Source organism: Pseudomonas sp. ERMR1:02 (assembly GCF_002277815.1).
Taxonomy (GTDB): Bacteria; Pseudomonadota; Gammaproteobacteria; order Pseudomonadales; family Pseudomonadaceae; genus Aquipseudomonas.
On record NZ_NKJI01000011.1, the window covers coordinates 172024 to 218926 of the forward strand.

Annotated in this window: 32 protein-coding genes, 1 tRNA gene and 13 pseudogenes (1 of these 46 cut by a window edge); 23 read left to right on the forward strand and 23 right to left on the reverse strand. The window is 60.8% G+C overall.

Going from position 1 to position 46903, the window contains the following annotated elements:
* The 3 genes from CES87_RS20060 to CES87_RS20070 form a co-directional block, all read left to right on the forward strand.
* Positions 1-646 carry the 3' portion of a hypothetical protein gene (locus CES87_RS20060; protein WP_128607474.1) on the forward strand. The gene continues 188 nt to the left of window position 1, outside the view, so the window shows 646 of its 834 coding nt (coding positions 189-834); its start codon lies beyond the left edge, outside the window; it ends in the stop codon at positions 644-646.
* Positions 534-1820, forward strand: coding sequence for an NAD(P)/FAD-dependent oxidoreductase (locus CES87_RS20065; RefSeq protein ID WP_371858236.1), 1287 nt, complete (start codon positions 534-536; stop codon positions 1818-1820). The genes CES87_RS20060 and CES87_RS20065 overlap by 113 nt, the downstream gene beginning before the upstream one ends.
* Before the next feature lie 75 nt (positions 1821-1895).
* A complete protein-coding gene (locus CES87_RS20070) occupies positions 1896-2693 on the forward strand; it encodes a transporter substrate-binding domain-containing protein (RefSeq protein ID WP_128607476.1) in 798 nt (265 codons plus the stop codon).
* Between the two features lie 291 nt (positions 2694-2984).
* On the opposite strand, the gene CES87_RS20080 is transcribed toward CES87_RS20070, so the two are convergent.
* From CES87_RS20080 to CES87_RS20100, 5 genes are all read right to left on the reverse strand, one after another.
* The gene (locus CES87_RS20080; RefSeq protein ID WP_128607478.1) at positions 2985-3437 is read right to left on the reverse strand and encodes a hypothetical protein; all 453 of its coding nucleotides are present in this window, start codon (positions 3435-3437) and stop codon (positions 2985-2987) included.
* Between the two features lie 163 nt (positions 3438-3600).
* A complete protein-coding gene (locus tag CES87_RS20085) occupies positions 3601-4785 on the reverse strand; it encodes a cystathionine gamma-synthase (protein ID WP_128607479.1) in 1185 nt (394 codons plus the stop codon).
* Positions 4782-6158 carry a pyridoxal-phosphate dependent enzyme gene (locus CES87_RS20090; protein ID WP_128607480.1) on the reverse strand — a complete coding sequence of 459 codons (1377 nt, stop codon included), beginning with the start codon at positions 6156-6158 and terminating at the stop codon, positions 4782-4784. Before CES87_RS20090 ends, CES87_RS20085 begins: the two co-directional genes overlap by 4 nt.
* A 471-nt stretch (positions 6159-6629) precedes the next feature.
* A complete protein-coding gene (locus tag CES87_RS20095; RefSeq protein ID WP_128607481.1) occupies positions 6630-7292 on the reverse strand; it encodes a glutathione S-transferase family protein in 663 nt (220 codons plus the stop codon).
* A 390-nt stretch (positions 7293-7682) separates the two neighbouring features.
* On the reverse strand, positions 7683-9395 hold the full coding sequence (locus CES87_RS20100; protein ID WP_128607482.1) for an amidase: 1713 nt from the start codon (positions 9393-9395) through the stop codon (positions 7683-7685).
* Between the two features lie 358 nt (positions 9396-9753).
* On the opposite strand from CES87_RS20100, the gene CES87_RS20105 reads away from it, so the two are divergent.
* From CES87_RS20105 to CES87_RS20155, 13 genes and pseudogenes are all read left to right on the forward strand, one after another.
* Positions 9754-10596, forward strand: coding sequence for a transporter substrate-binding domain-containing protein (locus tag CES87_RS20105; protein WP_128607483.1), 843 nt, complete (start codon positions 9754-9756; stop codon positions 10594-10596).
* A gap of 52 nt (positions 10597-10648) precedes the next feature.
* Positions 10649-11470, forward strand: a complete 822-nt coding sequence (locus tag CES87_RS20110; protein ID WP_128607484.1) for an amino acid ABC transporter ATP-binding protein — start codon at positions 10649-10651, stop codon at positions 11468-11470.
* Between the two features lie 39 nt (positions 11471-11509).
* Positions 11510-12031: an amino acid ABC transporter permease gene (locus CES87_RS20115; protein ID WP_256591010.1), complete on the forward strand. Its 522-nt coding sequence runs from the start codon at positions 11510-11512 to the stop codon at positions 12029-12031.
* The gene (locus tag CES87_RS33400; RefSeq protein WP_256591011.1) at positions 12031-12180 is read left to right on the forward strand and encodes a hypothetical protein; all 150 of its coding nucleotides are present in this window, start codon (positions 12031-12033) and stop codon (positions 12178-12180) included. Before CES87_RS20115 ends, CES87_RS33400 begins: the two co-directional genes overlap by 1 nt.
* A gap of 10 nt (positions 12181-12190) precedes the next feature.
* Entirely contained in the window at positions 12191-12856 is a 666-nt protein-coding gene (locus CES87_RS20120; RefSeq protein WP_128607485.1) for an amino acid ABC transporter permease, read from the forward strand.
* A 37-nt stretch (positions 12857-12893) separates the two neighbouring features.
* The gene (locus CES87_RS20125) at positions 12894-13775 is read left to right on the forward strand and encodes a dihydrodipicolinate synthase family protein (RefSeq protein WP_128607486.1); all 882 of its coding nucleotides are present in this window, start codon (positions 12894-12896) and stop codon (positions 13773-13775) included.
* Between the two features lie 73 nt (positions 13776-13848).
* On the forward strand, positions 13849-14892 hold the full coding sequence (locus CES87_RS20130) for a 4-hydroxyproline epimerase (protein ID WP_128607487.1): 1044 nt from the start codon (positions 13849-13851) through the stop codon (positions 14890-14892).
* Positions 14855-16185 (forward strand): annotated as a pseudogene (locus CES87_RS20135) (NAD(P)/FAD-dependent oxidoreductase). The gene CES87_RS20130 and the pseudogene CES87_RS20135 overlap by 38 nt, the downstream one beginning before the upstream one ends.
* A pseudogene (locus CES87_RS20140) lies at positions 16182-17660 on the forward strand (aldehyde dehydrogenase family protein). Before CES87_RS20135 ends, CES87_RS20140 begins: the two co-directional pseudogenes overlap by 4 nt.
* Positions 17661-17695: 35 nt before the next feature.
* Positions 17696-18759, forward strand: a pseudogene (locus CES87_RS20145) (proline racemase family protein).
* 112 nt (positions 18760-18871) lie between these two features.
* A pseudogene (locus tag CES87_RS33405) lies at positions 18872-18937 on the forward strand (hypothetical protein); the annotation flags it as partial.
* A gap of 254 nt (positions 18938-19191) precedes the next feature.
* Positions 19192-19452: an FCD domain-containing protein gene (locus CES87_RS33410; protein WP_256591013.1), complete on the forward strand. Its 261-nt coding sequence runs from the start codon at positions 19192-19194 to the stop codon at positions 19450-19452.
* Between the two features lie 225 nt (positions 19453-19677).
* Positions 19678-19752, forward strand: a tRNA-Gln gene (locus CES87_RS20155).
* A 263-nt stretch (positions 19753-20015) separates the two neighbouring features.
* Here CES87_RS20155 and CES87_RS20160 read toward each other — a convergent pair.
* The 3 genes and pseudogenes from CES87_RS20160 to CES87_RS20170 form a co-directional block, all read right to left on the reverse strand.
* Positions 20016-20470: pseudogene (locus CES87_RS20160) on the reverse strand (MarR family winged helix-turn-helix transcriptional regulator).
* Positions 20471-20617: 147 nt separating this feature from the next.
* Positions 20618-21067 (reverse strand): annotated as a pseudogene (locus tag CES87_RS20165) (Ohr family peroxiredoxin).
* A gap of 78 nt (positions 21068-21145) precedes the next feature.
* Positions 21146-21598: an Ohr family peroxiredoxin gene (locus tag CES87_RS20170; RefSeq protein ID WP_128607488.1), complete on the reverse strand. Its 453-nt coding sequence runs from the start codon at positions 21596-21598 to the stop codon at positions 21146-21148.
* A 393-nt stretch (positions 21599-21991) separates the two neighbouring features.
* On the opposite strand from CES87_RS20170, the pseudogene CES87_RS20175 reads away from it, so the two are divergent.
* A pseudogene (locus CES87_RS20175) lies at positions 21992-23210 on the forward strand (helix-turn-helix domain-containing protein).
* 36 nt (positions 23211-23246) lie between these two features.
* On the forward strand, positions 23247-23885 hold the full coding sequence (locus CES87_RS20180) for a PQQ-binding-like beta-propeller repeat protein (RefSeq protein ID WP_128607489.1): 639 nt from the start codon (positions 23247-23249) through the stop codon (positions 23883-23885).
* Positions 23886-24126: 241 nt separating this feature from the next.
* Here CES87_RS20180 and CES87_RS33415 read toward each other — a convergent pair whose 3' ends face one another.
* Both CES87_RS33415 and CES87_RS33420 read right to left on the reverse strand, forming a co-directional pair.
* A complete protein-coding gene (locus CES87_RS33415; RefSeq protein ID WP_256591014.1) occupies positions 24127-24312 on the reverse strand; it encodes a hypothetical protein in 186 nt (61 codons plus the stop codon).
* Positions 24313-24410: 98 nt separating this feature from the next.
* Positions 24411-24704 (reverse strand): hypothetical protein, encoded by a 294-nt coding sequence (locus CES87_RS33420; protein ID WP_256591015.1) that lies wholly within the window; start codon positions 24702-24704, stop codon positions 24411-24413.
* A gap of 287 nt (positions 24705-24991) precedes the next feature.
* On the opposite strand from CES87_RS33420, the gene CES87_RS20190 reads away from it, so the two are divergent.
* A complete protein-coding gene (locus CES87_RS20190) occupies positions 24992-26002 on the forward strand; it encodes a GlxA family transcriptional regulator (protein WP_178081457.1) in 1011 nt (336 codons plus the stop codon).
* Between the two features lie 624 nt (positions 26003-26626).
* Here the strand turns inward: CES87_RS20190 and CES87_RS20195 are convergent.
* The 11 genes and pseudogenes from CES87_RS20195 to CES87_RS20245 all read right to left on the reverse strand — a co-directional run bounded on the left by CES87_RS20195 (position 26627) and on the right by CES87_RS20245 (position 38058).
* A pseudogene (locus tag CES87_RS20195) lies at positions 26627-27486 on the reverse strand (CAP domain-containing protein).
* A 143-nt stretch (positions 27487-27629) separates the two neighbouring features.
* Complete coding sequence (locus tag CES87_RS20200) at positions 27630-28268, reverse strand: metalloregulator ArsR/SmtB family transcription factor (RefSeq protein ID WP_128607490.1); 639 nt, start codon at positions 28266-28268, stop codon at positions 27630-27632.
* Between the two features lie 17 nt (positions 28269-28285).
* The gene (locus tag CES87_RS20205; protein ID WP_128607491.1) at positions 28286-28915 is read right to left on the reverse strand and encodes a hypothetical protein; all 630 of its coding nucleotides are present in this window, start codon (positions 28913-28915) and stop codon (positions 28286-28288) included.
* 148 nt (positions 28916-29063) lie between these two features.
* Positions 29064-30333 (reverse strand): annotated as a pseudogene (locus tag CES87_RS20210) (OprD family porin).
* A gap of 70 nt (positions 30334-30403) precedes the next feature.
* A pseudogene (gene mhpT / locus CES87_RS20215) lies at positions 30404-31611 on the reverse strand (3-(3-hydroxy-phenyl)propionate transporter MhpT).
* A 162-nt stretch (positions 31612-31773) separates the two neighbouring features.
* Positions 31774-32787, reverse strand: a complete 1014-nt coding sequence (gene dmpG / locus CES87_RS20220) for a 4-hydroxy-2-oxovalerate aldolase (RefSeq protein WP_128607492.1) — start codon at positions 32785-32787, stop codon at positions 31774-31776.
* 10 nt (positions 32788-32797) lie between these two features.
* Entirely contained in the window at positions 32798-33733 is a 936-nt protein-coding gene (locus tag CES87_RS20225) for an acetaldehyde dehydrogenase (acetylating) (RefSeq protein ID WP_128607493.1), read from the reverse strand.
* Positions 33734-33745: 12 nt separating this feature from the next.
* Positions 33746-34534: a 2-keto-4-pentenoate hydratase gene (gene mhpD, locus CES87_RS20230; RefSeq protein ID WP_128607494.1), complete on the reverse strand. Its 789-nt coding sequence runs from the start codon at positions 34532-34534 to the stop codon at positions 33746-33748.
* 14 nt (positions 34535-34548) lie between these two features.
* Positions 34549-35427, reverse strand: coding sequence for an alpha/beta fold hydrolase (locus CES87_RS20235; protein WP_128607495.1), 879 nt, complete (start codon positions 35425-35427; stop codon positions 34549-34551).
* A gap of 17 nt (positions 35428-35444) precedes the next feature.
* Positions 35445-36398 (reverse strand): 3-carboxyethylcatechol 2,3-dioxygenase, encoded by a 954-nt coding sequence (mhpB, locus tag CES87_RS20240; protein ID WP_128607496.1) that lies wholly within the window; start codon positions 36396-36398, stop codon positions 35445-35447.
* A gap of 1 nt (position 36399) precedes the next feature.
* Positions 36400-38058: a bifunctional 3-(3-hydroxy-phenyl)propionate/3-hydroxycinnamic acid hydroxylase gene (locus CES87_RS20245; RefSeq protein WP_128607497.1), complete on the reverse strand. Its 1659-nt coding sequence runs from the start codon at positions 38056-38058 to the stop codon at positions 36400-36402.
* Between the two features lie 133 nt (positions 38059-38191).
* Between CES87_RS20245 and CES87_RS20250 the strand changes: the two genes are divergently transcribed.
* Positions 38192-39004, forward strand: coding sequence for a DNA-binding transcriptional regulator (locus tag CES87_RS20250; RefSeq protein ID WP_128607498.1), 813 nt, complete (start codon positions 38192-38194; stop codon positions 39002-39004).
* Positions 39005-39066: 62 nt separating this feature from the next.
* Positions 39067-39732, forward strand: a complete 666-nt coding sequence (locus tag CES87_RS20255; RefSeq protein ID WP_128607499.1) for a M24 family metallopeptidase — start codon at positions 39067-39069, stop codon at positions 39730-39732.
* A 150-nt stretch (positions 39733-39882) separates the two neighbouring features.
* Here the strand turns inward: CES87_RS20255 and CES87_RS20260 are convergent.
* Positions 39883-43991 (reverse strand): annotated as a pseudogene (locus CES87_RS20260) (molybdopterin-dependent oxidoreductase).
* 355 nt (positions 43992-44346) lie between these two features.
* A complete protein-coding gene (locus CES87_RS20265; RefSeq protein ID WP_128607500.1) occupies positions 44347-45135 on the reverse strand; it encodes an alpha/beta hydrolase in 789 nt (262 codons plus the stop codon).
* A gap of 258 nt (positions 45136-45393) precedes the next feature.
* Here CES87_RS20265 and CES87_RS20270 point away from each other — a divergent pair.
* Positions 45394-46207: pseudogene (locus CES87_RS20270) on the forward strand (aldo/keto reductase).
* Between the two features lie 153 nt (positions 46208-46360).
* Positions 46361-46879 (forward strand): annotated as a pseudogene (locus CES87_RS20275) (peroxiredoxin); the annotation flags it as partial.
* Positions 46880-46903: the final 24 nt, after the last annotated feature.

The window sequence follows — 46903 nt, forward strand, 5'->3', positions numbered from 1 at the left end:
GGCGTCGAAAAGCCTCGATGACAACATTGCCCGGCGCGAAGGCCGGATCGCTGCGCAAACTGCGCTCGCCGCGCTGGGTGTCGACATCGCTCAGAACGACACAGCGCCTGTCCCCGACGAGCCCGTCTGCGATATTGCCGCCAGTCGCGCTGCCTGGGTGCGCGCGTCCACCGTTCATGCACAGAACCAACCGTTCGTTTGCCTGTGCGAAGAGGTGACGGCCAGCGAAATTCTGGGACTCCAGCCGCCGCGCTACCTCGGCTGGACACCCGCCGATGCGGGGTCGCAAAGCGCGATGCAAAACGGCTCGCCCAACCCGGACGTGACGAAGCGGCTGACGCGGGCCTGCATGGGCCCATGCCAGGGACGCCGTTGCCGCGAACAGGTGGCGGCCTTGCTCGGCATCGGTGCCGGCTTGAGTGTGGAGGACATTGCGCTGGCCTCGTTTCGTCCGCCGGTCCGCCCGTTGTCACTGCAACAGGCGGGACAGATCGAGGAAACACCGCAGATGCGCAGCCGCTGGGATGCCTGGTTTGACATGCCGTCGCAGTGGACACCGTTCTGGCTGTGCACCGGGCAGCAGACCGTCGCCAAGCACCCGCAAGACACCGCCCGTCACATCAACCCGCCGCATAACGAGGGCTGACACCATGCAGGGACTCAAGAAGTCGTCCACTAAAGCGTCCGTCGTCATCGTCGGTGGCGGCGTGACCGGATTGAGCGCCGCCTGGTGGCTGGCACGCGATGGCGTCGATGTGCTGGTGCTCGAAGCAGGCTTGATTGGCTGGGGCGCCTCTGGCCGAAATGGAGGCGGGTGCTCGCATCACCACAGTCCGCTGTTTGTCGAAGAACAGCGGCTCTGGCCGATGATGGACGAATTGCTCGGTTATCCGACCGAGTATCGCCCGGACCGCATCAGTATCGACCTCACCGAACACCAGGTTTCACTCGATAAAAAAGTCGTGGACGAAGCTGCTTACTATGGGTTACGCGTCGATCTTCTGGACCCTCGGCAGGTTCAGGAACTCGTGCCCTTCGCTGGCGATAACGTGCTGGCGGGCTTCTACTACCATTTCGGCGGCCACGCCAATCCGCACCGCACCCTGCAAGCCTATGCGTGGGCGCTGCAAAACCTCGGAGGTCGGGTTCTCGAATACACCCCTGTCGTCGAAATCGTCCGCCAAGGCGACCGGGTGACTGGGGTGCGCACTGCGCAAGGCCTGATCGCCTGCGACCACCTAGTGATTGCCGCTGGCCCGCATACCGGTGAACTGGCCGCCCAACTCGGCGTAGACATTGCGCTGGTTACCGCACGCGCCGAGATGATCGTGACCGAACCGCTACCGTTGCTTGAAGTCGGCGGTGTGGATGGCAATGGTTTGTATGGCCGGCAAACCCTGCGCGGCAACCTGGCGTATGGTGGCGGTCCGCATGAATGGGTCGATCTCGCGGATCTGCGCGGCACCCGTGCGCAGTCGACGCCCCTGCAATGCAATATCGCAAAACGACTCGCCGAACTGTTCCCCAAGGTCGCTCACAAGCGCGTGATTCGCAGTTGGGCGGGGTTCATCGAAAACACGCCGGACGGCCGTCCCGTTATCGATCGTCCTGCCGCGCTGGATAACGTCACCGTCGCGACTATGTCCGGAGTCGGCTTCGGACTCTCGCCGGCGAGCGGTCATGCCATTCGCGATCTGGTTGTCGACGGCACGTGCAGTTTCGCCGATCTTTCTACCTTCTCGCTTTCACGTTTCGCGGCCCTCGAGCCAGACTGGCAAGCCATCCAGGGATGGCTGCCGTTACCCGCAACCGGGGCGTAAAAGTTGTATTGAGTCGATACATGCAGTTGAACCGTTCTATTGGCAACAATCCTCCAGAACAAGAAAGGATCGATCATGAAACGAATGTTCCGCAATCTGACTTTGCTGGCCTCTATCGGCATGACGTTGTGTTCCTTTACGGCCCCCGCCAATGCAACGCAGGACAAGCTGCGCTTTGGTGTTGCCGCGGAGCCTTATCCGCCGTTTCTGGTCAAGACACCCACCGGGCAATTCACCGGCTTCGAACCCGACCTGATCCGCGCGCTCTGCGAGCAGATGAAAGCCGAGTGCGAGATCAAGGAGGTGGCATGGGACGGCATTATTCCGGCGCTGATCGCCACCAAATTCGACGTGCTTTTCAACTCGATGGGAATCAGCCCGGAACGTCAGAAGGTGATTGCCTTCTCGCGTCCTTACTATGAGACGACGGGAATCTTCGTCGCCGCCAAGGATGCCAATCTGACGCTGACACCGGAAGGTCTGGCAGGCAAAGCCATCGGCGTGCAGGGCTCGACCACCAACGCCGAGTTCATCCGGACTGCTTACGGCAACACGTCGGACATCCGTATTTACACGACGCAGGACGACTGCAATGCCGACTTGCTGGCTGGTCGTATCGACGTCATGTTCCTCGACAAACTCGGCGATATCGAGTTTCTGAAGTCCCAGGACGGGTTGGCGTACGAGGAAAAAGGCACCGGCAGCGTCAAGATGGATCCGTTGCAATATGGCCTTGGAGTAGGGGCGGGGATGCGTAAGGCCGACACCGCGCTCAAGACACGAATCGATCAGGCGCTGACGCAATTGCATGAGTCGGGCAAGTACACGCAGATATCGCAAAAGTATTTTCCGATTGATCTGTGGCCGCAATGAAGTCCTGACCCCTGTAGGAGCGAGCCTGCTCGCGAAAAACCCTGGACAACGCGTTCATTCAGACAGCACGCGTTATCGTTGACGTCCATCGCGAGCAGGCTCGCTCCTACAGTTTCCCCAACCGGCTGGCTCATGCCGAACCATCTACCACCCTGCGCATTTTTCAACAAACCGCTCTGAACCGATTGGCGCCTTGACCAGCGTGAATGGGTACAAGTGCTTACCTTTCCTTTCGCTCCGGTAAACCGACACCCCGGTCGGCGTCGAATTGATTTTTGACAATGCCCGTGGCTATTTCACGGTACTTGCTTGCCGGATATCCCCACAAAAAATATCCCTGTTGCCATCGGTCGATGCAGATCGCACAACGATGGAGTAGTCACCGGAAAGCAGAACCGGCATTGCCACAGGTGCGCTTCTTGAGAACGTCCAGCCGCGTATGGGTTGGCGTTCGGTGGTGACACGATCATTCATTTCATAGGCGACCGCGCCGGGTTGCTGGCAGCTGCCTTTATAGATGAAGGAGTAGAGGCGCAAGGGCAGGGAGGCGCCGGTTGGAACACCACTGATGAAGAAACTGAGTCCGGTTTCCTTGCCCCAATCAGATAAGGTTACATTGCCGATCTGACCGGCGTTCTGCCGGGCGGCAACCAGCGGAACGCTCACTCCCTGGTGTGATGAGGTGGTGCAACCCAAGAGACCGGCGGTGAGCATTAGCGCTGCGAGCGAGATTTTTAACTTCATCGCCAACCTCCTGCGTTGAGAACTGCAATGGGAGATTAACGGGTATAGCTCATATATCGCTTCCTGGCCGCGTCGAGCGCGCTTTGAGCAATAGGAGACGCGAGCGACGCATCGCCCGCGTTCACCCCCGACCGTCAAGGCCGGGGATGTTCGGCTTTTGCCTTCAGAGCTGAATCGTCGCCAACGCCTGTGCCAGATCCGCACGCAAGTCGTCGACATCCTCGACCCCCACGGACAGCCGCACCAGCGCATCGCCGATACCCAGTTGCGCACGGGTGTCGGCGGGGATGGTGGCGTGGGTCATGATGGCCGGGTGTTCGATCAGGCTTTCCACGCCGCCCAGGCTCTCGGCCAGGGCGAAAATCTGCACGCTTTCAAGGAAACGCGTGGAACCGGCGAGGTCAGTTTTCAGGTCGACGGAGATCATCCCGCCGAAGCCACGCATCTGTTGGCGCGCCAGTTCGTGCTGCGGGTGCGATGGCAAGCCTGGATAGTAGACGCGCGCTACCTGCGGCTGACGTTCCAGCCATTGCGCCAACTCCAGCGCATTGCTGCAGTGGCGTTCCATGCGCAGCGCCAGGGTCTTCACGCCACGCAGGGTGAGAAAGGCGTCGAACGGCCCGGCGATGGCACCCACCGCGTTTTGCAGGAAGCCCAGGCGCTCGGCCAGTTCGGCGTTCTGGCCGACCACGGCGATGCCGCCGATCACGTCGGAGTGGCCGTTCAGGTACTTGGTCGTCGAGTGCAGCACGATGTCGAAACCCAGTTCCAGCGGGCGCTGAATCCATGGGCTGGCAAAGGTGTTATCGGCCACGCAGATGATGCCGCGGGCACGGCAGATGCGGGCGATGGCAGCGAGATCTGAAAGACGCAGCAGGGGATTGCTCGGCGTCTCGACCATGACCATCCGTGTGTCGTCCTGCAACGCCGCTTCGAACGCGGTCAGGTCCGTCAGGTCGACGAAGCTGAAGCGGTGTCCGGCGCTACGTTGGCGCACCTTGTCGAACAGGCGGAAGGTCCCGCCGTACAGATCATTGCCGGAGACAATGTGCGAGCCTGCATCGAGCAGTTCGAGCACCGTAGAAATTGTCGCCAGCCCGGAAGCGAAGGCGAAGGCCCGGGTGCCACCTTCGAGATCTGCCACGCAGCGTTCCAGAGCAAAGCGTGTCGGGTTGTGCGAGCGCCCGTAGTCGAAGCCTTTGTGCACGCCGGGGCTGTCTTGCAAGTAGGTGGAGTTGGCATAGATCGGCGGCATCAGCGCCCCGGTGGTAGGGTCCGGCGTCTGTCCGGCGTGGATCACCCGCGTAGCGAAGCCGCGCGGCGCGGTGTTTTTATCGTGCTGACTCATGCAAGGGTTCTCCGTAAGTGATTGAGCATGTCGACCCGGGTAATCAGGCCGTGGAAGCCCGAGGCGTCGGCGATGATTGCCACCAACCCTCGGTCGATGACTACTTCCAGTTCCGCGCGGGTAGCGTCGGGCGGCAGAGTTTGTAGTTTGTCGGTCATGACGCTGTTGACGGTTTTGCGAAAGAGCGACGCGTCTTCGTGCACCCCCAGCAAAATGTCGGACTCGTCGATCACCCCGACCAGGCGCTTGCCGCCCGCCAGTACCGGCAGTTGCGAAACATCCGCCAGGCGCATGCGCTGGAACGCGGTGAGCAGGGTGTCGTCCGGGCTGACGCTGATCACGCGGCCATCCTCGAAGCGTCGTGCGATCAGGTCGCGCAAGTCGCCGTAGCGCTTGCTCGGCAGCAGCCCCTGATCGTTCATCCACTGATCGTTGTAGACCTTCGACAGGTATCGGGTGCCGGTGTCGCAGACGAAGCTGACCACCCGTTTCGGCTCGGTCTGTTCGCGGCAATACCGCAGCGCTGCCGCCAGCAAGGTGCCAGTCGACGAACCGCCGAGAATGCCTTCGGCGCGCAGCAGTTGGCGGGCGTGATCGAAGCTTTCCTCGTCGCTGATCGAATAGGCGTGACGCACGCTGGACAGGTCGCAAATCGATGGGATGAAGTCTTCGCCAATGCCTTCCACGGCCCAGGAGCCGGGGGTGCCGAGGGTGCCGCTACGGCTGTATTCAGCCATGACTGAACCGACAGGATCGGCCAATACCATCTCAAGGTCCGGCTGCACCCGGCTGAAGAACCGGGTCAGCCCGGTCAGCGTGCCAGCCGAACCGACGCCGACGACAATGGCGTCCACATCATGCTGGGTCTGCGCCCAGATCTCCGGCGCCGTGCTGCACTCGTGGGCCAGCGGATTGGCCGGGTTGTTGAACTGATCGGCGAAGAAGGCATCGGGAATTTCCGCGGCCAGGCGCGCGGCAACGTCTTGGTAGTAATCGGGGTGACCCTTGCCGACATCGGAACGGGTGATGTGCACCTCGGCGCCCATCGCCTTGAGGTGCAGGACTTTCTCGGTAGACATCTTGTCCGGTACCACCAGCACCACCCGGTAGCCCTTGGCCCGGCCGACCAGCGCCAGGCCCAGGCCGGTATTGCCCGCGGTGGCTTCGACAATGGTGCCCCCGGGCTTGAGGCGGCCGTCGCGCTCGGCGGCGTCGATCATCGCCAGGCCAATGCGGTCCTTGATCGATCCGCCGGGGTTCTGTGATTCGAGCTTGAGAAACAGGGTACAGGGACCGGTATCGAAACGGCTGACACGCACCAGTGGCGTGTTGCCGATCAGTTCGAGCACGGCAGGGCGGGAGTCGTTGGGCATGTCGTCACCTCGCTGCTTGGATCCTCGGTGGATTGCCATAAACCGTCGGCGAGTCATCGCATTGGTTGTGGCAACGCTTCGTCTGGACCATAGGCCTGGATCGCCACACTCGCAACCGTCCGGGTGAAAGTACCCCCGACATTGGGGAGATTCCCTGCGGTTGGTTGGCTTTGCAGGGAATGCTGATCGTGGGATGGGGGGCATACCCGTTTCTTTGATACCGGCGGCTGGCGGTTCTACACGACGAGGGCACCTGTAGGAGCGAGCTTGCTCGCGAAAAACGTTTGGACAGCGCGATCATTCAGGCAGCCCGCGTTATCGTTAACGTCCATCGCGAGCGGGCTCGCTCCTACAGCGTAGCCGTGATCATCACCGATTCCACCAGTGTGGGGGGGTTACCCTGCGGCGAAATCAGCCAAAGCAAGGCGCGGGCCAAGAGTCATGAAACCGTCGATAGAAGTTGTCCAACGGCTAGCGAAACCGTACAGGAATCGCCTCGGCAAATGGATAGTAGGAAAACCATGGCCGGGCTTCATCGATGACCCGCTGGAACGACGGTCGTTGGGTCAAACGGTCGAAGTATGCGCTCAAGTGCAGGCAATCGTCGGGGAACGGCACGAGGGTGCTGGCATAGAATAGGGCGGGGGCTGCGGAGCAATCGGCAAGACTGAAGTCCGGGCTGGCGACCCAGGTTCTGGAGGCCAACTGGCGCTCGAGCATGCCGTAGGCGGTCAGCAGGGTGGCGCGTTGTTTCGTCAGGTCGCCGTGGGTGGCGTACAGGCGATCGGCGACGATCTGCTGCATCGGTTCCATGACGTAGTGGTCGAAAAAACGATCCCACAACCGTACCTGCAACGCGGTGTCCCAATCGTCGGGAATCAGCTGATGCAGGCCGGCATACAACTGGTCCAGATACTCGATGATGACACTCGATTCCGGCACGTTGCGCTGACGGGCGTGGTCGCGGATCACCGGGAATTTGCCGATCGGCCAAAGCGCTGCGAGTTCCGCCCGGTCGGTTTCGCTGGAAAGGTCGATGATGCGCTTTTCGAATTCGATGCCGTGTTCGTAGAGCGCGATCAGTACTTTGTGGCAGAACGATGAGAGTGGGTGGTAGTACAGAGTCAGGGACATCTTGCTTCTCCTCGGTACGGGGGTGAAAGGCAGTATCGACCATCGTTGGGCAAGGCGCGATGTTCGATATGGGCAGGGGTGAATCGATGAAAACCCGTGGGGTGGACCTTTAGAGGGTTTGGGATGGAGTGGGGTGGCCGGGATACCCACTGCGCAACGCCTGCGTTCGGCCTATGGAAACGGGGCAGGTAGAGCAAGATCAAAAGCCAGAGCCAGAGCAAGAACAGCGGCGAGCTCGGCGCTTACACGAAGTTGTGGAAAACACGCAAACCTGTAGGAGCCGGCTTGCTGGCGAAGGCGGAGTATCAGGCACTGCATTGTTGACCTGACTGCCGTCTTCGCCAGCAAGCCGGCTCCTACAGTGGAAACGGGCTTACTCCCACATTGATTTCATTTACCGGCAGTCAGCGGCGGGGTGCGCGGCGGGATCAGTCGCTTGCTGCCGGTGGACTCGAACGCCGCAGCGAAACGCAGCAGCGCCGAGTCGTCATAGGCGCGGCCTGCAAAGGTCAGGCCGACAGGCATGCCGATGTCGGGCATGACACCCATTGGCACCGTGACCGTTGGAACGCCCAGATGGCGAATGGCGAGGTTGCCGTTGGCCACCCAGACACCGTTGCTCCAGGCGATATCCGCCGATGCCGGGTTGACGTCGGCATCTGCCGGGCCAACGTCGGCGACCGTCGGGAACAGCACCGCATCCAGACCCAGGCGGTCCATCCAGTCTTCAAGATCGATTTTCCGGGTCTGCTCAAGACCGCGCAAACCATCAGGCACCGTGCTGATGTGGTCCCAGGGCGTGATGCCGCGCACGGCCATTTTCACGTATTCGTCCATGCCAGCAGCCAGGTCGCCCTCGCGGTTGGGCAGGGTTCCCGGGTCGTGAGGGAAAATCAGCGGGCCGTCGACATCCACCAGGCGATTCAATTTCGGGTCGCCGTTGGCTTGCAGGAAATCATCGAAGGCCCAGGCCGTCAGATCCCACAGCTCGTGATGCAGGAATTCCTTGGACACGATGCCGCGATTGAACACTGTCGGCGCGCCGGGACGGTCACCTTCGCAATTGGAGACCAACGGAAAGTCGACCTCGATGACTTCGGCACCGGCGGCTTCGAGGGCCTTGCGCGCTTGTTCCCAAAGGCTGATCACTGAAGGGCGGGTGTTGATGCGTTGACCCGTCGGGCCACCGATCCCCGGCGCATCGCTGGTGCCTGCTTCAGGGTCGGCATTGATGTACATACGCGGTATGCCGAAGCGCTTGCCTGCCAGTGAGTCGGCCTTCGCCGCAAGCTCCAGATAGGACGCAGGGCGCACCGACGCGACGCTCGGAATCGGCACCCAGGGTTGCAGGCGCCACAGGTCACCACGAATATCGGCGTCTTCGGCCACCACCACATCGAGTACTTCGAGCAGATCGGCCATGGTGCGGGCAAATGGCACGACAACGTCCATGGTCGGCGTCAGCGGCCAGTTGCCACGCACCGAAATCACCCCGCGCGAAGGCGTATAGGCGCACAAACCGTTGTTCGACGCCGGGCCGCGACCGCTCGACCAGGTTTCTTCGGCCAGACCGAAGGCCGCAAAACTGGCGGCGGTGGCAGTACCGGCGCCGTTCGACGAGCCCGAGGCAAACGGGGCAGTGAGGTAGGCCGCGTTATACGGGCTCTCGGCACGGCCATAGACCCCGCGCTGCATGCCGCCATTGGCCATCGGCGGCATATTGGTCTTGCCCAGGCAGATGGCCCCGGCGCCGCGCAGCCGCTCGATGGTGAACGCATCGCGGTAGGCAATCAGGTCCTTGAATGCAGGGCTGCCTGACGCAGCGGTCAGCCCCTTGACCAGATAACTGTCCTTGGCCGTGTAAGGAATGCCATCGAGCGGGCCCAGGGTCTGGCCTTTGGCGCGACGGGCATCTGCGGCCTGCGCTTCGTTGAGTGCATCGGGGTTGCGTACCACCAGCGCATTGAGCGCGGTCGGGGTATCGGGACCGTCGTAGGCGTCGATCCGGGCGAGATACGCCTGGACCAGTTCGACCGACGTGGTCTGGCCGGATTCGAGCGCGGCGCGCAGTTGGGCAATGGAAACTTCAGTGACTTCGATCATGCGGTGAATACCGGCAGCGGAGTGGGAGTACGGTGAGTGTTTGCCTCGCGGTGAAACTTGAGCACAGGGACCTCACTTCTCTTTAAAAGGTTTTTCATAACGTTACTGGTTGCACAGCCTTACGCGGCGGGGGCTGGATTTCAAGTTTTGCGTCGTATTTTGCACGAAGCCGCGTGTCCTTCTCCTCAAAAGCCCCTTGCGACCGCTCGGTCACTTTCCCGATAAATTTTTTTCAAGCGTGTTGACAGCCGGATTCGTTCAAAACTAATCTGCATACAGCGCTGCACACATGACGGCGCACAGTGATGTTGATTTGTACCTTCCTGCCTACAAGAACGAAATCATCGGAGAGGTCAAAATGGCTCGGTTCCTTCCTCGCACCATCCGCAACATGCTCGTTTGTGCATCCGCCATTGGCGCGCTGCTCAGTCAAGTTCCAGCCCAGGCGGCTGATGTTTCACTCTGGAAAGACATACAGAAAGCCGGCGTCTTGCGTTGCGGAGCGGCGGTCGCCGCGCCTTATGTCATGCGTGATGCCCGCTCTGGTGAATACAGCGGCTATTTCGTGGACCTGTGCCGGGACTTCGGCGAGAAGGTGTTGAAGGTGAAGGTCGAGTTCGTCGACACCAACTGGGACAACCTGGTGGCCGGGTTGCAAGGTGGTAAATGGGACATGGCCATGGCGCTTAACCAGACCCCTGAGCGCGCGCTCGCAGTAGGTTTTTCGGTGCCGGCCACGGACTACCAGGTTTCGTTTCTGATCAACAAGGACAACCCGAAACTGGCGAATGCGGGCAATACCCTTGCCGATTTCGACAAGCCTGAAGTGACCTTCGCGGTCATGTCGGGGACCGCCCAGGACAAGGCTATTTCCGGATCGATCAAGCAGGGCAAGATCATGCGCCTGCCGGGTATGGATGAAGTAAGGCTGGCGGTCATGTCCAAGCGCGCCGACGTGCTGGTCGATGCCAGCGACACCAATCACCTGTTCGCCGTGGCCAATCCGGGCTGGTCGAAGGAAGTCTTGCCCAAGCCCGCACTGGCCAAGCAGGGCGTGGCGTTCGGCGTGCGTCGTGATGTCAGTGCCGCTGACTTGCAGACGCTGAACATCTACATCTCCCAGCGACGCGAGACCGGCGAGATCGACGCCCTGGTCGACAAGGCTTCGCAACTGGCCAACGCCGACAAAACCCCTCAGTAAACCCTGCCGATGTCGAGCGCGCGGCGGGCTGCGCGCTCCCGGAGAATGATCAATGAAAGCTTCCAATCTGGCAGCGGTGCCGGCACGGCCTCTGCACGTGCGCGAAACGCCCTGCGGCGAGTTCATTCAACTGCGTGACGTGTACAAATCCTACGGCGAAAACCTGGTGGTGATGGACCACCTGGACCTGGATATGCGCGCCGATGATCGACTGGTCATCATCGGTCCCAGCGGCAGCGGCAAAAGCTCCTTGCTGCGGGTGATGATGGGCCTCGAAAGCATTCAAGGCGGCACCATCCGCTTCCAGGGCAAGCCCTATATCGATGGCAATGCCCGGGGCAAAGGCAAGCCAATGGATTGCTCACTGCAAACCCAGGTGGGCATGGTGTTTCAGCACTACACCCTGTTTCCGCACCTGTCGGTGCTGGGCAACCTGATTCTGGCCCCGATGAAAGTGCATGGCCTGTCGAAAACCCAAGCAACCGAAAAAGCCAGGGCGTTGCTCGCCCGGTTGGGTCTGGAAAGCAAACTCAACGTTTACCCCAGCCAACTGTCAGGCGGCCAGAAACAACGCGTGGCCATTGCCCGGGCGCTGATGCTCGAACCCAAGTTGATGCTGTTCGACGAGGTCACCTCGGCGCTCGATCCGGAAATGGTCATCGAGGTGCAGAACGTGATGCTGCAACTGGCCGAGCAGAAGATGGCGATGATCATCGTCACCCACGACATGCATTTCGCCCGGCATATCGCCACCCGCGTGGTGTTTTGCGCCAACGGCAAAGTGGTCGAGCAAGGCCATCCCGATCAGTTGTTCACCCAGCCCAGGGAACCGCGCACCCGCGAGTTTCTGGAAAAAGTGCTGCACCTGGATTGATGCAACTGGATTGATGCAACTGGATTTAGGAGCGCGATCATGAATTATCAATTCGACTTCAACTTTCTCCAGGGCAACTTCGGTCTGTTGTGGGAGGGCCTGAAAGTCACGCTGCAATTGGCGCTGGTGTCGAACATCGTCGGGCTGGTGCTGGGTTTTGGCCTGTGTCTGCTGACCTTGAGCCGCTGGTTTTTCCTGCGTTGGCCGGCACAGCTTTTCATTGAGTTTTTCCGCTGCACGCCAGTGCTGTTGCAGATCGTCTGGTTCTTCTATTGCGTGCCGATGCTCTTTGACGTGTTCATCGACCCGATCACCATGGGCGTGCTCGCCCTTGGGTTGAACTTGACAGCGTTCAACGCCGAAGCCTATCGGGCCGGCGTTCAGGCCGTGCCCCGTGAACACCTGGACGCCTGCGTCGCCCTGGGCCTGCGCCCCTGGCAGCGCACGCTCTACGTGATTCTTCCCCAGGCGTTGCGCAGTGCCGTGCCAGTGCTGATGACCAACGGTATCTCGATCCTGCAGCAGAGTGCCCTGGTGGCGATCGTGGCGGTGGGGACTTGATGTACGTCGGCAAAAGCATCGCCACCGAGGCTTACCGCCCGCTGGAAACCTACTCGCTGATCGCGCTCATCTACTTCGCCCTGTCGCTGCCCATCGCTCAGTTTGTGCAGTGGCTGGAACGGCGTCAGGACGCGGCGCTCGCGCGCTGAGGAGACTGTCATGAACCTTGATTTCACCGTGGTGCTTTCTTACTGGCAAGCCTTGCTGCAGGGGTTGGCGCTGACGCTGGCATTCACCGTCGGCTGCGCGATCCTGGGCAGTGTGTGCGGGTTCCTCCTGAGCCTGTTGCGCGCCAGCGGTCATCGCTGGTTAAGCGTGCCGGCCGGGCTGTATGTGGAACTGTTCCGCGGAACACCGTTGTTGATTCAGCTGTTCTGGGTGTTTTTCTGTTTCCCGGTGGTATTCGGCGTTGATATCCCGCCCTACCTGTCGGTGCTGCTGGCGCTGACTCTGTACATGACCGCAATCACCAGCGAGACCTTCCGTGGCGCGCTCAAATCCATTCCTGGCGAGCAACACGATGCGTGCGTCGCGCTGGGTCTGGCTTCGTGGAATAAAACGGTCTTCGTGGTGTTTCCCCAAGCCTTGCTGCGCGGCATTCCGCCACTGCTCTCCAACGTGGTTTCGCTGTTCAAGGAGAGCGCGCTGATTTCCTCGGTGGGCATCGCCGACCTAATGTTCGTCGGCCAGAACATCTCCAACAGCACGGCCCGTCCGGTCGAGTTTCTCTCGGCAGTAGCTGTCATTTATTTCCTCGTGGCGTTCCCGCTGACCCGTCTGGTCGGCGTGGTCGAGACGCGGATGCTGCGTCGTTATGCGTACTAACCCCAACCCTCGTATCCAAATCCGTGGAGTGTCTGCAATGACTCAACTCAAAGGCATCCTGCCTGCTCTGGTCACACCGTTCGACAAGGCCGGCAAGGTCAATTACGACATGCTCTCCAATATCATCGAGTATCAACTCAAGGCAGGCGTCACAGGCTTCGTGCCGCTGGGTTCGACCGGTGAGTACTACGCGCTGACCAATGAAGAGCGTCGGCAGATTCTGGCCACCGTGCGTGAAGTGGTGGGTGACCGTGGTGTGCTGATTGCCGGTGCCAACGGCTCCTGCACCCGTGAGGTGATCGAGCAGGTCAAACAGACCCGCGATGCCGGCTATACCAACTTGCTGATCGCGCCGCCGTACTACGCATTGCCGTCCCAGGAAGAGCTGATCGGTCACTACCAGGCCATTCTCGATGCCGCACCGGACATCAATGTGGTGTTGTACAACTACCCGATACGCACCAACGTTGAAGTCGGCTTCGGCGTGCTGGAAGCGTTCAAGGACAACAAACGCGTGATTGCGATCAAGGAAAGCAGCGGCAACCTGCTGCGCGCCATCGAGATCGGCAACACCTACAAGGACAACTATCAGCTGTCTTGCGGCTCCGACGACCAGGCCCTCGACTTTTTCCTGTGGGGCGCGACCAGCTGGATCTGCGGTCCGGCCAACTGCCTGACCCAACAGGTCTGCGACTTCTACAGCAAATACACCACTGGCGACCAGGACGGTGCCCAGGCCATCGTGCGTTCGCTGTTCCCGGTATTGGCCGACATGGAATCAGGCAAATTCATTCAGAAGGTCAAGTACGGCTGTGAGTTGGCAGGTTTCGATGCCGGCAATGCACGGATGCCGTTGCAACCGCTGACCACCGAGGAGAAGGCCGGTTTCCGCAAGGCTTTTGAACTGGCCATGCGCTGATAAATGACTGCCTGATGGTGTCTGCCGCGCCGGTCGCCACGCAGGCCGGTGCGGCTCTACGGAGTGAGATGAGATGACCCGACACGTATTCAACTGCATTGAAGGCCACACAGAGGGAATGCCTGTACGCATGGTGATCGCCGGAGCCCCGCAGCTCAAAGGCACAACCATGAGCGAGCGGCGTGAACATTTCGTGGCGCAATACGACTGGATCCGCCGCACGTTGATGCTCGAACCGCGAGGCCATTCGCACATGTCGGGCACGATCTTCTATCCGCCGATGCGCGAGGACAGTGACTTCAGTCTGTTGTTCATCGAAACCTCCGGTTGTCTACCGATGTGCGGGCATGCCACGTTGGGCTCAATAACCTTCGCGCTGGAGTCCGGGCTGATCGAGCCAAAAATACCGGGAACGGTGGTGGTGGATGTTCCGGCCGGGCAGATTCACGCCACTTACACCCGCAGCGGCGAAAAAATCAGTTCGGTGTGTTTCACCAACGTTCCGTCGTTCCTGTTGCACCGCGACCTGACCATCGACTTCCCGCCACTGGGGTCGTTGAAGGTCGACATTGCCTACGGCGGCAACTTTTATCCGATTATCGAAGTGCAACCCAACTATCCGGGTTGTGAGCATTTCAGCCCGCAGCAACTGCTGGAATGGGGGCGCGAAATACAGGATCTGATCAACCGGTCTGTGGAGGTGGTTCATCCGCAAAATCCGGCGATCAGAGGCGTCAACCACTGCATGTGGACAGGTTCGCCACTGTCGGACGAGTCTCAGGGAAGGGCGGTGGTCATTGCCGGTGCGAGTCTTATCGATCGCTCCCCCTGCGGCACCGGCAGCTCGGCCCGGGTCGCCCAGCGCTTTGCCCGCGGCTGGCTGGCCGCAGGCTCGGCCTATCGCCATGAAAGCCTCATTGGCAGTTTTTTCATCGGTCGTGTCGCACAGCAGCTTGAATTGGAGGACGGCCGCGCTGCGATTCGCCCCAGTATCGAAGGACGGGCGTGGATCACCGGGCGCGCGGAGTTTATTGTCGACGATACCCAACCCTGGTGGGACGGCTTCAGCCTGGAAGATTATGCCGCTCCAGCCTCAGCTCAAGAGACCTCCCTATGACGCCTATGCAGTCCGTTGCACAAACACCTGCCCAGCTGGAAAAGGCTGTCGTGGTCGGCGGGGAATCGTTGGCGTCTGTTGTGCCCTTTATCTGCAACGGGAAGGTTATGCGGTCACTTTGGTCGACCCGGCTGCGGCGGGCGACAGCACTGCCAAGTGGAGTTGCGGGCAGATGGCGGTCGGCGAAGTCATTCCGCTGTCCAAACCTGGGATTCTGAAAAAAATACCGGGTTGGCTGCTCGATCAGAAAGGGCCGCTGGCGCTCAGGCCCAGTGCCTTGCCAGGCATTCTGCCGTGGTTTCTGCGTTTTCTGGCCTGTGCCCGGCGCTCGAAGATCGCCGAGATTGCCCAGGACATGGCGACCCTCACGCATCATGTCTTCGAAGACTATGCGCCTTTGTTGGAGGCTTGCCCGGACAAGACGCTGATGGGCGAGCGGCCGATTATCGAGGTATTCGATACGCCTTCAGGCATCGAGCACGAACGTGATCATCTGGAGCTGCGCAAGGCGCTGGGTTTCAAGTCACAAGTGCTGGACGCCGGCGCAATTGCCGATCTTGAACCGTCGCTGTCCGGCAAATTCAGCCATGGCCTGTTGTTTTCGGATTGGCGCGCAGTCAGCGATACCAAAGGGTTTATCGCCGCACTGACCCAGAGCTTTATCGATCAGGGCGGGGTTCGGGTGCGTGGGCAGGTCAAACGTATCGACGAAGTGGCTGATCGTGCCAGCGGCGTCACGCTTGCCAACGGTGAACGCTTGGCCGCCGATCATGTGGTGATCGCGGCCGGGACGGGCTCTCGGCAGTTTTTCGAGCAACTCGGTGCCCAGGTTCCGCTGGCCGGGATTGCCGGTTATCAAGTGTTGCTGCCCAATCCGGGAGTGGAGATTCGTCACTCGGTGATCTATGCCGATGGCGGCTTTTGCTTCAGCCCGATGACTCGTGGCCTGCAGATCGGTGGGACCATCGAGTTTGCAGGCCGAATGCCGAGCCCAACTTCAAGCGTGCCGACATCATTCTCGAGAAGGCCCGCAAGATCCTTCCCCGACTGCAACTGGACAACATCGAATACGGCGTCGGCTACCGTCCATTTCTGCCCGACACCAAACCCGTCATCGACCGTAGCGCCCGTTTGTCGAATGTGTTCCTGGCGTTCGGCCACGGCCAGCTCGGCCTGACCCTGGGCGCCACCACCGGACGCCTTATTACCGACATGGTCGCCGGGCGCACACCCGCCCAAGACCTGAGCCCTTTTAACGCCAAGCGTTTTGCCCTTGTTGGAGGCCATGCATGAAATCCCGTGACCAGCTCTATATCGACGGCCAGTGGGTCCGCCCAAAGCATGGCGGCACTTTTGCCACGATTGATCCGGGCAACGAGTCGGTTATCACCCAGGTCGCTGCCGGTACTGCAGAAGATATTGATCTGGCGGTAAACGCCGCGCGCCGTGCGTTTGATGACGGTCCATGGCCGCAAATGACCGGCGCCGAGCGTGCGACGATTCTGCGGGCCATCGCCAGCGGCATTCGCGAACGTCAGCAAGAGTTGGCCGAACTTGAAGTGCGGGACAACGGCAAACCCCTGCCTGAAGCCCTGTGGGACATCGGTGATACGGCGGGCTGCTTTGATTTCTATGCCGACCTTGCCGCCGGCCTTGATGGTCATCGCGAGCAGAATATTTCGCTGGCCGACGAGCGTTTCAGTTCAATCGCTCGCAAAGAGCCGGTGGGTGTCGCCGGGGCGATCATCCCCTGGAATTTCCCGATGCTGATGGCCGCCTGGAAAGTCGCGCCGGCACTGGCCGCCGGCTGCTGCATGGTGCTCAAACCTCGGAGCTGACGCCGCTGACGGCGCTGGAACTGGCGGACATTGCCCATCAGGCCGGTTTGCCTGCCGGTGTGCTCAATGTCGTGACTGGCCTCGGTGCGGATGCAGGTGCACCCTGAGCGAGCACCCGGGTATCGACAAACTGGCGTTTACCGGCAGCGTTCCCACCGGCACGCGGATCATGCAAGCCGCGGCCCGGGATATCAAAAACGTCAGCCTGGAACTGGGCGGCAAGTCACCCTTCATCATCTTCGATGACAGCGATATCGAAGCGGCGGTCGAATGGATCATGTTCGGGATTTCTGGAATCAGGGCGAGGTGTGTTCGGCAACCTCAAGAGTGTTGGTGCAGCGGGATTTGTATGAGCCGCTGCTCAAGCGTCTGGTCGAACAGACCCAAAGCCTGAACATTGGTAACGGCATGCACGAAGGCGTATTGCTCGGACCTCTGGTCAGTCGCGGTCAATATGACAAGGTGCTGCAAGCCATCGCCCGTGGTCGGGAGGAGGGCGCCACGCTGCTCACCGGTGGCACGCGTCCGGCGAACTGCGACAAGGGTTATTTCCTGACGCCGGCGATCTTTGCCGATGTGCCAGAGGACAGCTGGATCTGGAACGAGGAGATCTTCGGGCCCGTGGTGTGCGTGCGCCCTTTCGACGATGAAGCCCAGGCATTGCGCAGTGCCAACGACTCGCGCTTCGGCCTCGCCGCCGCTGTGATGTCGCGCGACCTGGTCAGAGCCGAACGCGTCGCTCGTCGCCTGCGCGCGGGTATCGTCTGGATCAATTGCTCGCAACCGACCTTTACCGAAGCCCCCTGGGGTGGCTACAAACAAAGCGGTATAGGCCGTGAGCTGGGAGAGTGGGGCTTGAACAATTACCTGGAAACCAAGCAGATCACCCGCTATGACAGTGAGCAGCCATGGGGCTGGTACATCAAGTAAAGGAGCCTGCCATGCGCTGGAAGAAAACGCTGCAAATGGCCGATGTGCACTGCGAAGGCGAGATCGGCAAGGTCATCACCGGCGGGGTCATTGATATTCCCGGCAAGACCATGCTCGACAAGATGAACTACATCAACGAAGTCGACGATAGCCTGAGAAGGCTGGTGATTCTCGAGCCGCGCGGTTGCCTGCAAATGTCGGTGAACCTGCTGTTGCCACCGACCAGGCCCGAAGCACAGGCGGGATTTATCGTGCTACAGGCGGACAAGGCGCACCCGATGTCGGGCAGTAATTGCATCTGTGTGGTGACGGCCTTGCTGGAACTGGGCATGGTGCCGATGGAAGAGCCCATGACCACCGTGGTGCTGGATACGCCGGCCGGTCTGGTGACGGCTCGCGCTGTCTGCGAGGACGGGCGCTGCCAACGCGTGTCCCTGGATATGGTGCCGTCCTTTGTCGAACAGCTGGACGCGCCGATCCAGACTCCCGAGTTCGGTTTGATCAAGGCTGACATCGCTTTCGGCGGCGTTTACTACGCCTTGATTGACGTTGACCAGGTCGGTTTGACCATCGCCCCCCAGAACGCACGAGCACTGGCAACGCAGGGTGTGCGCTTGAAAGGGCTGATCAACGAGCAAGTGAACATCAGTCACCCGTTATTCAAGGAACTCAACGAGGTGGCCTATGTGATGTTCCGTCATCGACTCGACGCGAAGACATACCAGACCTGTACCACGCTACCTCCGGGACGGGTTGACCGCTCGCCCTGCGGACCGGCAGTTCAGCTAACCTTGCAACTCTCAGCGCCCGGGGCCTGGTGGATGTTGGTGACAAGCTCACCTCGCGATCCACCATCGGCGGCGAGTTCGCGGTCGAGTTGCTGGGCCTGACGGAAGTCGGTGGCAAACCGGCGGTGCTGCCGAGAATCACCGGGCGTGCCTGGATATATGGGCTACACCAGATCGGCGTCGACCCGGATGATCCCCTGGCAGCAGGCTTCATGCTGAGCGATACCTGGGGTGAGGGTTTTAACTATTCCCGGGCCAGTGTTAAAGTTGCGGGCTGGTTGGATGACTGGCCTGCATCACTGAGAACATGATCCTATGAGCAAAGAAACGTCCGAAGTCGCCAGTGGTGCGAAACGCCATGGCGGTCGCTATATCTACGAAGAACTGCGCAAGCAGATCCTGACGCTCAAGCTCAAGCCCGGCATGCCGCTGGACGAGGTGTCGCTGGCGGCGCAATTCGGGCTTTCCCGCTCGCCGGTGCGTGATGCGCTGGCGCGTTTGATCAGTGAGGGGCTGGTCACCATCCTGCCTAACCGCACGACGTTGGTGACACCGTTCGAAATCGAAGAATTCCCCAACTACATTTCCGCTCTGGATCTGATTCAGCGCGCGGTGACCCGCCTGGCGGCACTGCAACGCACCGATGAAGACCTGCAGCGCATTCGCAACGCTGACGCGGCTTATCTGGAAGCGGTTGATAGCGGTGATTTCAGGCCATGTCCGAGGCCAACAAGGCCTTTCACATGGCGATTGCCGAGGCCGGGAAAAATCCGTACTTCATCAGTTACTACGAAAAACTGCTGGGAGAAGGCCAGCGCCTGTTGCATTTGCACTTCGACTACATCGTCAGCGCCGCCGCCAGGACCAATACCCGGCTAGGTCGCGACCACGATGAAATCGTCAATGCCATCGCGGCCGGTAAGCCTGACGAAGCCGAACAGGCTGCGCACGAGCATACGATGCTGTTCCAGCGCCGTTTCCTGGCGTATTTGCAGCAAACCTGACCGAAAAAATGTCGGTTGTTTAAGTGGCGCTAACGGTGAGATTGTCTGCTTTGCCCGCTATTCTCGGTTTCGAGTACAACAAGTGGCTGTTTTAAAAGAAAAAATATGGGCAATGGGGCTTCCCAGACGAAACAAAAGTTGATAAATTTCCGCGCATTCCAGCACAGGCCATTAAACAGGCTGTGAATCAGGAGTCGAGTGCCAGGCACTCATCGCAACATTTGCAGGGGCGTCGCCAAGCGGTAAGGCAGCAGGTTTTGATCCTGCCATGCGTTGGTTCGAATCCAGCCGCCCCTGCCATCTTCAAGAAACGCCAGTCTCGATCGGGACTGGCGTTTTTTTATGCCCGCAGAGGTGGCCTGACAGCCTGCCTGATTTTGCGGGTACACCCAATCCCTTGTAGGAGCTGGCTTGCCAGCGAAGGCGGCCTGACAGCCTGCCTGATTTTTAGGAATGTACCTCGACGTTGCAGGAGCAATGCTTGCTCGCGATGGACGTCCAGACAACGCAATCATTCAGACAGCACGCGTTATCGTTGGCGCCCATCGCGAGCAAGCTCGCTCCTACCGGGTATTCGTCATCCGAATAAGGTTGTTGCGCAGCGCCACGACGGCCTTTTGCATGTTCACAAAGTCATCAGGGTCAAGGCCGGTTTGCGGGAAGCCATCTTCCGTCAGGCCTTCGCGCAGTTTTCGACCTTCCTTCGTCAGGCTGATGCGCACCTGGCGTTCGTCTGCCGGGTCGCGCTGGCGCATCAGATAGCCCATAGCCTCGAGTTTTTCAGGATCGGCGTCAGGGTGTTGGATTCCAGAAACAGCTTTTCACCGAGGCTGCCAACGGTCTGGTTGTCTTCCTCCCACAGTGCAACGAGGGTGATGTATTGCGTATAGGTCAGGCCGAGCCGTTCGAGCATTGGCTTGTAGGCCTTGCCGAACGCCAGGTTGGTGGAATAGACCGCAAAACACAGGAAGTCGGAGAGCTTTAGATCCAGGGCGGATGGCTTGTCGGTGGTTTTCATGGACGTTCTCTTTGGCCAATCTTGCGAGACTGGAACTATACGTCGGATGCGATGGTATCGGAAGAGCTCGAATCCCTGGTTCAAGCCATGTAAAGACCGACAGCCGGTTCGCCGGGGAAATCCCTGGCGAACCGGCCGTGGGGCGAGTTACGCGGTGACGACATTCAGGGCGACATCAATATTGCCGCGGGTTGCCTTGGAGTACGGGCAGATGGAGTGCGCGATGTGTGCTATTTCGGTGGCAACGTCCTGTGGCAGGCCCGGTGCGCTCAGGGTCAGGCGAGCCTGGATGAAGTACTCCGCGCCGGTCTGGCCCAAATCAACCTCGATATCGACCGCCACATCCGCTGCAGTGTCACTTTCATTTGTTGGGCCGCAAGGCCGACGGCAGCGATGTAGCAGGCCGACCACGCCCCGGCGAACAGTTGCTCGGCTTTGGGGTGCGGCTGGACGCCGGTGAACACGTGCGCCGGTGTTGCGCTGCCGGGCGACGACAGTTCGATGTCGAGGCTGCCGTTATGGCCGCGCGAGGTGTTGCCGGCGCTGCTGTGGGTGGTATGGGTTTGCCGCTGGCCAGTACTTTTCGATCTTGCTCATGATGATTTCCTCAGGTTTACAACTTGTGTTGATCGCATGCGTATGTATCGCATGCGATATATGTGCTGGAATTACAAATCACGCCGTAATAACGTTCAGGGCAACGTCGATATTGCCGCGTGTTGCTTTGGAGTAGGGGCAGATGGAATCTGCGATGTGCGCCAGTTCGGTCGCAACATCATGTGCCAGCCCCGGCACACGCAGGGTCAGTCGGGCCTGAAGGAAGTAGGCCGGACCAGTCTGGCCCACGTCGACTTCGATGTCGACGGCCATATCCGCTGGCAGCACGATGTTGCGTTCCTGTGCGACCAGCCCGACGGCGGCGGTGTAGCAGGCCGACCATGCGCCGGCGAACAGTTGCTCGGCTTTCGGGTGTGGCTGGGTGGCGGTAAACACGTGGGTCGGTGAGGTATCGCCAGGAGACGAGAGCTCGATGTCGAGGTTGCCGTTATGGCCGCGCGACGTGTAGCCAGCGCGGCTGAGGGTGGTGTGGGTTTTGCCGGAAGCCAGGACTTTTTCGATCTTGCTCATGGGGTAAATCCTCGATGGTGCGCTTGGGTTTGATTTAGTGTCGTGTGCGTTTAGATCGCATCCGATGGAAATAATATTCCCGCAGAACCGGATCGGCGTCAAGGGGTATTTGTGTACCTTGGCGACGAGTGGTCGGGAGGCGTACCCCTGTAGGAGCCGGCTTGCTGGCGAAGACGTCAGTCCAGTCGACAATGCAGTGCCTGACCCACCGCCATCGCCAGCAAGCCGGCTCCTACAATTGATGGCGTTCATAAGGCAGGTGTCTAACATAGATCCTGTGGGAGCTGGCTTGCCTGCGATGGCGTCAGCACCAGCACAGAAAGTCTCGAATAGCCTCAGATAGACTCAACAACGACTATCCGACAATGGAGTGCCCCCCATGGCAGGACTGCAATGGACTCGCTGATCACAGCCGCAGCACAAGCACTGGCATCTGGCGATCCGCTCGGCGCGCTGGACTGCGTGGCGCTGCGCGAGGATGCACCGGCGTTGCGCTGCGCGGGATCGCCATGGCGCAACTGGGTGATCTGGTGCGGGCCAGGGCGCTGGTGCGTCGGGCGGCGCGGGCCTTCGGGCCGAAAGAGGCGGTAGCGCGGGCGCGGTGCATTGTCGCCGAAGCCGAGATCGCATTGGCGACCCGGGACCTTGGCTGGCCCGTGAAAGCGCTCGACGCGGCGCGGCTCACGCTGGAGGCTCACGGTGATTGGGTGAACGCTGCCCATGCGCAGTATCTGGACATCCGCCGCCTGTTGCTGATCGGGCAGCTGGATGAGGCCCAGGAAAAACTCGCTCGACTTGACCCGGCAACCATGCCGCCGCCACTGCGGGCCACCCATGAACTGGTGGCGGCGGGGATCGCCATGCGGCACCTGCATTCGCAAACAGCGCGTGCAGCTCTTGCCAGGGCCGAAATCGCCGCCCGGCAGTCCGCCATTCCCGCACTGTTGGCGGAAGTCGACAATGCCGTGCGGATGCTCGACAGTCCCGCCGCATGTTTGCTGGCCCAAGGTGAAGAACGACCTTTGTTGCTCGACGAAGTCGAAGCGTTGCTTAACTCGACATCGCTGGTGGTGGACGCCTGTCGATACGTCGTGCGTGGCGCCGGCATGTCGGTGTCTTTATCGACACGACCGATCCTGTTCACTCTCGTGCGAACTTTGGCGCAAGCCTGGCCAGATGATGTGCCGCGGGAAATACTCATCGCCCGGGCCTTTCGCTTGAAACTCAGCGATGAATCCCATCGTGCCCGTTTGCGGGTCGAAATCGGCCGGCTGCGCGCGGCGTTGAAACCCTTGGCCGGCGTAGTCCCAACCAAACGCGGCTTTGCATTGGTCCCGCAGGTTTCTCCCGACGTTGTGCTGCTCACACCGCCGGTCGAAGAAAAATACGCAGCGGTATTCGCCTTGCTCAGCGACGCAGAGTCGTGGTCCAGCTCAGCCCTGGCACTGGCGCTTGGGAACAGCCAGCGCACCGTGCAACGGACCCTCGATACGCTGGCAGCCCAGGGAAAGGTACAGTCGTTCGGCCATGGTCGGGCACGCCGCTGGCTGACACCCCAGTGCCCGGTTTCGCGACGACCTTGTTACTCCCCGTTCCGCTGCCCGGTGGCTAGGATGAACGCCACTAACCCCTGTTGAGGAACACCAACATGAAACAGTCAGCCGCCGAAATCATTCGAGAATATGGTCCCTTCGAAGGTGTCGACGATGTACACGGCCTCACCTGGGACGGTCAGCAGGTGTGGTTTGCAACCACCGATAAGTTGCACGCACTGGACCCCGAAAGCGGCAAGACCCTGCGCACGATCGATGTCGCGGCCCATGCCGGCACCGCATTCGATGGCAAGCATCTGTTCCAGATCGCCGAGGACCGTATCCAGAAAGTCGACCCTCAGACCGGCCGCGTACTCTCCACGATTCCGGCCCCCGGTGGTGGCAACGACTCGGGGCTGACATGGGCGGAAGGCTCGCTGTGGGTCGGGCAGTATCGGGAGCGGAAAATCCATCAGATCGATCCCGAGAGCGGGGCGATACTGCGCACCCTCGAATCCAACCGGTTTGTCACCGGTGTGACCTGGGTCGAAGACGCGCTATGGCACGGCACGTGGGAAGGGGATGAAAGCGAATTGCGCCACATCGATTCGAAAACCGGCGAGGTGCTGGAAAGCCTGAAGATGCCGCCCGGCATCGGTGTGTCGGGGCTTGAATCCGACGGTGGCGAGCGGTTTTTCTGTGGGGGTGGCAGCAGTGGGCGGGTGAGGGCGGTGCGTCGGCCGACTGACGCCTGAGGTCAGCCCGTTTGCGTGAAAAAAGGGGATTTTTTTGCCACTGGAGTAGGAAAAAGAGAGAAATAATTCCCTTTTTTTTTTTCTTTCAGCATCGCGAATACATCGACAGTGCGTCGCGCATTGAAGCTGCCAACGACCTGATGGTCAGTGCCGGTCGAGACATCACTAGCACTGGCAGTGTGCTGAGCAGCGGGCGCGGCCTCCAAATAGCGCGAATCCGCAAGAAATACGACGTCTGTCGTTAAAGCGGCGGCGGCAAAGGCACTTCCGAAAAAGGTTCAGGCACCACGTAATCGTAATCCTTCAGTTGTTTGACCAGCCCCCAATAGTTTTGCAGGGGAATGGTCCGGGCCGGTTTCTCCAGGTCGTTGCCGAAGAAGTTTTCCCAGTGCCCCACCAGAACCCGTCGCGGCCGGTGCCTCGCCAACTCGGGTCCTTGCTGTTGCTGATCTGGGCGCGGCCAGGCACGACGGTGTGCACCTCGGGTATGTCGGCGTGCAAGATGTGGCGGACAGTTTCCGAGCCTTAGACGATGGCGTTTGGTGTCTTGCTCCTCACTACATGAGCGACATCCAGCAAGTGGTCGTAGTGGGCGTGGCCGACCAGCAGCATCTTCACATCCGTTGCAACAGGCATGTACTGGTCGATCTTCGCAGTGTTTGCTTGCACCGTGAGCGCGGGAAATCCCGTAATGCCCAGGCTTGCCGGGTTGCTGAAAGACGGCGCCAGCAGCAAACCTTCGCGTTTCCAGTGCAGCAGCCAGCCGCCGACACCGAGGAACTGGATCTTCGGCTCGGTCAAGTTATGCAGATTGGACACCTTCAATCCCTGGCTTTCGGGGTGTGGGTGCAAGCCGTCAGCAAGAGCACAATGAGCACCACGGTCCTGCGCATGGGCGGGCCTGCGCGGATATCGCTTGGGCAAGCGTAGGCAGGGGCGATGAGTAGGTCCAGCGAGAGTGATTCACTTGCTCACGGGTTTGAATGTGCGTAAACAGGCTGCAACGAGCGATTTGGAGATCGCAGGCTTCAGTTCTGGTGGTCAGGAGTGGCAGGTATCAAGGCGTTAAATCACATGTTCGTCATCACGACGAAGCGAGGCGTGCGTTGGTAGAGCGACGTCAGTTCAGCGGTGGCATGAAGGGCAAGAACCTGCGCTATCTCAATGACCATGAAGGCCAGTCAGTCCGCGCCCGGGCAGGCTTTCTGCTGCTGGAACATTTCTCGTTGCCGGCGTTCACCCAAGCGCTCGATACGGTCATCACCGCCAACCTGCTGCGGCCCGAGTTGTTTTCAACGAAGACCTTTGGCTTGACTGAAGGGGAAGTGATCAGCGATCTGGGACTGGTGATTCGACCCGATGCCTGCCTCAGTCACGCCGAGATTCAGGAGCTGGACTTGCTGGTGGTGTGTGGCGGGTACCGCACCGCGCTCAAGGCCGACGAGGCGTTGATCAACCTCTTGCACGGGGCATCCGAACTGGGCGTGACTCTGGCGGGGGTGTGGAATGGCGCCTGGTTTCTCGGGCGCGCCGGTTTGCTGGATGGCTATCGCTGCGCGATCCACCCCGAACATCGCCCCGCACTGGCGGAAATCGCCAAGCTCACCCAAGTCACCAGCGAAGCCTATGTAGTGGACCGCGACCGCCTGACCGCCTCCAGTCCAAACGGTACGTTCTACATGGCGCTGGAATGGATCAGGGGTTTGCACGACAAGGCGTTGACCGACGGCATTGAAGATATTCTGGCATTCGAGGCTTCGCGTTACCGGCGTATAAAGCCCTCGCTGAATGCCTCGGTCTGTGGCCCGTTGCGTGAGGTGGTCAACCTGATGGACGCCAACCTCGAAGAGCCACTGGAGATGGAGGCACTCTGTGAATACGCGGGCCGCTCCCGGCGGCAGATCGAGCGCCTGTTCAAGGAACAACTGGGCACCACTCCGCAGCGCTATTACATGGACTTGCGGATCACTGAAGCGCGGCGCTTGCTGCAGCACACCACGTTAAGCATCGTCGAAGTGTCGGTTGCCTGTGGTTTCGTTTCGCCCAGCCACTTCAGCAAGTGCTACAGCTCGTATTTCGGTTATCGGCCGTCCAAGGAAACACGGCTGGTCAAGTAAAGGCCGGTCTGGTTCGCAAACCGTGATTTTGTGGGGCAACTAACATCCACAAATCTGTAGGAGCCGGCTTGCTGGCGAACGCAACGACGCGGTGTGTCAGATACACCGCCTTCGCTGGCAAGCCAGCTCCTACAAGGCCTGCGCCATCCACCAAATCTGTAGGAGCCGGCTTGCTGGCGAACGCAACGACGCGGTGTGTCAGACACACTGCCTTCGCTGGCAAGCCAGCTCCTACAAGGCCTGCGCCATACACAAATCTGTAGGAGCCGGCTTGCTGGCGAACGCAGCGACGCGGTGTGTCAGACATACCGCCTTCGCTGGCAAGCCAGCTCCTACAAGGCCTGCGCCATACACAAATCTGTAGGAGCCGGCTTGCTGGCGAACGCAGCGACGCGGTGTGTCAGACACACTGCCTTCGCTGGCAAGCCAGCTCCTACAAGGCCTGCGCCATACACAAATCTGTAGGAGCCGGCTTGCTGGCGAACGCAGCGACGCGGTGTGTCAGACATACCGCCTTCGCTGGCAAGCCAGCTCCTACAAGGCCTGCGCCATACACAAATCTGTAGGAGCCGGCTTGCTGGCGAACGGAGCGACGCGGTGTGTCAGATAACGATCAATCGTCCCTCACTGCGCCCCAAACATCATCGTCCAATAAACCCCTCATCACTGCGCGCCTCAGTCGCGTAACCCGCACCGACCTGGGTAAACATCGGATTCATCAAATTCGCGCAATGCCCGGGACTGGCCAGCCAGCCGGCCATCGCCTTGCCCGGTGAACCCTGGCCGGCTGCAATGTTTTCGCCAATCTGGCGACCACGGAAACCCGCAGCTCTCGCGCGGTCGGCGGCGGTGTCGCCATCGGTATCGCGGTGGGCGAAGTAATTACCGTAGGCCATCGCTTTGCTGTGTCCTTGAGCCGCAGCACCAAGGTTGGCGTTCCAGGCCAGTGGCCGGGCGGCGGCGAAGCGCTGGCGACCGCACAGTCGCGGTTGGGACCGGGCGGCGTTGACCTGTGCCAGCAAAGTTTTGGCGACACTTCGCGTATCGCGCATTTGGCTGTCCATGACCGGCTGCGCCAGCACCACTTGCCATTCACCCCGGCTGCGACTGACGCCAACATCGGCGTATTGGCTATCGAGCAACGCGGCGCAGTGCTCACTCTGCAGCAGGTCGAAAGCCTCTTCGGCATCTTGCGCACCCTCCACTCGGATGCTGCGCACCGACACTGCCTGATACCCGTTAGCTTTCAACCTGTCGCGCAAGCCACCGCCATAACCGACCGGCAAAGCCAGGCTGGATTTCAGTGCCAGCGGCGACAAGCGTTGAGCGGGACGACGTTCGCAACCCAGGGGATGGGCGCGGTAATCATTAATGGCTTCCACCAGTTGTCGTTCCGCGCCGGCATGGGCGGGGTTGGCGAACAGGGGAAGCGAGGTCAGCAGGCACAGCGAAGTGAAGCGCAAGGCGAGGGCGGTTGGGCGCATGGGGCAGACAGCTCTGATGAGATGACGACGGTTGGGAGGAGGATCAATCGCCGGTTTAGACTGGCGCCCCGAAACTAGTTCAAGGGGCAGGAGGGGATATTTGCGGATGCGCTCATCCGACGAACGTATCTGGGGGGATGAGACTATTCGGTTTCAACATCCTGCACAGACTCGACCGGCCGCAGTTTGAAACGGCAGACATGCCCGCCGCGGACCATGCATTCGCTGTGCTCGACCTCACCACCGCCCAAGGTGCCGATCAGCGCAAGATCCAGTTCGCAGACAACCGGGTGGGCCGCGGCCAAGCGATGGAACACGCAATTGTGCGCAACAATCTGCGCATCGTCAGATGAGCGAAAGATCACCTCGGCTTCATAGCCCGCCTGATTCATGTGCTGCACGATCTTCGCTTCATCGACGACCTGCTGTTCGCGGTCCAGAGCCAGTTTGCGGCCCAGGCTGCGCATCAGCGTCGCCAGGGCTTCGGGACCGATGATGTCGGCCACTTCATCGATCAGCGCGCTGGCCAGTAGCTGATATTGGCGAGGGAATTGTTCCTTTGCATGGTCGGTGAGCCGATACAGCTGTTCCGGGCGTCGTCCTGTCGGACGGGTATCGCCGCGCAGCACCAGGCCGTCACGCTCCAGCGCCGCCAGATGCTGGCGAATCGCCGTGCGCGTGACTGCCAGGTGCTCAGCCAACTCGTCAATGCTCATGCCACCCCCGTGGTGCAGCAGCGCATTGAGCAAGTCCTGCTGTGTTCGGCCCAATCCTTCCAGCATGATGCGTCCTCGCGGTATCAGAACTTGTCAGGGAATTGCTTGACCAGAGCAGCGGTCAACGCGTCTGCCAGTGCCAGAATATGCGTGCGCATCATCGACCAGGTGCGTGCTTCGCCGGCGTAGTCGTGAGCAGCGAATTCATCGATCTGGGCAATGTGATGGCCGCCATGGGCCGACAGCATATTTACCAGCGTGGCCTCGGGCAGGTTGGGGTTGGCTCCGGCCAGGAATGCCGCAATCGCCTTGGCATTGCTGGTCAACTCCGTCACGGCGGCCTGCTTGCCCTTGGCGTCCTTGGCCACCGTGGCATCGCTGTAGTGTTTCACCGCGCCCCAATGACCGGCAAGCAACTTGAGCAGCTGATCGGCTGCTGGCTGGCCGTAAAGCGGCGCGATGCTGTTGGCGATTTTGGTGGCGTTATCGACCACTTGATCCGCCGCGACTTTGGCTTGTTTCTGATCGCCGGACTGGTTGGCGAGCGCGTAGGTTCTGATCCAGAAAATATGCTCGACCCACAAGTCGCGCAGTGCCAGGCGCGTGGTCAATGCAGGGCTATCGGCAGCAGTGGGAGAGGCGGCGGGCGTCTGGCTCCAGACCGGTTGCGCACAGAAAGCCAGCAGGATCAGAGCCAGGATTTTGATATTCATGACGGTACCCTCGTGTGGTGAGATGGTTCGACAATATCAGTTTAAGCATATAAATATGTTTTTATTGGTTTGAGCAAAAAGTCTCTGATCAACGGTCGTGAGCCCCCGGATTTTTCTCGAGAAAACCGGGGGCAGGCTTCAATTCAACTCACCACAACTTCCACGTGTAATCGACATTCACCCGCAGTTCATTGTCATCGCGGTGGCTGGCCTGTGGCGCGAAGTCGTTGCGGTACCAGGCGTTGCGCACGCGCAGGGCCAGGCCTTTGAGGGGCGTGCCTTGCAGCACGTAGGACAGCTCAATGTCCTTTTCGCTTTCCTTCAGGTTGGAACCACCCAGCTTGGGCAACTCGATGTTGTCGCCGCTCACGTAGCGCAGCATGCCGTTGAGGCCCGGCAGGCCCATGCCGACAAAGTTGTAGTCATAGCGCACCTGCCAGCTGCGCTCCTTGGGGTTGATAAACTCCGAGCTCAGCGTGCCTTCGGTGATGACCAGCGGCTCGGTGCCGAACAGGTAGGGCATAGCGGTTTTGCCAGTCAGTTGCATGTAACCGGCGCCGAATTTGTGCGCGCCCAGGCTGTAGGTCAGCATCAGCGCGGTATTGTGGTTGTCCACCGGGCCGGCCTTGGCTGCGCCGTCTTCGCCAGTGATGAACAGACGGAAGTCGCTTTTCAGGCTACCGGGTCCGATCGGGCGATTGTCGACAAAGCCATAGAAGTCCTTGCGATACAGGTCAGCGAGTTCGGCGTGGTAATACTTGAGTGTCAGTTGCGGCGACCAGGCGTAATCGCCGCCAAGGAACGAAAAACGGTCGGACTCTGCGGCGCCATTGAAGCGTCCGTTGGGCGAGGCCACCGACATTTTCTGGTAGTTGGTGGAGTCGCGCAGGTTGATGCGATCCAGCCAGCCGACGTGCAGGGTCAGGTTGTCGATTTCCTGGGATTTGAGGTAGACGCCGCGGAATGTCTGGGCAGCAAGCGGGTAGGGCTGGCAAAGGCAATCGGCAGGAAGGTGCTGATGGTGCCCAGTTGCAATTCGCTTTTCGACGCTTTGGCCTTGGCGGTGAGGCCCAGTTCTGAATATTCACTGGCCGGCTCGCGGGTGACGGGGTCGTACGGTAGCAAACCGGTGCCCCCACGATCAGGCGAAGAGTCCAGGCGCACCCCAGCAAACCCTTGGCGTCCAGGCCGAAGCCTACAGGACCGTCGGTGTAACCCGAGCGCAGGTTGAGGATGAAGCCTTGCGCCCACTCACGGGCGGCGGCCTGGGGCGTAGCGTTCAGGTAATTGCGATCGAAGTAATAGTTACGCAGCACCAGATCGGCACTGCTGTCATCGACAAAACCGCTGGCGCAAGCCTGGCCGATGGCAAAAACGCAGGCGCAGGCGCTCAGCGCCCCAAGAGAATTCCTGAGCATGGCAGTGTTCACTTTTATTGTTGTTGGATGAGCCCGCGTCTTCGCAACGCGGGATGTTGCGGATGGCGCGTCAGTCGGCTTGAGCGCCGTTGCGTCGAACCGACAGGTAAAACATCGCCAATGCGGCAATGACGATGCCCGGAGCCGAGGCCATCATCACGCCGGTGGTACCGGTGCCCAGCGCCAGCATCTTGCCGGCCACCAATGGACCGCTCATGGCGCCCAGCCGACCAATGGCGACTGCGCTGCCGACGCCTGTGGCGCGCACCGACGGACGATAGAAATGCGGTGCCAGGGCGTACAGCACGCACTGCCCGCCGGTGGCGAAAAAGCCGGCGACGAAACCAGCCGCCAGCATGCTCTCCCACTGGCTGGCCAGGCCCAGCGCCGTCAGCGAAGCGAGAATGCCGACATAGATCAATGCGGACAGCGCCCAGGCTGGCAACCGGTCCATCACCCAGCCCAGCAACAAGGTGCCCAAAGCCGCGCCAAACTGCAGCGCCAGCATCACCCAACTGGCCTGGCGGCCGCTGAAGCCCTGGCCGACCAACAGACTGGGCAGCCAGTTGATCAGGATGTACACCACCATCAAGGTGAAGAAGTAACTGACCCAGATCATCGCGGTCGGCAGCGCCGCGCCCTCGTGGAACAGACCCCGGACCACGCCGATGGGCGCAGCATCGCGAGCGTTGCGAAACTGGGCCGACTCCGGCAGATACAACCCCAGCAGCGGCACGATCAACAACGGCACCACGCCACCGACGTAGAACACTACCTGCCAGCCTCCGGCCAGTTCGGCGATGCCAATGCTGGCCGCGAGTGCCGCGCCCAGGGGCACGCCGCAATACATCAGGCTGACAGCGGTACCACGCAGGCGCGGGCTGGCCACTTCACTGGTCAAGGCGATCAAGTTGGCAGGGCGGCACCAAGCCCGACGCCGGTGAGGCAGCGGGCAACCATCAGACTATTGAAATCCCAGGCCGCGGTGGTGACCAGCGAGAACAGCCCGAACAGCGCCACCGAGGCCATCAGTACACGTTTGCGACCGATGCGGTCGGCCAGCAGACCGCCAAGGAATGCACCGGGCAGCAGGCCGAAAATCCCGGCGCTGAAGACCCAGCCCATGTGCAGTTTGTCCAGTTGAAAGGCTGCCGCCATGCCTTGGGCGGCGATCCCGGAAGCTTGCAGATCAAGGCCTTCCATCAGGGCGACGAGGAAGCACAGACCAATGGTCCGTGCCAGGTACAGCGGGGTTGTTGTCACGTTCAGCGATGTCATGGGGAGTACCCGTTTTATTGTTGTTATGCGATCTGAGCCGCCTCTTCCCCTGTAGGAGCGAGCATGCTCGCGATGAGCCCCAGAGCGCCGCGGGGTATCAGGCACCCAGCGTCATCGTTGAAGTCCATCGCGAGCTTGCTCGCTCCTACAGGTTTTGGGGTGTTAGCGCTGTTTGAGCAGGTCCAGCGCCACATCAACGATCATGTCTTCCTGACCACCCACCATCCGTCGCTTGCCCAGCTCGACGAGGATGTCGAGGGTCTTGAGGCCGTATTTCGCGGCGGCGATTTCGGCATGGCGCAGGAAGCTCGAATAGACCCCGGCATAACCCAGCGCCAGGGTCTCGCGGTCGACTCGCACCGCCCGATCCTGCAGCGGGCGGACGATGTCATCGGCAGCGTCCATCAGCGTGTAAAGGTCGGTGCCGTGGTTCCAGCCCAGCCGTTCAGCGGCGGCGATGAACACTTCCAGCGGCGCGTTGCCGGCCCCCGCACCCATGCCGGCGAGGCTGGCATCGATACGGTCGCAACCTTCCTCGACGGCGGTAATCGAGTTGGCCACGCCGAGCGACAGGTTGTGGTGTGCGTGCATGCCGGTTTCGGTTTCTGGTTTGAGCACCGCTTTGAAGGCGCGAAATCGATCGCGCACATCCTGCATGTTCATCGCGCCGCCGGAGTCGGCCATGTACACGCACGTCGCGCCGTAGCTCTCCATCAGCTTTGCTTGTGCCGCCAACTGCTCGGCCGGGATCATGTGGCTCATCATCAGGAAACCGACGGTGTCCATGCCCAGCTCGCGGGCATATTCTATGTGCTGTTTCGAGACGTCGGCCTCGGTGCAATGGGTGGCGATGCGCACCACTCGGGCACCGGCGTCGTAGGCCGCTTTGAGGTCATGTACTGTGCCGATTCCGGGCAACAACAAGGTAGTGATTTTGGCGTGACTGATCACATCCGCAGCGGCTTCGATCCATTCCAGATCGGTGTGCGCCGCGAAGCCATAGTTGAAGCTCGAACCTTGCAGACCGTCACCGTGGGCGACTTCGATCGAGTCGACCTTGGCCTTGTCCAGGGTACGGGCAATGTCCTGCACGTTCTGTAGCGAGTACTGATGGCGGACGGCGTGGCTGCCATCGCGCAGGGTCACGTCAGAGATGTAGATTTTCTTGCCGTTCATGAAATGTTCCTCAGGCCTTTTGCATCGACTGCGCCATGCGCTCGGCGGTGGCCAAGGCAGCGGAGGTCATGATGTCGAGATTGCCGGCGTAGGCTGGCAGGTAATGGGCGGCGCCTTCGACTTCGAGGAACACCGAAGTCTTGAGCCCCGAGAACTTGCCCAGGCCGGGAATGTTCAGCGGTGCGTCTTCAGGGATCACATCGAACTGCACTTTTTGCTTCAGCCGATAGCCCGGCACATAGGCCTGCACGGCGGCCGCCATCTCGACAATCGAGGCTTCGACCAATGCCTGGTCTGCCGCTTCGGACAGCACGAATACCGTATCGCGCATCATCAGCGGTGGCTCGGCCGGGTTCATCACGATGATCGCCTTGCCCTTGGCCGCACCGCCGATCACCTCAATGGCTTTGGAAGTAGTTTCGGTAAACTCGTCGATGTTGGCGCGTGTGCCGGGACCGGCGGATTTGCTGGCAATCGAGGCGACGATTTCGGCGTAGTGCACCTTGGCCACGCGCGACACGGCGGCGACCATCGGAATGGTTGCCTGGCCACCGCAAGTGACCATGTTGACGTTGAGCTGATCCAGATTCTGTTCCAGATTCACCACCGGCACGCAGTACGGGCCGATCGCCGCCGGGGTCAGGTCGATCAGGCGGATGCCCGGTTTGATCGAGCGCAGGAAAGCGTCGTTCTTCACGTGGGCACCGGCCGAGGTCGCATCGAAGACGAAATCGATGTCCTTGAACATGTCCAGGCGGGTCAGGCCTTCCACGCCTTCGTGGGTCACCGCCACGCCCATGCGCTGGGCGCGGGCGAGGCCGTCGGAAGCCGGGTCGATACCGACCATCACCGCCATTTCCAGCTGTTTGGCGTTACGCAGAATTTTGATCATCAGGTCGGTGCCGATGTTGCCGGAACCGATGATGGCGACTTTGAGTTTGTTCATGGTTGTTGCCTCTTATGCAAAGTCGACCGCGACACGACCGATTCCATTGATCTCGGCTTCGAAACGGTCACCGGCAGCCACCGCCACCATTGGCCCGAGTGCGCCGGTCAGAATGATGTCGCCGGCCCGCAACGGTTCGCCCAGGCGCGCCATGGTGCGGGCCAGCCAGACGGCGGCATTGAGTGGATGACCCAGGCATTCGGCACCGCTGCCGGTGGAGACTTCTTCGCCATTGCGGGTCATGCGCATGTTGGCCTGGCGCAGGTCCAGGCCATCGAGGCGGCGGACCGGGCCGCCGAGCACGAAGCAGCCGCTGGAGGCGTTGTCGGCCACGGTGTCGACGAAGCGGATGTTCCAGCCCTGGACCCGACTGCCGACGATTTCCAGCGCCGGCACGACGCCACCGACCGCTGCCATGACGTCGGCGAACGTGGTGTCTGCGCGGGGCAGATCGCGCTCCAGGATCAGCGCGATTTCCGCTTCGATCTTCGGTTGCAGCACGCGGCTCAGCGGCACGCTTTGGTTATCGCCGTAGCACATGTCGGCGAACAGGGTGCCGAAGTCCGGCTGATCGACGCCCAACTGTTGTTGCACTTTGGGGTTGGTCAGGCCGATCTTGCGACCGACCACGCGCCGGCCGCTGGCCACGCCATGGGCGACGTTGAGCCGTTGGATGGTGTAGGCGGCTTGAGCATTGTCTTCGCCGATCTGCTCGCGCAGTGGGGCAATGGCTTCGCTGCGGGCTTCGGCCTGGCGCAGGTCGGCGGCGAGTTGTTCCAGGGTGTCTTGAATAGGGATCATGTCGGCCTCGATCATCAGTGGGTCAGGAAGTCCAGAACCAGACGGTTGTAAGTCTCGGCGTGTTCCCACTGGGCCCAGTGGCCGCAACGGTTGAACACGTGCAGTTGTGCGTCGGGCAGACCGGCCAGCAGGCGCAGGCCAGTGTCCATCGGCACGAAACGGTCCTCGCGACCCCAGACCAGCAAGGTCTTGGCCTTGATTTCATGCAGGCGATGGCTGAAATCCGGGAACTGCTTGGGGTTGAGGGTGCTGCTCTTGACGAAGTTTTCCAGGTGATCGCGGCGCGCGAGGATGTTGTCCAGACGGGTCTGGAACAAGGCGTCGGTCAGGCTGCTGGCATCGAAGACGAAGACATTCATCATCTTTTTCAGGTTGTCGATGGTCGGTTCGCGGTACAACGCGCCGATCAACTTGATCCCTTCGGTCGGCTGAGGGACGAAGGCGCTCGGGCCGCCAGTGCCTCCGCCCATCAGCACCAGTTTGCCGATGCGCTCGGGGTAGGCGAGGGCGAACGCCACGGTGCTGTGGCCGCCCATGGAATTGCCGATGATGTGCACGCGATCCAGGTCCAGGACGTCGATCAGGCCTTTGAGGGCGCGAGCGTTGAGGTCCGAACGCGAGCCGTCGCAAACGATCGGGTCGCTTTTGCTCCAGCCCGGGCAGTCCATCAGGATCACGCGGTAACCGGCGTTTACCAGTGGCTCGATGTTGCGGTGGAAGTTGGCCCAGCCGCTGGCACCGGGACCGGAACCGTGGAGCATGACCACGGTTTCGGCGGCCGGATTTTCAGGGCTTGGGCCCACATCGTTGTAATGCAGTTGCAGGTCCAGGTCGCCTTCTTTGATACGGGCAAAGCGGCTGCTGGAAGCTTCGGTGAATGCAGGGGCAGTCATGGCAGTTCCTTGGAATTTTAGTGGTTGTTGTTCAGCGGCCGGGCGCCAAGGGTGGCGAAGCCTGCGATCCATTCGGGAATCGGGCGGTAGTAGCGGCCTTCGGTCTGGTACGGGCCGAAGGCCGACAACGCGGCGAAGGCGGCGACCCAGGTCTTCACTTCGTGGGTGGACTTGCCGGCCAGCGCCGACAGTTCGTCATTGCCCAGCGCATCGAGGTCGCACAGGCGGCCCTGTTCGAGGGTGTCGAGAAAGCCCTGGTCCCACGTCGGGTTGAGCGGGTGCAGGCTGTGCTGGTCGTCGACAAAATCCCGGGCGGCCTGGATCACACGGTTCTGACGCGCCTGACGTTCATCGGCCGGCAAATGGCGGCCACTGCCCATCAGGCGATCGGCCATGCGTACATCGACTGTCGCCAGCTCCGGTACCGGCGGCTGGTGCGACAAGCCACCGGACGCCAGAAACAGCACGCGCTTGTTCAGCGATCTGGCCCATTGACCGATGGCCTCACCGAGCAGGCGAGCGCGTTTGAAGCCGGGCAAAGGCACTGCCACCGAGTTGATGAATACCGGAATCACCGGACAACCCTGCAGACCGCCAAGCAACAATTCCAGTGGCTGGGCGAAGGCGTGGTCGACCTGCATGCAATAGGACACGGCAGTGTCGACACCGGCATCCAGAACCGCTTGGGCACAGGACTCGGCCAGCGCCTTGGGCACTTCCAGCTTACCGGCGGCAGTGCCGAAATCACCGATGGCCTCGGCCGCCATGCCGATGCAGAAGGCCGGCATTACGTCGTAGAAAAAGCCGTTGTAATGGTCCGGGCCGAACAGCACGATCAGCTCCGGGGCGAAACGCGCGATGCGCTCGCGGGCGTCGGCGATGGTCGTGTCGACTTCACTCAGCACCTCAGGCGTCGGGTCGACATAACCCACCAGCGGCGTGTGCGACATACAGTGCAGATAGGCGCTCATCTCAGGCCACCTTGCTGGCGACAAGCGTCGCGGCAGGTTGCGGCAGGGCCTTGAGAGCCAGGGCCAATTGATCGCAGGCCTGGCCGACGGTTTGCGGGATCGCCAGCCCCGCAAGGAAACGGTCCGGACGCACGAGGGCGATGGAGGCCGAACCGCGAGCGAACCATTCCTTCAGACGACCCGTGCTGTCACCGACGCGAACCACGCTGGCGCTGGCGTCACTGGCGGCCCTGAGCTGAACGTCCGGCAGTACCTGAATGAATCGTGTGCCCAATGCCTGCCAGTACTCGACCTGTTCGGCGCTCAGGCCCCAGGTCGGATCGCATCCCCAGGCGATGATCGCGAAATTCTTGCCGATTACTTCGTCGAGCAACACCCGCTCGCCGGTCTCGGTCAGCACCTGCGGTTGAATGAACATTTTGCCCACGGGCGAGGATTTTTCAGTCGGTACGATCAAGGCGCCCTGGGTGTATTGCGGCATCGGTTTGAAGCGCATTTCGAGGAAGTAGCGTTTGACTGGTGGCACATAATTGAGCAGCCAGGACACGCCATCACGCAGCGTGCCGTGCCAACGCTTAGGTGGCGCCAGCACGTGACCGGCGAGCACGGACAGATCGATCATCGCCTTGGCGTGGTCGCGGCGTTCCTGTTCGTAGCTGTCAAGCAGGCTGTCGGCAGCCAGGCCCTTGATCACCAGTGACAGTTTCCATGCCAGGTTGGAGGCGTCGCGCATGCCGCTGTTGTAACCCTGGCCTTGCCAGACCGGCATGATGTGCGCGGCATCGCCGGCCAGCAGCACCCGACCCTGACGGAAGCGCCCGGCCAGGCGAGCGTTGTGGGTGTAGACGCGGCTGCGGATCAGTTCGATGCGGTCGGGGTTGGGCAGCACTTTGCCCAGCAACTTGCGCATGTTCTCCGGCTTGCTCAACTCGGCTTCGGTTTCGCCGGGCATGACCATGAATTCGAAGCGGCGCACGCCATGGGGCAGGGCAGCGGACACATAGGGCCGTTGCGGGTCGCAGCACAGGTATACATGCGGGGTGCTCAACGGGTCATTGGCGATGTCGACTACGATCCACTGATTCGGCGCGGTCTTGCCTTCGAAGCTGATGTCCAGGCTGCGCCGCACCAGACTGTTGCCGCCGTCGCAACCGATCAGGTAGCGGGCATGCAGGCGTTCGCCGTGACCGTGCTGATCCTTGAGGTTGAGCACCACCGCGCTGGCGCTTTGTTCAAAGCTTTCGAGCTCGCGGCTGAACAGTACCTTGACGTTGTCGAAGCGCTGCAAGCCTTGGAACAGCACGCGATCGGCCAGCGGCTGGATGAACGCATTGCGCCGCGACCAGCCGAATTCATCGGTCTTGGGCTGGATATCGGCAAAGCAGCGACCCTTAGGCGTGAGGAAGCGCATGGCGTGCCAAGGGGTGGTGTGAGGCAGCACGGCGTCGGCCAGGCCGACAGCCTGGAAGGTACGCAGGCTTTCGTCGTCCAGGCCGATGGCGCGGGGGTAGTCGATCAGGCTGTCGAGTTTTTCCACCAGGGTGACTTTCACGCCACACTGACCCAGGTAATTGGCGATCATCAGGCCGACCGGGCCGGCGCCGACAATGGCGATGTCGGTGGTCAGTTCCAACGTGGAAGGCGTGGGTGCAGGACTCATGGGTATCTCCGTACAGCGCTTTGGATTTCTTGTTGGGCGCAGTATGGAAATCGTCAGGCTGGTCGACAACGACAACCCTTGCTAGTGTGCACTGAGTGCACATCGTTGATTTTCAACAAAAACGGGGCGATCAATGAGCGAGACAGAATACAAGGCCGTGCGCGGACTGATGCGCGGCCTGGCGCTGATCAATGGCTTGAACCGCTTCGACGGCGGGGCCAGCACGGCGCAACTGGCCGAGCAGAGCGGGCTGCATCGCACCACGGTTCGACGGTTGCTAGAGACTTTGCAGGCCGAAGGTTACGTGCGGCGCAGCGAGTCGGATGACAGCTATCGGCTGACCCTGAAAGTTCGCGAATTAAGCGAAGGGTTTCGCGATGAACAGTGGATCTCCTCGATCGCCGCGCCGTTGCTCGGCGAGCTGTTGCAGGAAGTGGTGTGGCCGACGGACCTGTGCACCCTGGACGGCGATGCCATGGTGATTCGCGAGACCACCCATCGCTTCAGCCGCCTGTCGTTTCACCGCTCCATGGTCGGCCGGCGCCTGCCATTGTTGATGACCGCCACCGGGCGCGCGTATTTTGCCCATTGCCCACCCGCCGAGCGCGAGGAACTGATCGAACTGATGATCAGCCGCGAAGACGAGCAATCGCCCTTGGCCGCAGATCGCCGCTTTGTCGAACGGCTGGTCGAGCACACGGTCGGCAAGGGCTACGGTGAAAACAACTCCCACTGGGGACAGGAACGCAAGATTGCCGCGATTGCTATCCCGATCACCCACGAAGACCGGGTAATGGGCTGTCTGAATCTGGTGTACATCGCCAAGGCAATGTCGGTGGAGGAGGCCGCCCGGCGCTATCTGCCGGCGATGCAGGCTGTTGTACAAAAATTCAGGCGCAGTTGCAGTAGGGGGGCCTGTATCTTTTCCGGTGACTATTTCCGGTGACTATCACAATATAAAAAGCTATATAGCGTTTGGCCTGCACCTTCTTACACAGGGAATGAATGATGAGTACGGTCTTGAGCAACAAAGAAGCGGTCGGTGAGCGTTACCAACTGGAAACGATGCGCCACGCACAACAGATGACCTGGGAGGCCATCGACCGGATCGCCCGGGTCATCACCCCCGGCATGCGCGAGTCCGAGGCCCAGTTGCGAGGCAAGGAGGTCCTGGCGCAAATGGACATGGACCGTATCTGGCACCCGCTGCTGGTGCGTTTCGGCGCCAACACGCTCAAGACTTTTAAGCAGCGCTCCGATGGCGATCCCGAGCTGGGTGAAGAAGACATTTTCTTCATCGACATGGGCGTGGTGTGGCAAGGGCACGAAGGGGATGCCGGTGCGACGTTTACCACCGGCGCCGATCCGCAAATGCTCGCCTGCGCCTCGGCGGCCAAGGAGCTTTTTGATCGGGTCGAAAGCTTCTGGCGCAGTGAGCGGGTTTGCGGCGTGGCGCTGTACGACTTTGCGGCTGATCAGGCCCGCGCCATGGGCTGGAAGCTCAATCTCGACATCAAGGGCCACCGGGTCAGCGATTTTCCCCATGCGATTTATCGCGGCGGCAATCTCGGCGATCTGGAGCAGTACCCGAACAATGGCTTGTGGATTCTGGAAATCCAGATTGCCCATCCCGATCGTCCCTTCGGCGCGTTCTACGAAGACTTGCTCATCTGAAACCGCTTTGGTGTCGATTGATACATTGCAAGACAATCAATCCGTAGGAGCGAGGCTTGCCCGCGAAGGCATCGGCACATTCAACCTCTATTCGTCAGACAAAATGCCTTCGCGAGCAAGCTTCGCTCCTACAAAGACCAGCAGGCGGAGTCAGTAAACATCGCGCAGATAACGCTTCTGCTCGCTCAACTGGCGCCAGTAATCCGCGGCGCCTTCGGTGCACAATCCGCCATGGTCCTGCGCGATCCGGCGCAAAGCCTGGTCGACATCCTTGGCCATGCGCCCGGCATCACCACAGATGTACAACTGCGCACCTTCCTGTAGCCAGCGCCACAATTCGGCACCTTGTTCGCGGATGCGGTCCTGCACGTAGATTTTCTGCGTCTGGTCACGGGAAAAGGCCAGGCTGAGTTCAGTCAGCAGGCCATCGCGCTGCATGCCTTGCAGTTCGTCGCGGTAGTAAAAATCAGTGGAGGCGTGTTGTTCGCCGAAGAACAGCCAGTTCTTGCCCTTGTCGTCTCGCGCGCGGCGTTCTTGCAGGAAGGCGCGAAAAGGCGCTACGCCGGTTCCGGGGCCGATCATGATCATCGGCAGGTCGCCATCGGCCGGCGTGCGAAAGTGCTTCGAGGGTTGCACGAACACAGGGACGGCGCTGTCCTCGGCGCGGTCGGCGAGGAAGGTTGAGGACACGCCTTTGCGCTTGCCGTAGCGCACGGCGGCCACCGTGAGATGCACTTGCTGTGGGTGTTCCTTGGGGCTGGAGGATATGGAGTACAGCCGTGGTTGCAGGCGCTTGAGGGTGCCCAGCAGTTCACTGGCCGTGCAGTCGACCGGATACTCCTGCAATACGTCCGCCAGTTGCCGACCCCATAGCCAGTCTTTCAGCTCAGCCTTGCGCTCACTGCCCAGCAACTGTTTCAACGCCGGATTGCGGCTGCGCTCAGCGATGAACGCCAGGGTGTCGCTACCGGGGCGGGCGATTTCGAAATGTTCGGTCAAGGCTTGATGCAATGGCAGTTCACCGACCTTGTCGATGTTGACCAGTGTGTCGGCGCCCAGCCCAGTCAGTTGCAGCATTTCACCGACCAGCTCCGGGCAGTTGCGCGGCAAGACGCCCAACGCATCGCCCGCTTCGTATTGCAGCCCGGAGTCGGCCAGCGCCAGGGAAAACATGCGGGTTTCCTTGTTGGTGCTTTGCTGGTTGAGGTGCAGGTTGGTCAGCAGGCGTGAGGCGTATGGCTTGGCTTTGCTCGGTGTGGAAACCGGGCTGGCGACAACAATCGGCGTCGACTCCACCGCCACCGGTTGCAGTGCTTTTTGCAGGTCGGCCAGCCACTCGTCTGCGCGCGCTTCGAACTCGGTGTCGCAATCGACCCGCTCCAGTAGCCGTGTCGCACCCAGTTCCTGCAGACGCAGATCGAGTTTTTTACCGTGCTGGCAGAACTGGTCATAGTTGGGATCACCCAAGGCGAGTACTGCGAAACGCAGGGAGTCCAGGCGTGTCTCGGCACGGCTCAAGGTGTGCCAGAAGCCTTCGCCATTGTCAGGTGCATCGCCGTCACCGAAGGTGCTGCTGATCAGGGCCAGGGTTTGGGTGCTGGTCAGTTTGCTGGCTGGAAAATCAGCCATCGCGCTCAGCTCGACGGCGATACCACCGTCGCGCAACCGGCTGGCGAAACGCTCGGCCAGGGCTTCGGCATTGCCCGTTTGCGAGGCCCACAACAGGGTCACTGCGCGAGAGCTGTCGGCCATTGCGGGCGCGGATGATTCGCTGCGGTCGCTCAGGGCAGGCGTGGCTGGCTCTATCCGGCTGAACAACCCGCCCAGTACACCGTCCAGCCATAGCCGCGTATCGGTGGCTAAGGGCGCGTTGGCTGGCAGGACTGGTATGCCGCTAGCCTGCCGGCCCGCCGTGGATTGCAGGCCACTGACAAAACCGGCGAGGTACAGGCGCTCGCGTTCATTGAGTTTCGGTGAGGGCAGGCGACTGATGCCGGCGATATCGGCGAAGGCCTCGATGTTCGACATGGCGAGTTCCTCTGGCAAGGGGGAAACGGGAAGAGGGGCGTCGGCAGGCGCAGGCACTTCGAGGAACTGGTGCTCGATCAGTTCGATTCGTTGCAGGGCGACGGCGCAGAACTTGAATTCAGGCTGCAGCGAAATCGGGTCGACCGCATCATGGGTGACGGCGTTGATCGCCAGGTTTTCACCGAACACATCGTTCCAGTGAAACGGCGCGAAGCAATTGCCCTGGCGCACCCGGTCGGTCACCACCGCCGGCAGTACGGCTCGGCCGCGCAGCGAACGCACTTCGACATGGTCCTTGTCACGAATGCCGAAGCTGGCGGCATCTTCCGGATGGATCTCGATAAACGGTCCGGGATTGAGCTTGTTCAGGGTCGCGACCTTGCCGGTCTTGGTCAGGGTGTGCCACTGGTGCTGCAAGCGACCGGTGTTGAGCACGAAGGGAAACTGTTCATCCGGCATTTCCGCCGGTGGCATGTGCGGGCGGGCGAGGAATATGCCCTTGCCGCGCTCGGTGGCGAAGACGATGGCTGGCTGGCTGCCATCGGCCTCGATCTTGAGCTTTTGGCTCACGCCATTGTTGAGATAGCGAATCGGATTGCGATCTTCGGCGTCGCTCCCGGCGCACGGCCATTGCAGCGGTTTTTCCCTTAGACGTGCATGACTTGCACCGCGAATGTCATAGCCGGTCTTGGGGTTCCAGGCGCGTTTGATTTCTTCAAACACCCCGGCGGCAGACGTGTAGGTGAACGCTTCGCCGAAGCCCATGGCGCATGCCACCCGCGCAATGATCTGCCAGTCGGCCAGCGCCTCGCCGGGTGCCTCCACGGCCTGCTGCATCAGCGTCAGGTTGCGTTCGGAGTTGATCATCACCCCTTCGGCCTCGGCCCAGAGTGCGCCGGGCAGGAGGATGTCGGCGTAGCGGTTGGTCTCGGTGTCGAGGTAGGCGTCCTGGGTGATGACCAGCTCGGCCGCCTGCAAGCCTTCGATCACTTTGCGGCGGTTGGGCACAGATGCCACCGGGTTGGTGCAAATGATCCAGCAGGCCTTGATCCGGCCAGCGGCCATCTCGTCGAACATCGCCACGGTACCGCCGCCGACTTGGCGTGGCAGGCTGTCGCGCGGGATGTTCCACAAGTCTTCGATGAACACCCGGTCGGCCTCGACCAGCACCGAGCGTTGGCCGGGGAGGCCAGGGCCCATGTAGCCCATTTCCCGACCGCCCATGGCGTTGGGTTGTCCAGTCAGGGAAAACGGCCCGCTGCCCGGGCGGCAAATCGCCCCGGTGGCCAGGTGCAGGTTGCACAGGGCATTGGTGTTCCAGGTGCCGTGGGTGCTTGGTTCAGGCCCATGGTCCAACAACTCATCCACTCGGCCGCCTCACCAATCCATTTGGCCGCTTGACGAATGTCGGCTTCGGGTAGGCCGGTGAGCTCCGCGACTTTGGCTGGCGGGTAATCCTCAAGGAACGCCGGCATGGCCTCCCAGCCCTCGGTGAACGAGGCGATGAAGTCCGGGTCGGTGTGGCCGTTTTTCACCAGCAGGTGCAGCAAACCGTTGAGCAAAGCCAGGTCGGTGCCGGGGCGGATTTGCAGAAACAGGCCGGCCTTGTCCGCCGTGGCGCTGCGCCGTGGATCGACCACGATCAGTTTTGCCCCGGCCTTGACCCGGTCCATCATGCGCAGGAACAGAATCGGGTGACAGTCGGCCATGTTCGCGCCGATCACAAAGAACAGATCTGCCTTATCGAAGTCCTCATAGGAGCCGGGAGGCCCGTCGGAACCGAGCGAGAGCTTGTAGCCGCTGCCCGCGCTGGCCATGCACAGGCGCGAGTTGGATTCGATGTTGTTGGTGCGCACAAAGCCTTTGGCCAGTTTGTTGATCAGGTATTGGGCTTCCAGCGACATCTGTCCCGAGACATAGAACGCCAGCGCATCGGGCCCGTGGGTATCGAGAATGTCGCGCAGTCTTCTGGCTGTCTCGCTGATGGCCTGGTCCATGGCGACCCGTACGGGGTCGCGATCGCGCGCCTGACGCAGGTAGGCGTTTTCCATCCGGCCCGACTCGGCAATCGCCTGCCCGCAGGTAGTGCCTTTGGTGCAGAGACGGCCAAAGTTTGTCGGGTGGGACTTGTCGCCGACGACCTTGACCACCCGATTGCCTTCGACCTGCATGACGATGCCGCAGCCCACTCCACAATAGGGACATACGCTGCGCACGGTTTTGTCTGCCATCTTCGCCCCTCGAAACCCTGCCAACACCTGATCGATCCGCAAATGCAAAAGGCGCCATGTGACCCTCCGTCGGAACGGGGGCTACACGGCGCCTTTGTCGTATAAGTGCAATCTGCGTTGACTGCGTATCAGGTCTTTGCAAACAGCGGGCCAGAACCTGTAGGAGCCGGCTTGCTGGCGAAATCGGTCCGTCAGGCGCCAGCTATACCGACTGGTCCAGCGCTTTCGCCAGCAAGCCGGCTCCTACAGGAATTGCCCGTTTCAGTCGCTGCATGCACTTTTTTATCGCGATGTTCAGGCTGGATGCACCAGCTCATGGCAAGCCGGCTCCTACAGGTCCGTGTTGTTCAATCGATTACAACCCATCCCCCAACGCTTTCAGATACTCAGGACTCTCGCTGATCGAATTGTGCCCCGTACCCGCAATTACCTGCAGCGTCGCCACACCCTTGGGGAAATGGCTATAAAGCCGCCGGGTGCTCGTGGCCGGAATCACTTCGTCATTCCCGGCGACGATCAGTCGTGTCGGCACCGTGATGTGCGCGGCATAGCGCCAGGATTCGTATTTATCCTTCAACAACCACTGCACCGGAAACCAGCGGAACTGGCGGGCTGCGAGTTCCTCCAGGCTGTTGTAAGGCGTAATCAGCAACAGTTTCGCCGCCGGCCGGGCACTGGCCAGGCGCACCGCGACCCCCGAACCCAGGCTACGGCCGACCACGGCAATTTGCGGATGATCGGCATAGACCTTGTCGAACAAGGCCATGGCATCGCGGGCAATCGCTTCTTCGGAGGGCGAGCCGCTGCTGCCGCCGTAGCCTCGATAATGCATCAAATACAGTGCATGTTCAGGGAAAGCCTGGGCGAACACTGGCAGGTTGCGCGAGACATCCTCGGCATTACCACCGAAATAAATCAGCGCTTTGGGACCAACGTGCGGTCGGATCGAAACCAGTACCTGCACGTCGTCGACGGGCAGCCTGAGCAGCGTCTGCGGTGAGCCGACAGCGCTGGGTTGCGGGTAGTAGATGAGTGCGCGCTGAAACACCAACAGCGCAACACACAGCGCCAGATACAACGCTGCGAGGATGACGACCAGTAACACCAGGGTTCGGGACATTCGGCTAACGTTAGTGGGCGGCATTGACGGCTCCGGGGGGCTGTCAGAGTGTAGCTGGCGGTAAAGAAACGCACCGATGCCGCTGGCAGCTACGCTGATACAGGCAGCGGGCGCAGCGCGCCGCACCTGAGCAAGGGTGAGGGTGAGGGACATGTCATGTGCCATCCGGACGGTTTCACCCGCAGGAAAATTCTTACGCTGGCTGCCGGTGTTTCGGCGGTCTTCACGTTCGGTCCGGCGGTTGCGCAAACCACGCTGTCGACGGGAACAGGAGGCAAGACCATGCAGACCCGCGCCATTCCTTCCAGCAACGAGCCATTGCCGATCGTCGGGCTGGGCACCTATCGCGGTTTTGATGTCCCGCCCAAGAGCCTGCCTACAAGCAACTGCCTGGGGTGCTCCGTGCGTTGTTCGAGAAGGGCGGACGGTGATCGACAGCTCGCCGATGTACGGTCGCGCCGAAGCGAACACCGGCGAACTGCTATCGATTCACGAACCGCGCTCGCCGGCGTTTCTGGCAACCAAGGTGTGGACCCGTGGCCGTGAAGAAGGCATCGCGCAGATGGAGCAATCCTTCAAATTGTTGCAAACCGACCGTATCGACCTGATGCAGATTCACAATCTGCTGGACTGGCAAATTCATTTGCCGACCTTGCGCCACTGGAAGGAACAAGGACGCATTCGCTACATCGGCATCACCCATTACACCGCTTCGGCATATGAGGAAGTGGAAGCGTTACTCAAGGCCGAGCCACTGGATTCCTGCAAATCAACTATGCGCTGGATGATCGCGGTGTCGAGAAACGCATCCTGCCGCTGTGCCGTGAGCGCGGCGTGGCGGTGATCTGCAACCGGCCTTTCGGCGGTGGCGGGTTGCTCGGCCGCTTGCAAGGCAAACCACTGCCGGGCTGGGCCGCACAAGTCGGCGTCAAGAGCTGGCCACAACTGGCTCTCAAATTTCTGCTGTCGCATCGGCGGTGACCTGCGTCATCCCCGCACCGGCAATCCGCGTTACATGGCGGAAAACGCCGGCGCCGGCTTCGGCCCGATGCTCACCGATGCCCAGCGTCACCAGTTGATTGCGCTGGTGGAATAGGTAATGAACTCGCGGCTTTCATGCTGATTTCGCCGCCGGCCGGCGTGTCATGGAAGCTCTCCTATACTGTTCGCGTTGACCGGCTCAACGCAGCCTGCGAATGCCGTCGAGCACGCTGACGGCGCCCCGACCATTACTGCAAGGAGATCGAACATGGCAATCCGTATAGGCGACGAAGCACCGGATTTCACCGCCGAAACCACCGAAGGCAAGCTCAACTTTCACGAATGGATTGGCGACAAGTGGGCCATCCTGTTTCCCACCCAAAGGACTTCACTCCTGTCTGCACCACTGAGCTGGGTTATCTGGCCAAACTCAAGCCAGAGTTCGACAAGCGCAACACCAAGATCCTCGGCCTGAGCATCGACCCGGTCAGCGACCACAACAAGTGGTCGGTGACATCGAAGAAACCCAGGGCAATGCCGTCAACTATCCGCTGATCGGCGACGAAAACCTGGTGGTGGCCAAGCTCTACGACATGATTCACCCCAACGCCAGCGGCGGTTCGCGCACGGCGGTGGATAACGCCACGGTGCGTTCGGTGTTCATTGTCGGCCCGGACAAAAAGGTCAAGCGATGCTGATCTACCCGATGAGCGCCGGGCGCAATTTCGACGAAGTGCTTCGTTTGCTCGATGCGCTGCAACTGAACGCCAAACACACCGTCGCCACACGGTGAACTGCGTCCGGGAGAGGA

Coding starts and splice junctions, on each gene's coding strand:
- CES87_RS20070 (WP_128607476.1), top strand. CDS start 1,896: ATGAAACGAATGTTCCGCAATCTGACTTTGCTGGCCTCTATCGGCATG.
- CES87_RS20080 (WP_128607478.1), bottom strand. CDS start 3,437: ATGAAGTTAAAAATCTCGCTCGCAGCGCTAATGCTCACCGCCGGTCTC.
- CES87_RS20085 (WP_128607479.1), bottom strand. CDS start 4,785: ATGAGTCAGCACGATAAAAACACCGCGCCGCGCGGCTTCGCTACGCGG.
- CES87_RS20090 (WP_128607480.1), bottom strand. CDS start 6,158: ATGCCCAACGACTCCCGCCCTGCCGTGCTCGAACTGATCGGCAACACG.
- CES87_RS20095 (WP_128607481.1), bottom strand. CDS start 7,292: ATGTCCCTGACTCTGTACTACCACCCACTCTCATCGTTCTGCCACAAA.
- CES87_RS20100 (WP_128607482.1), bottom strand. CDS start 9,395: ATGATCGAAGTCACTGAAGTTTCCATTGCCCAACTGCGCGCCGCGCTC.
- CES87_RS20105 (WP_128607483.1), top strand. CDS start 9,754: ATGGCTCGGTTCCTTCCTCGCACCATCCGCAACATGCTCGTTTGTGCA.
- CES87_RS20110 (WP_128607484.1), top strand. CDS start 10,649: ATGAAAGCTTCCAATCTGGCAGCGGTGCCGGCACGGCCTCTGCACGTG.
- CES87_RS20115 (WP_256591010.1), top strand. CDS start 11,510: ATGAATTATCAATTCGACTTCAACTTTCTCCAGGGCAACTTCGGTCTG.
- CES87_RS33400 (WP_256591011.1), top strand. CDS start 12,031: ATGTACGTCGGCAAAAGCATCGCCACCGAGGCTTACCGCCCGCTGGAA.
- CES87_RS20120 (WP_128607485.1), top strand. CDS start 12,191: ATGAACCTTGATTTCACCGTGGTGCTTTCTTACTGGCAAGCCTTGCTG.
- CES87_RS20125 (WP_128607486.1), top strand. CDS start 12,894: ATGACTCAACTCAAAGGCATCCTGCCTGCTCTGGTCACACCGTTCGAC.
- CES87_RS20130 (WP_128607487.1), top strand. CDS start 13,849: ATGACCCGACACGTATTCAACTGCATTGAAGGCCACACAGAGGGAATG.
- CES87_RS33410 (WP_256591013.1), top strand. CDS start 19,192: ATGGCGATTGCCGAGGCCGGGAAAAATCCGTACTTCATCAGTTACTAC.
- CES87_RS20170 (WP_128607488.1), bottom strand. CDS start 21,598: ATGAGCAAGATCGAAAAAGTCCTGGCTTCCGGCAAAACCCACACCACC.
- CES87_RS20180 (WP_128607489.1), top strand. CDS start 23,247: ATGAAACAGTCAGCCGCCGAAATCATTCGAGAATATGGTCCCTTCGAA.
- CES87_RS20200 (WP_128607490.1), bottom strand. CDS start 28,268: ATGCTGGAAGGATTGGGCCGAACACAGCAGGACTTGCTCAATGCGCTG.
- CES87_RS20205 (WP_128607491.1), bottom strand. CDS start 28,915: ATGAATATCAAAATCCTGGCTCTGATCCTGCTGGCTTTCTGTGCGCAA.
- dmpG (WP_128607492.1), bottom strand. CDS start 32,787: ATGAACGGCAAGAAAATCTACATCTCTGACGTGACCCTGCGCGATGGC.
- CES87_RS20225 (WP_128607493.1), bottom strand. CDS start 33,733: ATGAACAAACTCAAAGTCGCCATCATCGGTTCCGGCAACATCGGCACC.
- mhpD (WP_128607494.1), bottom strand. CDS start 34,534: ATGATCCCTATTCAAGACACCCTGGAACAACTCGCCGCCGACCTGCGC.
- CES87_RS20235 (WP_128607495.1), bottom strand. CDS start 35,427: ATGACTGCCCCTGCATTCACCGAAGCTTCCAGCAGCCGCTTTGCCCGT.
- mhpB (WP_128607496.1), bottom strand. CDS start 36,398: ATGAGCGCCTATCTGCACTGTATGTCGCACACGCCGCTGGTGGGTTAT.
- CES87_RS20245 (WP_128607497.1), bottom strand. CDS start 38,058: ATGAGTCCTGCACCCACGCCTTCCACGTTGGAACTGACCACCGACATC.
- CES87_RS20250 (WP_128607498.1), top strand. CDS start 38,192: ATGAGCGAGACAGAATACAAGGCCGTGCGCGGACTGATGCGCGGCCTG.
- CES87_RS20255 (WP_128607499.1), top strand. CDS start 39,067: ATGAGTACGGTCTTGAGCAACAAAGAAGCGGTCGGTGAGCGTTACCAA.
- CES87_RS20265 (WP_128607500.1), bottom strand. CDS start 45,135: ATGCCGCCCACTAACGTTAGCCGAATGTCCCGAACCCTGGTGTTACTG.